Genomic DNA, 45,578 nt, shown 5'->3' with positions numbered 1-45,578 from the left:
GCAACCCGACAGACCGTGGAAAACAGGGGAGCAAGCGTAGTCTGCTGACCGATGCCAACGGATTGCCGCTCTCCTGCGTGATTGCGTCGGCAAATATTCATGACATCAACCTGGTGAAGCAAACGCTCGATGCGCTTGAAACGGGGAAACCCGGTGCTCGATTGCACTTATGTTTGGATAACGGCTATAAAGCGAACTGGTTGGAAAGCGAGTTAAAAGCACGCCGTTATATTCCGCATATTCAAGGCAGAAAAGCGGAGTCAGACGCGCTGAAAAAAGAGCCTGGTATGAAAGCCCGCCGCTGGGTGGTTGAACGGACACATAGCTGGCTTAATCGATATCGTCGTTTATTGGTTCGCTGGGAGAAAAAGGCTGAAAATTACGAGGCCATGTTGCATTTTGCCTGCGGACTTATTGTGTGGAATAAACTCCTATTGAGATAGGCTCTAAGCCTTGTGGCTCAATAGCGATACTGAAATTTTTGGCATGCCCATCCGTGGCCGCTATCAGCCAGAAAATAATCTTAGCCATAAAGAACAATGCCTTGTCCCGTTCAGCCTGGTCTGAATGACTCAGTATGGCCATAATATCGGCAATACCCGGCCCACCATCAGACTGGTATTTTCGTAGTGGAGAAATCCCCAGAGCCTGACACATATCCTCTTGTGGCAAGCGAACGATCCATTGCCGATCGCCCGACCACCTCCTATCAAAACGCTCAACAATCAATGTCTTATGATCTTCAAGCTGCGCAATCTGCGTTTTTGCCACGGGGATCCCAAACTCCTCAAGGATCCAAGAACATAGCCATTCATTTTCAATCGACCTACTCATATTCGCTTTCATATTACCAACCAGCCCGAGTGGTAACTTGAAAATATGCGTCGTTGGGGTGCTAGCTTCTGGCAAACACCATTGCTCTTGATGCCACAGTAAAGCCGTTTTTTCTTGTGCTCCGGCAATTGATAGGCGCAAATCGTCAGTATCATACTGCCGACCAGGTAACAAAGCTGCCGTGGTATTACGCAATCTTGTGGCGATCTCTGCATCAGAAAGCGGACGATAGTTTATCGAGAATAAATCTGTCGGTTCTTCATCAACATTCAGTAACTGTATCGCACCAACACAGTCTCTTCCCAACTCAACCAACAAATCAAAAGGCTCAAGGCTTGCTGCCTGGTAACGCATGGCTAGGGGTAGTGACCGGGTAGTTGTGATAACCGCCAACTTTACGGGTATCATTTAGTGATTGATATCAACCACGGGTCACAGTTTCCCCGCAGTAGTCAGCGCGGCATGTATTGTTTTGAATGGTAACAGTAAAGACAGACGGGCATCCAACAGCGGAACCGCACCATAGCTAGCATACCATTCGGCAACACGTTCATTCTTGGCATCAATCAGCAATGCCACCCCACCTGCCTGAGCAGCCACCAACAAGCAACGACGCCCAGCTACGAGCAATAACTGACCACCGAGTCCTTGACTCTGCACTGAAAGATCTACCGCCAGACGACCAAGCCGAAATACTGGAACATCATGTCGAGCCAGGTTGCGTTTAATTACCTCCGGTACTCGTTCATAGGCAATCGAGGCGGGACTTAGACTGTAATAACCCAAGATTTTTTCACTGTGCTCACTAATCGCGACATAGGTTTTTGCGCCACCTTTTTCATGACTCTGCCGAGCGTGTCGATATAGAAATTGATTTAATACCTCATCTCCACAATCGAAAGCACCACGATCATGATGTTTACCAATGGGTTCTTCGTGCCAGATTAGTTGTTTCATGATTGCTTCGGAATGGCAAATGCCGCAGCCATTAATTTATCATTAGGGGCTGGCGGATTATCCAACAGTTCCAAAACACGCAGACTGTCTCTTTCGGTCAGCGCCAGTCGCTCATTCTCGTCGATAATCTGCCGTGCTACTGACATCACATTGCGCAGCACAAACTCAGTCAAGTTGGTGTGCTGTAAAGCAGCTGCACGCATTAACAGCAACTTGTCATCTGAGGCTATACGTAGAGACATACGGTCATTAGTTTCTACAGGGGTTTGAGGCATGATTAAGTTCTCCTAATTGTACGTACTAAAATTGTACATCAAAGCTTACCCGCCAGCAAAATGTACACAATGAAAGCGTACATTAATAATATCAGATACGACCGTTTTTGGCTCGGCCGTCGGCATTTTTCAAGCCATGCAAAAGAACGTTCAACGACCCAGCGTTGGGGTATGACTTTGAAGGTATGAAGTTCGCTACGCTTGGCAATGTGTATCTACCGCAATGTGCCGCTTGATGCCCCTTGAACTCATACGGCACCACATGCGCCTGGCATCTAGACAATCTGCCCACTATTAAAAATAGATATATTAAACAATAAGATATGTGTGTAAGTCGAAGGCTGTAGACATAAAAAAAGCCACCCGAAGGTAGCTTGATTTAATACTGTTGGTGCCGAAGGCCGGACTCGAACCGGCACACCCGAAGGCGGTTGATTTTGAATCAACTGCGTCTACCGATTTCGCCACTTCGGCACTGAAGCAGTATGCGGAAAACGTGGGCATTATACCTTTCCACATCGCTCATGCAAGTGCAATTCACCACTCCAGGCATCAAATGTTGAAAAAAACAGCATTGATAGCGGTTACTGACCGAGACCCAGCAGCCCCCATTTTCACTCAGCTTGTTTAGTCATGTTTATTGCTCTGGGTAATATGCGTTGTTGAGTTATTAATTACGTTAATCTTGGAGGTATTGCAAAATTCATACCCACTACCACCGAATTTCCAGTTTGAACTGGAAAAAAACGGTCTACACAGCTTGGGGGCTAACAGTTAGGGTAATCCGAGTAAAAAGTTGTGGTTCTTATCTTTTAGTTTAGGCTACCGTAGATGCAATACCTTCAACAGTGGCACGAACAGTTTTAAAGGATGAGGAGAGTGATGCATTGACGATTTACAGATGAATATCTGTTCCAGAGGTGACTGAAAAGTGAGTGAAGGAATTGCAGTGGTAAATAAAATAATACAAGCAGATGTCAGCGCTGCTAGCGCGGTAACCACGCAACTACTGGCTGATATCACCGCAATGTTGGCAGAAAAAAGCATTTATACCAATGCAGTACAGCAACAGATGCTAGAGTCGCATGTGCGTGCGATGGTGCTGCGTTCAATGACCGGGGAGCCATTACCGGAAGTGGATAAATCGCTTTTTGAAGAGATTTCCGACGAGTCTATGCGGTTAGCGAAGCAGGTGGTAAATAAATTCAACACCCTGCCAATAGAAGAGGCTTATTTACTCTCTGTACACTTTGAAGTGGCCAGAGATAATAATCAACCATAGTTCACAAGTAACCATAGTCAATAATCGTGGTTAATCACAGATTAATGTCGATTGTTAACAAACTATAGTGTTAATCAGGAGGAAGTATCATGGGGAAAATTACCGTTGTGATCGGTGATCGTCTGGGGAAAGGTCAGAAAGTTGGACAAGGTATTGAAAAATCAGGCGCTAAGGCGATTGTTATTCCCGGCGTGGCTGCAGACATGAAACTGGGTGATGTGATGAAAGCCGAGAATGCACAGTTAGGGATCTCTTTCTGTGGCAGTGGCGGTGCAGGCGCAATTACGGCGCAGAATAAGCATGGCTATAAAGCTAAATACGGTATGCGTTCTATTGAAGAGGGCGTTACTGCAATTAATGAAGGCTACAATGTGCTCGGTTTTGGTTTTATGGATAAAGAGGAGCTGGGGCAAAAACTGGTTGAGGCTTACCTGAAAAAACAGGGTGACGCATAATGAAACAGCACTACACCACATCAGTTAAAGTAGAAGGTAAAGGTGATAGTAAAGCCAAAGCCTTTGCTGTGGCTTTAGCGGGTGTTCAGGGTGCGGTGTTAAAGTCAACCAATAATATTCTGCTACGTATTGAACCACAGGATGTACGCGTATTAAAAGCAGAAGAAAAAACTATTAAAGAGCGTTTTTTGTTTTTCTTTCTTCCGAGAGAAAGAAAAAGCTATAGCGTTTCTTTGGAAATAACGGTGAACGTAACGATCATCAATACCGAAAAGGTCGTTTTCGACACCAAATAAAAAGCGTTAGCACAAAAGGACCGCGTGATGTTTTTAATCATTTTGTTTAAGTCGATCATTATCGGGGGATTGGTCGGGGTCGGTGTTGGTGCCGGTGCCGCTCGAATGTTCCATGCGCCAACAACTCAGGGGATGGGGGCATTTCGTACCCTCGGTGAACTGAATTCCTGCGAAGGTGATCCTGCCTCTCACTTCTCTTTTGGTCTTGGTTTCTTCTTTAATGCTTGGGCTTCTTCCGTGGCGGCAGGTGCCTTCACTCAAGATGTTGATCACCGCATTATTCCCAACTGGGGGGCTGCTGCATTGATGGTTAAAAACCGCAATGTGGCAGAAACACTGCACAACCCGAAAAAAATGGCGATTGCCTGCGGCATTATTGGCATGTTGGTGGTCAGTTTCCTGAATACTACCGCCTCTGCGGTGCCAGAAGCACTGCAAGTCACCGCCATCAAGGTGTTGGTGCCAGCAGCTAACTTACTGGTCAACATAGTGATGCCGGTTATCTTCTGGTTAGCAGCGATTGAGGCCGGTAAACGCTCAGGCTTCTGGGGCACCATCTTTGGTGGTTTGGCGCAGTTGATTATGGGCAATGCGGTGCCGGGGTTAGTGCTCGGGATCCTGATTGGTAAAGGTGTGGAAGAAAGCGGTTGGAATAAAGTAACCAAAATCATGATGGCGGTGATTGTATTGCTGTTCGTGCTCAGCGCCTTCTTCCGTGGTTTTGATCTCAAAATGATCCAATCGTTCAGCCTAGCTATTCCAGACTGGTTGAACGCGGTACACAACTCGCTGAGCGGTAAATAAGGAGCCGAGTGATGGAAACGCAAACTCAAAAAGGTTTTTGGTACGCCGACTGGTCGTTCCCGATTTTTGTTGGTCTACTCTCTGCGGGGGTGTTCGCAGGAACCCATATGTACTACATGCACGGTATCGGTGCATTTAATGAAGTGGCTTTTGTCGCCATGCTACGTACCGGTATCGACACCGGTGTCTATGGTGCTGTTGCCGCTTTTGGTGCCAGCTTCCTGTTTGCGCGTATTATCGAAGGCTCGCTGGTTGGGATCCTCGATATCGGCGGTGCGATCCAGACTGGCGTCGGATTGGGTGTTCCGGCACTGCTGCTCGGCGCCGGTATTATGTTTCCGCTGCAAAATTTTGCCGCCTCGATCGTAACCGGGCTGTTGATTGGGCTGTTGATTGGTTATGTGATCATTCTGGCGCGCAAGTTCACCATTAATCAAAGCAACTCCACCTATGGTGCTGATGTCATGATGGGCGCAGGTAACTCTTCGGGGCGTTTTCTTGGCCCACTGATTATCCTCTCGGCCATCGCAGCTTCCATTCCAATTGGCATTGGTTCTTTATTTGGTGCGCTGCTGTTCTACATCTGGGGTAAACCCATTACCGGTGGTGCCATTCTTGGGGCGATGATTTTAGGGGCGATTTTCCCAGTCGCCATCTCTTAAATTAGCGCGTACCCACCCCGCATGTTGCCGGGGTGGGTGCAGGAGTCGCAACTATGTATGACCTGATCATCCGGCGTGCCCGGCTAGTGGATGATACTCTGGCCGATGTCGCGGTCAATAAAGGGAAAATTGCTGCCATTGGGCAACTGCCAACAGAAGCAACCGCCTTGCGCTCACTGGATCTGGCAGGTAACTACCGTCTGAGTGCGGGCTGGATCGACAGCCATGTACACTGTTACCCCGCTTCACCGATCTATCATGACGCCCCCGACCGTGTTGGTGTTGAGTCTGGTGTCACCACGGTCGTGGATGCAGGCAGTACCGGCACTGACGATATTGATCACTTTTACGCGTTAACCCGCACGGTAAAAACCCAGGTGCTTGCCTTTCTCAATATTTCGCGTATTGGCCTGCTACGACAAAATGAGCTGGCAGATATCAACGATATCAACCCACAGCAGATCAGCAGAACGCTTCAGGATAAAAAAGACTTTGTCATCGGTCTGAAGGCGCGGCTCAGTAGCAGCGTGGTTGGTGACAATGGCATTAAGCCGTTGCAGTTAGCCAAACAGATCCAGCGCGAACATCAGCAACTGCCGCTGATGGTACACATTGGCAATAATCCGCCAGACTTAGACCAAATTGCCGAATTGCTGACTCAAGGTGACATCATTACCCACTGCTATAACGGCAAACCTAATCGCATTCTTACCCCTTCTGGGCAGCTACGTGCCTCGGTCGAACGGGCACTAAAACGCGGTGTATTGCTGGATGTTGGTCACGGCAGTGCCAGTTTCAGTTTTGCCGTGGCGCGCCAGGCAATTGCGCTAGGTGTGCTGCCACATACCATCAGCTCGGATATCTATTGCCGCAACCGTATCGAAGGGCCGGTTTACAGCCTGGCTGCGGTCATGTCGAAATTTTTTACTATCGGACTTTCATTGCCACAAGTGATCGCCTGTGTGACAGAAAATGCGGCCTCAGCACTGCGTCTACCGTACAAAGGCCAGCTTAAGGTCGGCTTCGATGCAGATCTGACAATTTTTGATCTCCGTAGCACACCGAAACTGTTTACTGATGCGGAAGACGAGTCAGTAACCGGTGAGCAGTGGTTAGTGCCACTGGCAGCGGTGGTGGCGGGAGAGGTTCTGTTAACCAACGAGGGAAAAGCCATCCATGACTTCAATCCATGAAAAATATAATTTAAAACAAGTTATTAATACCTCTGGGCGTATGACCATTCTCGGTGTGTCGACGCCCAGTCAGTCGGTGATTGATGCAGTCAATGTTGGTCTGAATCACTATTTTGAAATCAAGCAACTGGTTAATAACAGTGGTGCTTATATTGCCAACCTGTTGAATGTTGAAGCCGCAGTGGTGGTCTCCTGCGCTTCAGCCGGCATTGCACAGGCTGTTGCAGCGGTGATCGTGAAAGATAACGCCAACCTACTGCTGAATCTGCACTCAGCGCCAGTCAATGAACCGCGCGAAATTGTCTTGCCGCGTGGTCACAACGTCAATTTTGGTGCTCCGGTTGACACCATGATTGCACTGGGGGGCGGTAAAGTGGTCGAGGCTGGCTACGCCAACGAATGCTCAGCCGCACAATTGGCTGCTGCCATTACGCCGCAGACAGCGGCAATTCTCTATGTTAAATCTCATCACTGCGTGCAGAAAAGTATGCTGTCAGTAGCGCAAGCGGCTGAAGTAGCACGCCAACACCAGTTGCCATTGATTGTCGATGCCGCAGCAGAAGAAGATCTACAGTGTTACTACCAGAGCGGTGCTGATCTGGTGATCTACAGCGGTGCAAAAGCGATTGAAGGGCCAACCAGTGGCCTGGTTATTGGTAAAAAACAATATATTGAATGGGTTAAGCAGCAGTCGAATGGTATTGGTCGGGCGATGAAGGTGGGCAAAGAGGGCATTCTTGGCCTGACACAGGCGATAGAAAATTACCTGACACAACCCAAGATCAGCGGTGCGCAAATGGTTGAGCGCATGGATCCATTTATCGAAGCGCTGAATAAACTCGCAGGTATTAGTGCCAGAACCGTCTGGGATAGCGCTGGACGTGATATCGCCCGTGCCGAAATCACGTTTAATGAGGCGTTATTGGGCATCTCTACCAGTGAGATTGTTGAGCGCTTGAAAAATGGCGAGATTGCCATCTATTTCCGTGGTTATAAGGCCAACGAAGGCAAAATCGAGGTTGATGTGCGTAGTGTTGATCAACAACAACTGATGACTGTTTTTCACTGTATTAAAAATCTGTTTGCGGAGTAACCGGCATGAAGTTGACCCCCAATTACTATCAAGATCGCGTCTGTTTGAATGTATTAGCCGGCTCAAAACAGAATGCACAGCAAGTGTATGAAGCAGCACAAGGCCATGTACTGGTTGGTGTACTATCGAAAAATTATCCTGATGTGGAGAGCGCCATCAGCGATATGCGCAGTTATGCCGCATTGATTGACAATGCACTCTCGATTGGATTAGGCGCAGGTGATCCGAAACAGTCGATGATGGTCAGCCTGATCGCACAGCAGGTACAGCCACAGCATGTTAATCAGGTGTTTACCGGTGTTGCTACCAGTCGCGCGCTGCTGGGGCAGAGTGAGACTGTAGTCAACGGGCTGGTCTCGCCCACCGGCCGTGTTGGCTGGGTGAAAATATCTACCGGGCCACTCAGCGCACAAGCGCCAGACGGTATTGTACCGGTGGAAACTGCGATTGCGTTGCTGAAAGACATGGGGGGAAGCTCGATTAAATACTTCCCAATGGGCGGCTTAAAGCACAAAGACGAGTACCAGTACGTCGCGCAAGCTTGTGCTGAATATGATTTTATGCTGGAGCCGACCGGTGGTATCGATCTGGACAATTTCGAGCCGCTGCTTGAAATTGCACTGCGTGCTGGCGTTAAACAGGTGATCCCACATATTTACAGCTCAATCATTGACCCAGAGAGTGGTCACACACGCCCGGAAGATGTTAAAACGCTGCTGGAGATCACTAAAAAACTTCTCGGATAACAGCGCGATCTACGTTAGCTTAAACGTAGATCGCACCTTGAGCCGCTAACGCCCAGGTGTTGTCTTTGATGACTTGCAGTTAATGGCAACCGTTAGCGGTTGCTCAAAGTGTACTGTTAGCTTAGCAGCCTAACCCGACCAGCATGTTGGTGCCGCCAATCTGCCTGGTAAGATGAAAAAACGCAATATGCTGATCATGAAAAGATTTTTTGCGGCATGTGTTCGCTAAAATTTCGAACGCCGTGTTCTGGTCAAATTTTCTGGCACAGCCTGACGGTAACATGCTCAGCGAAAATAGCGGATGGGTAAGGTGTTAATCTACAGCGTGATAGCAGGAAGAGTAACCGGAACAGTATCAGGGGAAAACTCAGAGGCTACAACCTGCGTTGAGGCCATGTATCACTGATCTGCACATTAGCCCTGCTATTCACGCTATGCCGCTTCTGCTAACAGTGGAGTCACTTGTGGCTCACCTGCTGTGATTAGGTGAGTGCATTTATAACGGAACGCATATGGTCAAATTCCCCTATCCCCGCTTGGCATCGCTGTTTGATGCTCTACAGTCTGAAACATTACCCCAGGAAGAGTTGGCGAAACGTTTCGCCGTTTCCACCCGCACAGTACGCACCGATGTCACCGCACTGAATGAGATACTGGAAAACTACGGTGCCTGTTTTATCCACCAGCGCGGGGTCGGCTACCGCTTGCAGATCAATGATGCTGAATTGTTCAGCGCACTACAGCAGCAGGAGAGCAAAAGGCGAACCACACCGCGTAGCGCACAGGAACGGGTACATCATCTGTTAGTGCGTTTTTTGACCTCAGCCTTCTCAATTAAGCTGGAAGATATTGCTGATGAATGGTTTGTAAGCCGTGGTACGTTGCAAAACGATATGGCTGAGGTGAGAGAACACTTGGCAGGTTATCAATTATCGATTGAATCCAAGCCACGTTATGGCATGAAACTGTTTGGTTCAGAGATGGCGATCCGCTCCTGTTTAACTGATCTGCTATTTCAATGGCACTTGGCTGATGCAGAGCAATCACTGCTCGACAGTGAGATACTGCAACAGCCACAACGGCAAATTTTTAGTCAGCTACTCCACCCGTTGCTGTCACGTTATGACATTCGCGTTACTGACGAGAGTGAACAGTACCTGGTTTTTTACTGCACGGTCGCGCTACGGCGCATCATCGACGGTTACCCGTTACAGGATTTTGATGTAGAAGAAGAAGACGAAGCGGTGCGCCAAGTTTCGCTCCGACTGGCAGACGAGTTACAGCAAGCGGCCAACAAAGAGATTTCAGCTGCGGAAGAGGCATACCTGCGGGTAAGCATTGCCGCACGCCGAGTACAGAGTGTGCAACCGAGCAAGATCAACGCCGATGATGATGAAGCGCTGGTGGATTACATTCTGGCCTACATCAACTCGCACTATAACTATAACCTTCAGTCAGACAAACAGTTACGTGCTGATCTGCTCACCCATATCAAAACGATGATCACCCGGGTTAAATATCAGATCAACATCCCCAACCCACTGCTATCCAACATCAAACAGCACTACCCAATGGCCTACGATGTGACACTGGCGGCTGTGTCGAGTTGGGGCAAACACACCCCCTACACCTTGAGCGAAAATGAGATTGGTTACCTGGTATTGCATATTGGTGCCGGTCTGGAACGCCACTACCATATTGGCTACCAACGCCATCCGCAAGTGATGCTCGTGTGTGATACCGGTAACTCAACAGTGAGAATGATCCAGGCGCAAATCGCGCGTAAGTATCCACAACTGGTGATGACGCGCATTATCTCGCTGCGTGATTATGAATTGTTGCAGCACATTGAGGAGGACTTTGTCATCTCCAATGCGCGCATCGGTGAGAAAAATAAACCGGTGGTGGTGATGTCGCCTTTCCCTACTGAATATCAGCTCGAGCAACTCGGCAAGCTGGTGCTGGTGGATCGTACCAGGCCATACATGCTGGAGAAATTTTTTGATGCTAACCATTTTATGGTGCTGAACGAACCACTGACTCAACAGCAACTGTTTGCTAAGGTCTGTCGCCAATTGGAGCAGGAAGGTTATGTCGATAGTGATTTCTATCATTCGGTGGTTGAGCGAGAGGCCATTGTCTCGACAGTGCTGGGTGAAGGTATCGCGTTGCCTCATTCGCTGGGGCTGTTAGCGAAAAAGACCGTAGTGGTCACACTACTGGCACCACAAGGTATCGCTTGGGGTGAAGGAGAGATGGCTTACGTCATTTTTCTGCTGGCAATCAGCAAGACGGATTATGAAGAAGCAATGGCAATCTACGATCTGTTTGTTACCTTTGTGCGTGAACGTTCAATGCATCGCCTGCTGGGCAGCAACGACTTCGCCAGCTTTAAGGCAATTGCACTGGATTGCTTGAGCCGTATTTAGTCAATTACCCCAAGCCGATAAACGCACGGGTCACTTTGATGCGGGACACGAGAGCCAGCAAAGCTAATTTTTATAAATATTACAATAGGGCAGATTATGGAGCAGTTACACGGTGTCAGCTTAGCGATGCGTGAGAAAGTGCAGCACGTACTGCGCGAAATTGAACAACAGCGGAATGTTCGCGTGTTATATGCCTGTGAATCTGGCAGCCGAGCCTGGGGATTTGCTTCGCCAGATAGCGACTATGATGTACGTTTTCTCTATGTTCACCCACCAGAGTGGTATTTAACTGTTGAATCACAAAGGGATGTGATCGAATTACCGATAGATGATCAACTTGATGTGTCTGGCTGGGAGTTACGCAAAGCACTTGGCCTGTATAAACAAGCCAACCCAACACTGGCCGAGTGGTTACACTCCCCTGTGATCTATCGGGAAATGGACGAAACGGTTTTATGGTTACAGCAGCATCTAGCGCACTGGTTCTCGCCATTACGCGCACGCTGGCACTACTTTTCTATGGCGCGAAAAAATTTCCTTGGCTATTTGCAGAGTGAACAGGTCAGATTAAAGAAATACTTCTACGTGTTGCGTCCATTATTAGCCGTGCGCTGGATCGAAGCTGGAAAAGGCATTCCGCCGATTGAATTTGCAACGCTACTCACTGCCATGGTGCAAGATCGCGCTTTACTAGCAGAAATTGAACAGTTGCTAACATTCAAACAGCAAGCGGGAGAAGCCGAGTATGGTTCACGCCGAGAGTTGATCCACGCCTTCATTACCCAGTCGCTAGCCAGTGAGATGCCCAACAGCGAGTTAACGCATCCATCAGCAACAGATAATACCGAATTGGATGCATTACTCTATCGCGCAGTGATGAAAAAACAGACCAATACTGACGGTTAAAGTTGATGGTTGATCGTGTTTGTTGATAAACACTGCTCATGCGGTTTAATGAACAGTGTTTAACATCAGCAACAGTACCAATTAGTGATCCATAGAAAAGCTGGCCAATGCTGATGGGGGGTAACGTTCACCTTGTATGTGATGACAAACAAGTAGATTATCAAGTTGAAGCAGTTCTATTGCTGTCAGTTGGAGCTGTTTAGCTGCAATATTTTGTTGAAGATAGCTAAGTTGCTTAGTGCCTGGGATAGGATGCACGATGGGAGAACGATGTAACAGCCAAGACAACGCCACTTGAGCAATGCTGGCACCATAACGTTTTGCAATAAAACTGATTTCGCATATTATTTTCCTATTATGCTCAAAAGCAACGGCAGAAAAACGAGGCAAACCACGCCTAAAGTCGTCGATCGCCAGATTTTCAACGTTATCAAAATGTTCACTCAATAACCCTCTACTGATCGGGCTATATGCTACAAAAGCCGCGCCCAGTTGTTCACAGGTTGTTAAAACACCATTCCCTTCCACGGTACGCGTTAGCAAAGAATATTCTGATTGCACAGCACTAATACCGTGCTTACCGTTAGTCAAACGACGTAAGGCAGCATCGGCTCGTCGAATTACATCAGAGTTCGCCTCGGATAAACCAACAGCACCTATTTTCCTTTCTGACAGTAGATGTGCCATGCCCTCCATACTCTGCTCAATATGCTTCCCATTGTTAGCAATTCTATGCAGGTAATAGAGATCAATGTGAGTTCCCAAGCGTTGTACACTGCGTTCACATGCAGAAATGATATATTCAGGAGAATTGTCTATCAAACGGGCGCTGTGGTCGTGTGAGTCTCTTACAATCCCACATTTGCTGGCTAACAGAATTTTATTTCGACGCCCCGGAACACTCAGGAATCGACCCAGTAATGTTTCATTGTGGCCATTACCATACATATCTGCGGTGTCGAAATGTTCGACACCAAGTTCAATAGCTGTCTCCAGTATGTCAAGCGATTTGATGTCATCAGTTGATCCATAGAACTCCGACATGCCCATACAACCGAGGCCAATAGGTGAAATGACACGCCCCGCGATCTGACGAGTAGAAAAATGAGAGTGTTTCATTACCATCTCCGGTTCATTTAGCAACAGCTAAGGCTTGATTGTTGGACTTTGGGTAGAGGCGGCGAAGCGTAAAAAAGCAGAGCAGGCTGATAACCGCATATAAACTGGCCAACGGCACTAGGCTATTTAGTGGAAGCCAACTTGCTAGCACAGTGATCAAGCCGGCACAAACCATCAGGGTACAACCGAGCACTGAGCTTGATAAACCAGCCAGTTGTGGAAAAAGTGAAACGCCACGTGCCATTAGATTTGGGTAAACAACACCAGCACAGAAGGTGAGCAACAGCGAGGGGAGCACCAGTTCAATCACCCCCAACGGGCGCAATAAGGCTATCAACAGCATTGCTGCCCCAACCAGCAAGTTAATGCTGGCGGCAATGCGTACTAGCCGTTCAGGCGGCACACGACCAGCATTGAGGCGGTTTGAGAATACGCCAGCAAAATAGGTGGCGCCGAGCGCTAATGCTATGTTGCCAAAGTAAACCGGACTTTTTCCAAGCACCTCCTGTATCATGAACGGCGCGCAGATATTGAAAGTTAGCAATAAAGCGTAGCATAACCCCATGGTAATAAAGCACAATTGAAATTCACGATTAGCGATGATCTGCTTGGTGTTACCAAGCAGAATGTCACGTTTGAGTGGTACCGCTTGTGGTAAAGACTCACGGTAACCCGCAGCAACCATAACAAATAAAATAGTGCCGTAGCCGGCGAGAAAATAGAGGTTACTTTGCCAGCCAAAGAGATCCTGTAGTTGTGCGCCAATCACAGGAGCAATAATTGGCCCCATCCCCCAAGCAATGACCATATAAGTCAGTGTATTGGATAGCTGCTGTCCCTTGAAATTATCAGTAGCAATCGCTTTCATCACCACCGAGGCAGTTGTAATGCCCAACCCCTGTAGTACACGTGCCACGATAAAAATACTGAGTGAGTCAGTGTTGATTGCCAGCACACTACCCAATAGGTAAATCGCTATACCGATAAGTAACGCTGGTTTACGGCCAATAGCATCAGACAATGGACCATAGAGTAATTGCCCGATTGCAAACGCAATCATATATGCCGAAACACTGAGTTGGATTTGTTTGCTGCCGACAGCAAAAGATTCTGCCATCAAAGGTAACGAAGTAACATAGATATCAATTGCCATTTGCCCGATAGGCGCCAATAACAGAATCAGCCAGATTAAAAACAGTGGTGAATTACTGGGACGTAGTGGAGCTGAATGAGACATTATTTTACTTTCCTTATAAAATGGGCGGGTGGTTGAGTTCCATCTGATAGGTGATGGTGTGGACAAAACGCGATCGCTGCTGTTGGTAATTTACTCAGTTGGTCACTGACACGGCTGAATCTATTGGCGCTCTTTGAGTACCCGTATTTAGTATGATGCAATATAGTACGCTAAATAACTATTCTGCATCATACTAAAATGTGCGGATGCAGCAAGTGATATGTGAAATAAATATTAATCGATTGGTTTTTTTAAAAAATTGGCATAACTTAAGCCAGTTACCGATCGAACGGCTCTGTACCAAAATAGAGCTACTGCCTCGGTGAAGGGATGAGGAGCTCACTAAACAACTATGCAAACTAAATATGATGCCCTAATGGGGCAAGCTATTCGTTACCAAGGTATTGCACCAGAACGGTTGCAATTGATCGTCAGTTTGGCTAGTGCTGTTGGACGTGTTACGCGACAATGTGCGACAACTTTGGCTGATTTTCAGTTACCTGAGGGGCAATTTATCGCTCTTTTGTTGCTGCGCCATTATGGTTCACTGAAACCTTCTGACATCGCAGAAAAAGCTGGGCTGACACGTTCTGGCATTACCAGTGTGCTCGACTCACTGGAGGCGCGTGATTTAATTCAGCGCCACCATCAACGTGATGACCGCAGGTCTTGGCTGATCGACATTACCGAGACGGGCAGTCTATTACTTGACGAACTGCTACCACATCACTTGACAGGATTACTTCAGCTAACGGCCAAGTTTGATGATGAAGATGTTCAGTCGCTGCAACGTCTACTTAGCAAGTTACTGTCTGATTGAATGCTTGATTGCTCTTGTCTGATTGAACAGGGTCAGCTTTCCCGCCCAAATTCACTTTATCACCGCCAGCAGTGACACTGATGGTCACTGTGCATTGCAGTACGAGATACCTGCTTGATGAATGAGATAGTCATGTCGAAGGCATATTTCCATCAACAAGCGTTGAGAAAGCTATAGTTTTTGGCAATCACAAAAGTCTGTTTTATAGCGTATCCATCTAAAAATAAAGTACATAAAAATGGTAACAGCGAAGAATTTGTTTGCGGCGCAAGATGCGAGTAGACTGCACCCCCTGTTTGATTTCGGAGTAATCACCATGAGCGAAACGGCAAGCTGGCAGCCAAGCGCACCGATCGCCAATTTATTAAAGCGAGCAGAGATCCTCGCTGAAATCCGGCGTTTCTTTGCTGATCGCGCTGTGTTAGAAGTGGAAACACCGGCAATGAGCCAAGCGACGGTTACCGATATTCACCTCTCTGCCTTTCAAACCCATTTTGTTGGCCCTGGTGCAGCAGAGGGGCTAACGCTCTATTTGATGACCAGCCCGGAGTACCACATGAAGCGGCTGTTGGCTGCGGGGAGTGGGCCGATTTATCAGTTAGGGCGCAGCTTCCGTAATGAAGAGGCTGGTCGTCACCATAATCCGGAATTTACTATGCTGGAGTGGTACCGGCCACACTACGATATGTACCGCTTAATGAATGAGGTCGATGACCTGTTACAGCAGGTGTTAGGCTGCGACAGTGCAGAAACGCTGTCATATCAACAAGCTTTCTTGCGTCATCTTGATATTGATCCGCTCTCGGCTGAGAAGGCGCAATTGCGTGAAGCGGCGGCCAAGCTCGATCTGAGCAACATTGCCGAAACAGAAGAAGATCGAGATACCTTGTTGCAACTGCTGTTTATGGTCGGTGTTGAGCCTCATATTGGTCGCAACAAACCGGTATTTATCTATCACTTCCCTGCTTCACAGGCCGCGTTGGCTGAGATTAGCACCGAAGATCATCGTGTTGCTGAACGGTTCGAGGTCTACTTTAAAGGGATTGAGCTGGCGAACGGTTTCCGTGAACTGACCGATAGCGACGAGCAGCGCCAACGTTTTGAGCAGGATAACCGCAAACGTGCTGCGCGTGGTTTGCCGGTGCAACCGATAGATCAACATCTGTTGGATGCGTTGCATCAGGGGATGCCGGAGTGTTCAGGGGTTGCCTTGGGGGTCGATCGTCTGGTGATGTTGGCGCTGGAAGCAGAAAGCTTAGCTGAAGTGATCGCTTTCCCGGTTGATCGCGCTTAGCAGTTATTGCGCTCAGCGTTTAGTTGTTACGCGTTGGCTAACCGATGGCGCACCATTGCAGCGCGTATGATCACCTGACACAACAACGCAACGGGAGCCGATTGGCTCCCGTTTTGTATTATAGCTCGCCCGCTTCGCGTTTCGCTCCACGTTCAGGTAACTGAGTTGCCGCGCTGCTGTTCAGGTTGCGTGCCAGTGTTTCACTGCGGATTTGGAACGGAGGATAAGGCAAAATAATGCCATGCTCGCGGTATCCTGCCAGGATTAACTGGTGAATATCGTGGCGGATTGGCAAGCGATGTGCCATCTCTGCGGCGTAAATACGCAGTTCGAATATCTGTATGCCTTGTTGCAAATCCATCAAGTAAACTTCTGGCACGGGATTCTCTAGCACTAATGGGCAGCGTGCGGCCGCATCTGCCAGGATTTTTGTGATCTCCTCACTGCTGGCTTCTGCCGGTGCTGGCACAGTCAACACCACACGGGTGATGTTGTCGGAAAGTGACCAGTTGACAAATTGCTCGGTAATAAATGCCTTGTTTGGCACGATAATCTCTTTGCGATCCCAGTCAGAGATGGTGGTAGCGCGCGTATTGATTTTGGTGATAGTGCCGGTTAGGTTGCGGATGGTCACGGTATCGCCAATCCGGATCGGTTTTTCAAACAGGATGATCAACCCAGAGATAAAGTTGGAGAAGATCTCCTGCATACCAAAACCCAAACCGACACTGAGTGCGGTGATCACCCATTGCAGTTTTGACCATTCGATGCCGATCCAGGAGAAACTGAGGATGGCACCCAATAGCAGTAATAGGTATTTGGTGATGGTGGTGATCGCATAACCCGTGCCCGGTGTTAACACCAGGTGTTGCAACACCCCAAGTTCCAGCAGTGCCGGCAGGTTGCGTACCAACTGCATGGTCACTAACAGGATCAGCACTGCGATCAGTACCGAGCCCATGGTAATTGGCACAGCGACACTCATCCCATTCACCATTGAACTCACTTCCCACAAGCGGATATTTTCTAAAAAGCCAAACGCGGAGTGGATTTCAGACCATAAGACAATCACCGAAACCAGGGCGATCATCGTCAGGATCGAGCGCACCAATTGAAGTGATTGGGCGCTGATGGTATCAAGATCCAACTCGGCTTCATCAACCTCAATCGCCCCTTCAGTGCTGTTTGGTGTCTGATTGGCAGCCTCCCCCTCATTTTTTGCCCGTTGTGCCAAGATATCGGCACGGCGCTGTTTGGCACGTTCAAAGGCAATACGCCGCCGCTGGATCAGCATCCATCGGCGAATAATGTGGTAGACCACCAGCAGCAGGAACCAGATTGACACGGATGTCTCCAGGCGTGTCAGCAGTTTCTGGGCGGTAGATAAGTAGCCAATAGTAGAAGCCAGTGCGGCAATCAGCGGAGCAGAGAACAGCAGCCCCCACATGGCGGCGTTAATGATATTGTCGCCGGAACCGCGCTTGTCTAAATAAAGCGGCACACCCGCACGCTTCAGATTGTGCGTCAGTAGCGCTAGCGCCAGGCAGAGCAGAATAAAACAGAGCCGGCCTAAGGTACTGGAAAACTCGCGTTCATTAAGATTGTCGAAGGTGATCTGCGCCATGATCAGCGGCACCACCAGCCAAACTGACATTTTGTAGTAGCGCATAACGCGCGAAACCTGTCTTTCCTGCCAGCGGAAGTGAGCAATAAATAGCCCCTGTGGATGGGCGAATGCCGCGCTGATCATACATACCCACAACACCGGTAGTGTCGCGGTAACACCGTAACCGATGGCAACCGCGACCGGATAAGGCCAGGCATTTTGCAAGCCAAAGCCGAGCGCAGCCCACAATACCGGTAGCGGTAGTGCCGCCAGGATCGACCAGAACACGGTATTGAGCGTCAGCACAAATTTATCTTGGGTGACTTTACCGACTTTGCTACTGGCTCGCTGCAGAAAAGCTTGATAGTGCTTACGTGAACCAATACTCACTATTACTAGCAGCAGCGCGCCAAACAGCGGTATCAGCGTCTCCTGGCTGGTCAGCATCATCATTGAGGCACCACTCAACTGAGTTAGGGTGTCCAATGACAGCAAGCGCGTCAGATCCTGCCCAACATGTAGCAGATAGGAGAAGGTGATCGGTGCCACATCTGGCACCCAGAACAGGTAGCGATGTGCGGCATTGCGGATATCATTCAGCGCCTCAACCAACTGAGAGTTCGCAACACGCAATTTGGTCAGCTCAAGAATCTGTGCATCGCAACCGGAAAGTAGCGAGTTGAGCAACTCTCGCTGAGTGGCAATTTGTGCTTCCACCAGTTGCTGCTGCGCTTCGGTGAGCGGTGAGCCATCATCTTGCTTGAGTGTCTGGGCGTGCCGGGTCAGGCTATCTAGCTGACGCTCAAACTGTAACCGTTGCACCCGCAATTCCGCCATAGCGCGATCAAGTTGCTGCGGCTTCGGCATATCCGGCAGTGTTGCCACCTGAGCGCGCAGTGTCTCGCCCAGTGCGCTGGAGGTTCCCAGCCATTGCGATTGCTCAATGATGGTACTTAACGCCTGACGTACCTGTAGTGTTTGTGCGGCAACCAAGCGCTGCTGTGAAGCGATCTGATCACGCTGCTTGGCCTGCTGATTTAATGCGGCCGAAAGGTTACGGTTAGTCTGCAACTGTTGGCGCAAGCTGGTCGGCAAATCGCTGGTCTGTTCAGCCAGCAGTTCCGTCCTCTCTAACACCTGCTCTGCTTCGCGCTGTCGCTGTTGCGTCAGTTGGCGCCGCAGTGCCTGTAGCCGCAGATCAGTTTTTTCATGCTGCTTTTTGTACAGCTCAACACGAAGACGCGCCAATTCTTGGCGGTTATTGGCTGAAAGCTGAGCCAGCTCAAGTTCGGTCAGTTCCGCTTTTCTTGCCGCAGTCTCAGCCTGTAGTTGTGTCAGTTTGGCATTCGCCAGTGGTGTTGTCGGGTTACTACCGAGCGCCTGTAACCGGCGCTGTACCTCGGTTAACGCGCGACGCGCTTCACTCTGTTGCTGTGGCAACTGGCTCAACGAATCACTGATCTCACGCGATTGCTCTAACTCCTGTTGCAACAAACGCGCGCGCTCCAACAATTGGCTGCTGGTCTGTACCGCCAGTTGTTCAAGCGCACTGACCGATAAGTCGCTACTGGGCAGAATAATACGCAACTTCTCTTCCGTTATTTGTTGGCGTATCTCTTCAATCAGGTTGGGAAAATCGTTAATCACACGCTGATACTGTTCAGCGTTACGCTGCGACTCTCGCAACTCTCCCAACCAGTTGAGCGCACTTTGCAGCGTCTCAATCACCTCTGCTTGGTTTGGCGTGCTCTTATTAGCCTCAACCTGTTTTAACTCCTGGCGCAACAGCGATTCGCTGGGAACTTGGGCAGCCAATACAGGCTGCACCATAAATATGCTGAATAATATTAAAATAATTAGGCGCACAGCATCAATTTCCCTCTGTCTGTTATGGCGCTATCTCTATCGATGGCGTGTGGAGCACGCTGCCGAAAGCTTGCCCCATTCGGGTCACACTACCACTGCTTAAGGTCGGTACAAAAGCAATCTTACCTGGAGTAAATAAGTTAATCACCGTTGAACCCAGCTTAAAGCAGCCCATCATCTCACCTTTTGCCAGCACAACGGCACCGGGTTGATCGGCGGCTGGGTAACGCCAGCGTTTGATGATCCCCTCTCTGGGTGGGGTGACTGTGCCAGCCCAAACGGTTTCAATACTGCCGACAATAGTCGCCCCAACCAAAATCTGTACCATCGTGCCAACATCAGTATCAAACACACAAATCACCCGCTCATTGCGGGCAAACAGATTAGGTACATGAGCAGCAGTGAGCTGGTTTACCGAAAACAGATCACCAGGCACATAGATCATTTCACGTAACACCGCATCACAAGGCATGTGTACACGGTGATAATCACGCGGCGCCAGATAGGTGGTAGCAAACAGGCCGTGACGAAACTGTTCAGCAAGCTGTTCATTACCTGCCAATAGCGCTTCCAGGCTGTAGTAGTGCCCTTTGGCCTGAAACAGTTGCCCCTCTTCGATGCGACCTAGTTGGCTAATCGCACCATCTGCAGGCAGTGCCAGCAGTTCAGGTTCCGCCACTATCGGCCGCGCACCGTCATGCAATGCACGGGCAAAGAAGTCATTAAATGTGGCATAAGAGCGGATATCCGGGTTCTGTGCCTCCTGCATGTTGACCCGATAGTAACGCACAAAAGCCGAGACCAGCAGTTGTGTTAACCAGCGCACGCGTTTGTTGGCTAGCCAACCAGCGAAACGAGTCAATGCCATTCTCGGTAACCCGTACTGAGTTTTAATTTTGATGCTATCTAGCATGTTACTCTCCAGCAAAAATAGGGTGATCAGCGGGGGAGACTGCTGGCAGTCAGTCTGCACACACGGATTCAATTCTCGGTTTGATTAAAATTCTTACGCACCTTCACCTGCGCCATACTCTCCAGGATGCGGTGATAATTTTCAAAACGTTCTCTGGCAATCTTGCCAGCATCGACCGCTGCACGAATTGCGCAACCAGGATCGGAGGCATGCCGACAGTCACGAAACTTGCAACCACCAAGATAGTCGCGAAACTCAATATAGCCCCAAGTGACCTGCTCTGGCGCTAAATGCCACAAACCGAACTCACGAACGCCAGGTGAATCAATAACATCTCCACCTAGTGGGAAGTGATACAAGCGCGCGGCAGTTGTGGTGTGCTGCCCCAAACCGGAGCCATCAGAAACTGCATTAACTATAATTTTTTGTTGATTATCGGGCAGTAATGCATTCACCAAGCTTGATTTTCCCACACCAGACTGCCCAGCAAAAATGGTGATGCGGCCAACCAACGCCTGAGCCAATGCTGCCATTCCTTCGCTGCTGTGGCTGGAGAGCGCCAACACGCGATAGTTAAGTTGGCGATAAATCGCCATCTGTGTCTCAACTTGCTGGCGCGCCTGCTGGTCAAGCAGATCAATTTTATTCAGCACAATCAAGGGTTCAATTGCGAGAGTTTCACAAGCGACCAGATAGCGATCGATGATATTAAGCGAAAGCTCGGGCAAGATCGCCGAGACAATCACGATCTGATCCACATTGGCGGCAATCGGTTTCATGCCATCGTAGTAATCGGGTCGCGTCAATACCGAACTGCGTTCATGTACCGCCTCAACAATGCCGTTAGCCGTGCTGGCACTGAGACTCGGACGCCAAACAACACGATCGCCGGTCACCAGCGAACGCACAGTGCGGCGGATATTACAGCGATGTAGAGAACCGTCATTGGCCTCCACTTCGGCATGAACACCAAAACGGCTGACCACAACCCCTGGTTGTGACTCACCCAGTTGGCTATCATCCAGTTCTGGCTTGTTCTCTCCGCCTCTCAGGCGGCGCTGATGGTTGGCTTGCACGCGGCGCTGCTGGCCTTTGGACAGTCTGTTTTTACTCACAAGGTCTCACTTGAATTGCAACTGGGTGGTACCAGATAACATTAAGTATAGGTACTATACGCGCTATTTTATATTAAATAACGCTTGTTTGCCGCTTTAGATATTGGCAACCTGCTCACCAGCAGGGATCGGCTCTGCTAGTAACTTTTCTCTGGAACTCCCATGACTGCAAACGAAAACCATCTGATTTGGATCGACCTTGAAATGACTGGGCTCGATCCTGAACATGACCGCATTATCGAGATCGCCACCCTGATCACCGACGCTAATCTGAATATTTTGGCTGAAGGGCCAGTGATCGCGGTGCATCAACCGGCAGAGCAACTGGCATTAATGGATGAATGGAATGTGCGCACGCACACGGGTAGCGGTTTGGTGGAACGTGTAAAAGCCAGCCAGTTTAATGAGCAGGCAGCAGAACAGGCGACACTGGAATTTTTACAAGCTTGGGTACCAGCAGGCAAATCACCGATCTGCGGTAACAGCATCGGCCAAGACCGCCGTTTTTTGTTCCGCTATATGCCAACGTTAGAGCGCTACTTTCATTACCGCTATCTGGATGTCAGCACCCTGAAAGAGTTGGTAAGGCGCTGGAAACCGGAGATTTTGGCCGACTTCAAAAAACGTAATACCCACCAGGCGCTGGATGATATCCGTGAATCGGTGGCGGAACTGCGCTACTACCGTCAGCACTTTATCCAGCCGTAAGCCAGTGCTGGCAGATGGAGTGCTAACGTGCCAAATAGTGAAGTGAACGCATTTGCAGTGATAGTGGGTAAACTATCGGGATACAGCCGGTTGATCTCTAGCTGCTATGATGTGGCGATTAATTCAACGGACTGGTGCTTAAAGCAGCGAACGCAAGCGATTTGCGCTTTTTTTCTTTTTGGGGCTTGCAGAGCAAATGATTTCTCGTATAATGCGCATCCCGTACCGGTGAAAAAATTGTTATTTCGCTAGTGCGCGTTGCGGGAATAGCTCAGTTGGTAGAGCACGACCTTGCCAAGGTCGGGGTCGCGAGTTCGAGTCTCGTTTCCCGCTCCAAATTTGACACTGCTGCTACAGGCGGCAGTGCATAAAAAATACTCCACAAAAAATATAAAGAAAGGCAGTGGCAGTTTCACTTCTCAGCGGGAATAGCTCAGTTGGTAGAGCACGACCTTGCCAAGGTCGGGGTCGCGAGTTCGAGTCTCGTTTCCCGCTCCAAATTTTCTTCCAGTGCGTGCGATTAAGCGCCACAACTGAATCAAATAAAACTTAAACCTGATCAGAGTTCCATCCAGCAGCACTGGAACGTACTCAAAACCAGTATATTTCAGTCCACTGATAAGTCCATCGGACACTTTTCCTGATCAGCAGAGTGCACGAGCCTTTCGCTCATGTCTGTCTGTTTCCTGTTCTCCGTCACCTGTCTAATACCGCGCAGCGCGATATCAATGAACTGCTCAATCATGGCGTGTTGTGCAAAGCCGATGCGGGTGGGCGCAGTACCTGCTATGTGTTGAACGAATTGCTGCAATAAAACAAGATGCCAGGGAATGCCCTCTGGATTGGCAGACATCTGGAATCTGATGAAACGCAGCGGTCCTATCCACCGGGGGGCAATTTCCCGAGCAAGTGGTGTTATTGAGCGTTCATCAAAGCGGGTGGCGGCGGTCTGACGTTCCGCGCTGCTAGGGTGCTCTAATGCTAGGCGTTTATAGTGCCACAACTGCACAGAGGCCGAGAATCCCCCACGATCATCAACGCCCTGTTTAGTGGCAACCGAATTATCAAAATACACGTTTAATTTCAGTAACAGGCGGAATTCTCGATTGCCTTTGGCCAACTCCTGTACCTCTAGCGCAGAGCCGATATTGCCTCCACCGACAAAATACGTACTCATACCAAGGCTCCTAGCATCGATTGACACACTGTTGGTAAATGGTTTCGACCCAGGGTGTGGATCTGTCGGGTGTCCAACTCGGTGAGCCGTTCACGATATCACATGCATTTTACTGCCCCTGCCATCACCTTGATATCCCAGTATCGCAACAGAAAATTGACGACAACGGCAAAAGCATCCCATTAATGGGATTTTGTTAGAACTGCCGCTAAATGATGGCAGGCATAGTGCATGGATTAGCACCTACCTTTTAGTGAGAAATAAATTAACCATATGAAAATAAATAAAAATTAATTAATTCTTTGTTTTTGGCACACTCTGTGCACTGTTGCTGCCAGTAACCTTAAGAGGATGATGATGGATATTTCATTAGCACAGACGGCAACACGGTTTCGTTTTAGAAAATACCTAATTCTACTGATAGTTGCGGTGGCGGTAGTCGCAATGTTACTGCTGGCCTATAACGTTAAGCTTGCGCCTTATAAGATTGCACGCAGCAGTCTTTCAGTCGCTGAAGTCAGATTTGGTGATTTTTCGGTAAAGGTGAGAGGCAATGGTGTACTGTTGCCGCAGGAACTGCACTGGGTAGCAGCCAGTGTTGATGGAAGGATTGAATCAGTCCGTTATAAGGCTGGCGCGCGGGTGAAACGAGGGGATCTACTGGTCAGAATGAGTAATGCGGCAGTAGAACAACAGTATCAGCAGAGTAAGCTTGAATACGATGCTTTACAGGCCGAAACCGCAGCAAAAAATGCCGAGTTAAAGAACAACGTATTAAACCAGCAGGCGATTCTGTTAGAGGCAAAGTCTCGTCTGCTGGCATTGGAAATCAGGTTAAAGGCTCAGGAAGAGTACATGTTAGCGGTGCCACGGCTGGAATATGAGACTACCAGAATTAATATGGAACACTATCGGCATCAGGTCGAGTTTGAACAAACACGACTGGCCACACTTAAGCAACGTGTTGATGCTGAAGCAAAAGCCAATTTGATGCGACTGAATAAGTCAGCCTCACTGCTGGCACTTCATGAACAGGCGATGCAGTCTCTTAACGTGACTTCTCCAATTGATGGCGTGTTGCAGGATATCTCTCTACAGGCTGGTCAGCGGATCACCACTGGCAGCAATATTGCGCGTTTGGCAGCAGAAAAAGATCTTTATGCCGAGTTAAAAATCCCGGAGCTGCATTCGCGAGATTTAGCGCTAGGGCAATCGGTCAGTATTAATACTGGGCGCAGTCAGTTCGACGGGAAAATATCCCGAGTCGATCCGGCAGTAATTAATGGCACGGTAAAAGTGGATGTTGTGTTAACCGGCTCTTTACCTCAGGAAGCCCGTCCAGATCTCAGTATAGAGGGGCTTATTGCGGTTAGTGAAATTGATAATACGTTGTTTGTCGAACGGCCGCCTTATGTCCAAAACAATATTCCTTCCACGCTCTATAAATTGGATGAAAAAGATAAAGTCGCGACCAAAACCAAGGTGAATTTTGGCCAGGGTTCTGCCGACTTTATCCAGATCACGGGGGGGTTACGTGCTGGTGATAAGATCATATTAAGTGATAGTGCTGCATGGCAGGGAAGCGAGCAGATAGTGATCATGGAATAAAAGAATAATCTGTTGAGCATCGATCAATAGTCGTGAATGGAGAGAAAAATAATGGCACCTTTGGTTGCACTGACAAATATTAGCAAGATTTTTTTGACGGACGAAATTGAAACCCACGCTTTAAGCAAGGTCAGTTTTACTATATCGAAAGGAGAGTATGTTGCCATTTCTGGCCCATCTGGATGTGGAAAGTCAACACTTCTCGCTATCTTGGGACTGTTAGAGGTAGTGTCATCAGGCAGTTATACACTTGCAGGACATAATGTTGAAAACCTTTCTAGACAGCAGCGAGCCGAAGTGCGTAATCGCGACATCGGATTTATTTTCCAGTCATTTAACCTGATCAGTGATCTGACAATTGAGGAGAATGTCGCCCTGCCGTTGACGTATCGTAATCAGATCAGCAGAGCGGAAAAGATCCGCCGAGTTAATGATGCACTGAACAAGGTGAATATGTTGCACCGTGCGCGCCATTATCCTTCTCAGCTTTCTGGTGGCCAGCAACAACGCGTTGCTGTGGCACGCGCTATTGTCGGGACACCATCAATTTTACTGGCAGATGAACCTACCGGGAATCTCGATTCACAAAATGCCAAAGCGGTAATGGATATTCTCGATAACTTACATCGTGATGGTGCCACTATTTGCATGGTGACGCATGATCCGCGTTGTGCCGAGCGTGCTCAGCGCAGCATTGTGATTTCAGATGGTCAGATCGTCGGTGATGGCCGGTTGGCAGCGGAATTTAACCTGATTAAGGAAACCTCAGATGTGGTTTGATATCCGTTATGCGTTAAGGTTGTTACTGAAGACACCAGGCTTTTCATTAATCACGGTGTTGATTATGTCATCAGGGCTTGCTCTGACGCTCTATATGGTGTCAGTGATCAATACTATTATGTTTGCAGCTTTACCATATGCGGATAGTAAAAATATGGTGTTGCTCAATACGGTAGTCAATAGAGTGAGCTTGAGTGACTCCGGTATTAATTATCTCGATTACGAGGTGATTAAAGCGCGCAATACGACACTTGATAATGTTGGCTATTTTTTTGGCGAACGAGTTGATATCAGCGATGGTAACAACGCCGTTTCATCGGTAGCGATCCGCGCGACCAGTGAGCTGTTTGCCTATACCGGGGTAGCGCCGCTCACTGGCAGAATATTCAATCAGCGTGATACAGAATTAGGTGCTGAACCGGTAACTATCATCAGCTACAAAATGTGGCAACACTATTTTGCAGGCAGCGCATCGGTACTGAATCTCAGTATGGTGATTAATGGTGTCTCGACCCGTATTATCGGTGTGATGCCGAAAGATTTTGCCTTTCCTTTTTTCCATGATCTTTGGTTACCTTCACAACTTAACCCGGCACAATTTCTGACGCGAACAGATGCCCCAGAAGTTTCGGTGTATGCCCGCCTGAAACCGGGTATTTCCATCCAGCAAGCAAATGACGATCTCAATATGGTGATGAAGACGCTTGCGGTTGATTATCCTGCCACCAACAGGGGATTATCTGCTCAGGTATTAACTTTTCAGGAAAATTTTATTGGTGAGGAAGCGCTGCCCATTTTTTTCATTATGCTGCTCGCGGTAGCATTTGTTCTGCTACTGGCCTGTTGCAATGTGGGGAATCTGTTGCTTGTGCGTACTACGGAGCGTGCAAAAGAGATAGCTATTCGTGTTGCCTTGGGGGCGCCTTCATCCAGGCTGGTGATGCAGATGATGTGGGAAAGCCTGCTGGTTTGTCTGTGCTCGGGTATGGTCGCAATTTTGCTCGCCGGTTGGGGGCTGGAAATCACTAACCGCGTTCTGCCAGGATTGGTACCTAACAACATCCCGTTCTGGTGGCAACTGAGTCTCGCGCCATCGACAATTATGTTGGCACTGCTGTTAGTGCTGCTTACCGCAGCGGTGACGAGCGCGCTACCAGCATGGCGTATCACTCATGGTAATTTTAATCAGGTATTGCGCGATGGAACTCGTGGCGCGAGAAGTCGCCGTGCCGGACGTCTATCTCGGCTGTTAGTAATATTTGAAGTGGGGTTATCCTGTTCCATTTTGTGCACTAGCGTACTGCTAGGTGTGCTTGTTTATCAGGCGACACGTGCAGACTACGGTGTGAGCAGCCAAAATTATTTAGTTGGGCAAATTCATCTGAATGCCGTGCAGTATCCGGATCAGCAGCACCGTATTCTGTTCTATCAGCAATTACAAACCGCACTGAACGCGATTCCAGGAGCACAACGCGCTGCGATGACGACCAGCACTGTCGGGCAATTTACCTTTCCGGTTCAGGTCGATGTTGACCATGTGGCCAACAGTAAGCGTGAGAAGTGGTCTTATCCGTTGGTTAATGATGTGCTGGTAATGCCAGGCAGTTTATCGGCAATGGGGATAACCGCGCTGCAAGGTCGAGAATTTGCCTTTAGTGATGATCGTCAGTCACAAGCTGTAGTCGTCGTCAGCCAGTCATTTGCTGAGCAGTATTGGCCTGGAGAAAAAAATGTCATCGGCAAGCGTCTGCGTGTTCGTAATGCAGATGAACAGCGTTGGTATAGTGTAATCGGCGTTGTGCCGAATGTGATCCATGGCCGACCTTTTAGTGTATTTCGCCACCGCGCGACCATTTACCGTTCACTTCAGCAACAAACCGCAGCCACAGTGAATGTGTTGCTACAATCCAGTGAACCCGCTTTGTTAGCACCTGCATTGGTCAGCGCGGTACGGCGGATCGACAGCCACCTTTCCGTCAGCCAACTGCAAACGCTCGATCAGAAGTTGGCGCGTAACACGGCGGGATTGCAGTTTATCGCCAGCCTTTTCATGCTGTTTGGTCTGGTTGCCATGATCCTTGCCGCGACGGGAATTTACGCTGTAATGCGCAACGTTATCAACCTGCGGATACAGGAAATGGGGGTCCGTATGGCGGTGGGGGCAACGGAAAAGATGTTACTGCGTATGCTGATGCGACAGGGAGGAAAGCAGTTACTTGCTGGTCTGATCTTAGGATTACCGCTGGCGCTGCTGGTAGCGCCCAAACTTAGCGATATTCTTGGTGATGGAACGACAGAATTTATGTTGTTATTTTCGTGGGTTGCATTAACAATCTCTCTGGTCGTCGCCGTTGCTATCTGGCTGCCATCTCGTCGTGTGATGCGCATGTCACCGGCTGATGCCATCAGGTACCAATAAATATCGACCATGCCGCTAAGGCATGGTTGCAGAAAATGGATCTGTTTATGGATGAGAAAAAACGGATTCTGGTCATTGATGATGATGCCGGAATTTTAACTAGCCTTGAACTATTGCTGCGAATGGCGGGATATGAGGTCACCGTCGAAACCCAAGCCAACCAATTGATGCCGCATTTGGCGCGCCAATCGTATGATCTGGTGTTGATGGATATGAACTTCCAGCAAGACACCACATCCGGCAAAGAGGGATTACAGTTACTGACTGAACTGAAAAAATTTGACGACTGTTTACCGGCTGTTGCCATGACCGGTTGGGGCAGTGTCGATATTATCGTCAACGCGATGCGGGCGGGTGCGGCAGATTTTATTCAAAAACCTTGGGATAATGAACGCCTGCTCAGCATCGTTCAACAACAGATTGAACTCAGCCGCGCGCGAAGGCGCGGAAATTGTTTGCGCGAAGAAAATAAACTGCTCAGGCTGGCGCAGCACGATGATGTTGGCAGTGAGTGGGTGGTGCGTTCGCCGTCAATGAAGCAACTTCTGGCGCTGGTTCAGGCTGTCGCCGAAACTGACACCAGCATTCTTATTCTGGGAGAAAACGGCACCGGCAAGAGCTTACTGGCGCGTTACATTCATCAGTTGTCCTCACGCAGGGAAAACAGCCTGGTTGAAGTAAACATGGGATGTATTAATGAGCATCTGTTTGAGAGCGAGATGTTCGGCCATGTTAAGGGCGCATTTACTGATGCGCGTGAAAACCGCATTGGCCGTTTTGAATTGGCCGATAAGGGGACACTGTTCCTTGATGAAATTGCCAATCTTCCTTTATCCCAACAAGTGAAGTTATTGCGTGTGCTCGAAGAGCGTCAATTTGAGCGCGTGGGATCGTCACGGACGCAAAAAACGAATTGCCGGATCATTGCTGCGACCAATGCTGATTTGGACGCGGCGGTGTCGAATGGCGCTTTTCGACAAGATCTGCTGTATCGCCTGAACGTCATCCAGTTGCATTTACCACCGTTACGCGAGCGGCAGGAGGATTTAGTGATCCTTGCCAACCGTTTTCTGGCACGTTACGCGCGAAAATACCACAAACCGATCGCCAGCCTATCAGTATCGGCGATCAACGGACTTCATGGCTACCACTGGCCGGGCAACATTCGTGAGATGAGTCACCTGATTGAGAGGGCGGTGTTGTTATGCGGTACTGATTGCATCGCACTGGAAGATTTATGTCTGCCACGCGATGCGTTGCATCAAACTGCGTGCGTTGCAAAGCCCGACGAGCAGCAAAATACCGAGATGTTGACGTTGGCTGCAATCGAGAGATCGTTGTTGTTAAAACGGCTGCAACAATATCAAGGCAATGCGGTAAAGGCAGCGGGATCGCTTGGGTTAAGCCGCAGTGCTTTTTATCGTAGACTGGATAAGCTAAAAATTCGCCATGAGTAAACTTGTTAGCCGGTTTGAAATCCGGCAACTGATGTTGTGCACACTGTCGCCGATCGCAGGCATACTGGCTTACCTGCTGTTATGGGCGTTCCCAGCGCAATCTCTGTATTTGAAGCTATTAACGCTACTGATGTTGTGTGTAGCCACGCTTTATTGCAGTTATCATTTTTTTCAGCAACTGAATAGCAGAGTGAATGTTATCTGCAATCTGCTTGAAGCGGTCGAACAGCAGGATTTCAGTCTGCGCGGAAGTACCAAAGAAAATGGAATATTTACACGGGTTATCAGTCAGGTAAATGCAATGGTGTCGCAGTTGTCTCGTCATCGTCAGCAGCAGCGCGAAATGGATTTTTTACTGCATAAGGTGTTGTCAAATATTACCATTTCAATTTTTGCACTGAACAGCCAACACCGAGTGATCTGGTGTAACCACGCGGCGGCACAGATGTTGGATTGCCCAGCAGAATCACTGATTGGTGAAGATGCTGGACGCTGGCAACTTGAGCAACTGCTCAGCAGTGCAAATTCCAATCATCCGGTGGAGTTCAGCCATCATGGTCGCCCAGGCCGTTATAAAGTTAATAGTGACCACTATCTTGTCGATGGCGAGAGTCATGTTCTGTTGTTCATCAATGATGTCGATCAGCTATTGCGTGATGAGCAGAAAAAAGTATGGCAAAACCTGCTGCGCGTCATTAGCCATGAAATTAACAACTCGCTTAGTCCTATCTCGTCTATCAGCCAGATGTTGCAGTGCTATTATGGTAGCCATCCTGAACAGGCACCGGCTGGATTTGCCGAGGGTATTGCGTTGATTCACCGGCGGGCAAAAGAGCTGATTGATTTTATCAACAGCTACCAACAACTGAACAAGCTGGCACCGCCGGTGAAAACCGAGACAGACATCGCTGGGTTGATTAAAGAGTTACCACTGCTGTTCATGCAGCGCAGATTTGAATTAAACGGTTTTGACTCGGTTACCGCACGTGTTGATCGCGGGCAGATTTACCAACTGCTGATTAATATTGTGAAAAATGCTGATGAGGCGATGAGCGATAATGCCGAACCTATCTTGATTGATTGGTATACCGAATGTGGTCGACTGGTGATTGCTGTCAAAGACAGCGGGGTGGGATTAACCAATCCAGAAAATTTATTCGTGCCGTTCTACACGGCAAAACCGACAGGAAACGGCATTGGGCTGATACTATGTCGTCAGATTGCAGAGCAGCATGGAGGGTATTTGACACTACAAAATCGACAAGATAGCCAAGGATGCCAGGTCACGATGAGCCTGCAATGTTGATCACAATATCAGCGCTGCTGACAACTGAGACTTGGCGCATAAAATCAAAGAGCAGCTTGGTGGCTGCTCTTGTTACCGTCGGTGAGGTGCAAAGTGAACTGCAGCACGGAAATTAAAGTTGATGCAAACCGAGCACATCGCGCATATCAAACAGTCCTTTTGGCTGCTGAGATACCCAATAGGCCGCTTTGACTGCACCGTTGGCAAAGGTCATGCGGCTAGAGGCTTTATGAGTGATCTCAATGCGTTCACCAATATCAGCAAACATCGCAGTGTGCTCACCCACAATATCGCCGGCCCGAATAGTGGCAAAGCCGATTGTCCCCGGATCACGTTCGCCGGTGTGTCCTACCCGCTGGTAAACCGCACACTCTTTTAGCGGTCGCCCCAGAGCTTCGGCGATCGCTTCGCCCATCGCCAGTGCAGTGCCCGAAGGTGCATCCACTTTGTGGCGGTGGTGCGCTTCGACAATTTCAATGTCGCTGTAGTCACCCATCACTTTTGCCGCCTTTTCCAGCAACTTCAGTACCACATTGACGCCGACACTGAAATTGGCGGCAAAGACGATGCCAATCTCGGTTGCTGCTTTTTGGATTGCTGCTTTACCAGCATCATCAAAACCGGTGGTGCCAATCACCATGCCTTTATGGTGTGTGACGCAACAGGCCAGATGAGCCAATGTCGCTTCAGGGCGGGTAAAGTCGATCAAAATATCGAATTGGTCAACCACCTGCTCCAGTTGATCGGTGACAGGCACACCAAGCAGGCCAACACCGGCTAATTCGCCTGCATCGCTACCAAGCAGGGTCGATGCGGGGCGTTCAAGTGCCGCTCCCAATACCACTCTGGGAGTTTGTTGTATCGCTTGGATTAAATGTTTCCCCATACGACCAGCAGCGCCGGCAATCGCGATACGAATTGGTTGCTCACTCATATTTCACATCCTTATCTGGTTAGTTGTCTCAAGTGGATGAATCAACCTGCTGGATATTGATCCGTAGCTCTTTGGGGACTTCAAACACAATGTTCTCTTCACGACCAGCAATCTCGTGAATTTCATCGCCACCCAGTGTTTTCAGCCGATCGACCACCTCCTGCACCAACACATCTGGCGCGGACGCTCCGGCTGTCACACCGACGCAATTGGCGCCCTGTAGCCACTCGGACTGAATGTCGGCGGCGGTGTCGATCAGATACGCGGGTTTGCCAACACGTTGTGCCAATTCAGCCAACCGGTTGGAGTTGGAAGAATTTTTCGAGCCAACCACCAGCACCACATCGGCACTGGCTGCCAGACTGCGTACTGCTTCTTGACGGTTGGTGGTGGCGTAGCAGATGTCATCTTTGCGTGGCCCGATAATGTTGGGGAAACGCTGGCGAAGGGCATCAATCACCGCTGAGGTATCGTCAACCGATAGGGTGGTTTGTGTCATAAAGCAGAGGTTGGTTTCATCTTTTACTTGCAGTTGCCACACATCTTCCGGTGACTCAACCAGATACATCCCACCTTGTGGGTTGTTGTACTGCCCCATCGTGCCTTCGACTTCTGGGTGACCGGCATGACCAATCAGGATTGCCTCGATGCCTTTGTGGCTGGCACGCGCGACCTCCATATGCACTTTAGTCACCAGTGGACAGGTGGCATCAAACAGCATGGTCAGTGAGCGCGCTTTCGCTTCTGCCCGTATGGCTTGTGACACACCGTGGGCGGAGAAGATCAGAATCGCGCCGTCGGGCACTTCGTCAATCTGTTCAATAAACACGGCACCACGCGCACGCAACCCCTCTACCACGTAGCGGTTGTGTACCACTTCATGGCGCACAAAGATCGGCGCACCATAAATTTCCAATGCCCGTTCGACAATGCTGATAGCACGATCGACACCAGCACAAAAACCGCGTGGGTTAGCTAACAGTATTTGCATCACTCGGCTCCTGTTGCGGGTCAATTTCCAGGACTTCGATATCGAAACTCACCGCCTGACCAGCCAGCGGATGGTTGAAATCGACCGTGATCGACTGTGCAGTCACTTCGCGTACCAAACCAGGCAACTCACTGCCATCGATGGCATTAAATAGCATGATGGTGCCCACTTCCGGCACGCCGGTGCTATGAAAATCCTGATGTGAAAAGAACTGGATCAGATCCGGATTCTGTAGACCAAACGCCGCCTGTGCTGGCAAGGTAAACTGCACTTTATCACCGACCGCTAAGCCGATCAGTTGCTGCTCCAGTTCGGCCGAGAGGCTACCATCACCGAAACGGAATAGCGCCGGTTTACCACTGATCAGGCTCGATTCTGCGGTTGAGCCATCGGCCAGTTTCAGTGTGAAGTGCGCGAGCAGCGCACGATTAGCATTAACCTGAGTTGTCATATCAGCGTCGATCTTTTTCAGTAGAAGGTTTTTTTTTGCCCGGAAGCAGGCTATCTAGCAGTACCAACAGTGCGCCGATACAGATAAAAGTATCGGCTAAATTGAAGGTTGGGTAGTGCCAGCGGCCAATATAGAAATCGATAAAATCGATGACAAAACCGTGCCAGAGCCGGTCAATCAAGTTACCGACGGCACCACCAATAATCAGTGCATAGGCGATGTTGGTCAATCGTTCTTTGGCACAACTGCGGTACATCATTACCAGCAGTATCAACACAATGATCACCGCGATGCTGGCAAAAAACCAGCGCTGCCAGCCACTGTGCCCGGCAAGAAAGCTGAATGCTGCGCCATAGTTACGCGCGTAATAGAGATTGAAAAATGGAAACAGTGGCTGACTTTGCCCCAGTTCGAAGTGGTGTAAGATCCACTGTTTGCTGGCAAAATCGAGCACCAGTGCCAGTAAGGCTAACCATAACCAGCGCAGGCCGGTGGAACGTATTGCATTACTCATCAGGTCATTATTCTCATATGCAGGGGTGGTATATTCTCAATGAGTCAAATTGCCGCCAGGTGATAGCGCTGGAGTGACCAAGCGCATAGCCACCTGGCCGACGGAGGTCTATAATCACTGCCGATACCGTTTTACACCGTATCGGCAGTGATTATGCCAGTGACTACGCGTTAAGCATAATGACGCTGCTCGCCACTACCGGCGACATTAGTCACACAGCGCCCACAGATATCACCATGTTCTGCCACTTGACCAATATCGGTGGCGTAGTGCCAGCAACGTGGGCACTTTTCACCCTCAGCAGCGTGAAACGCAATTTTCAGGCCGGCCAATTCACTGGCTTGCGCTTCGGCAGGGGCATCAGCAAGCGGCGCCACTGTTGCTGCTGAAGTCAGTAGCACAAAGCGCAACTCATCTTGCAGGCTGTTAAGCTGTGCTGCCAGTGCCGGATCAGCATAGAGCGTCACTGCGGCTTCCAGCGAGCCACCAATCCGCTTCTCTGCACGTGCCTGCTCCAGCACTTTGTTCACTTCGCCACGTACTTTCAGCAGTTGTTCCCAGAAAGCATCATCCATGCTTTCACCGTCGGCGAGGCCAAACAGGCCGGTATACCACTCTTCAGTGAACACGTAAGCTGCCTGTTTACCAGGCAGGAAGTTCCAGATTTCATCCGCAGTAAACGACATGATCGGTGCCATCCAGCGTACCAGTGCCTGTGCAATATGGAACAGCGCCGTTTGACAACTGCGGCGCGCCAAGCTGTCACTCTTGGCCGTGTATTGGCGATCTTTGATGATATCGAGATAGAAAGAACCCATCTCAACCGAGCAGAAGTGCATCATGCGTTGCACCACTTGGTGGAAATCGTAGTTAGCATAAGCCTGTTCGATCTCCTGTTGTGCTGCTAATGCGCGCCCAACTGCCCAGCGATCCAGTACCACCATCTCTGCAGCAGCAACACTGTCGGTTGCTGGTTCAAAACCGTTCAGGTTGGCCAGCAGGAAACGTGCGGTGTTACGAATACGGCGATAAGCATCGGCTGCACGTTTGAGGATCTCGTCTGAGACGGCGATTTCACCGCTGTAGTCAGTCGAGGCCACCCACAGGCGTAAAATATCTGCACCCAGTTTATCCATCACCTGTTGTGGGCTAACTGTATTGCCGATCGACTTCGACATCTTGCGGCCTTGGCCATCAACGGTAAAACCGTGAGTGAGCACCTGCTTATAAGGCGCTTTGCCTTTCATCGCGGTTGAGATCATCAACGATGACATAAACCAGCCACGATGCTGGTCAGAGCCTTCGAGATACATATCAGCACGCTGACCGTTAAACTCTTCGCGTACATCAACCACTGAGGCGTGTGTGGAGCCTGAATCGAACCAAACGTCAAGCGTATCAAATACTTTTTCGTATTCTGCTGCCTGCTCGCCCAGCAGTTCTGCGGCATCAAGATCCCACCAGGCTTGAATGCCGTGCTGCTCAACACGCCGTGCAACCTGCTCGATCAATTCGGCAGTGCGCGGATGCAGTTCACCACTCTCTTTGTGGATAAACAGCGACATCGGTACACCCCAGGTGCGCTGACGTGAAATACACCAGTCCGGCCGGTTAGCTACCATCGCTTCTATGCGTGCCTGTCCCCAATCGGGTATCCATTGCACTTGTTCGATCTCTGCCAGCGACTGACTACGCAGCCCCTGCTGATCCATGCTGATAAACCACTGTGGTGTCGCACGGAAAATGATCGGTGTCTTATGGCGCCAGCAGCATGGGTAACTGTGTAGCAGGCGTTCAACGTGCAGTAATGCACCTTTGTCACGCAACAGATCGACAATGATATCGTTGCACTTAAACACAAACTTGCCGTCAAGCAGCGGGTAGGTGCCTGGCAGGTAACAGCCATTGCCACCGACTGGATTGGCAACCTCAAGTTGATATTTTTGCCCGATGACAAAGTCGTCCGGGCCATGGCCCGGTGCGGTATGGACGGCACCAGTACCGGCATCCAGTGTCACGTGATCGCCCAGTACCACCGGCACATCAAAGCCCATAAATGGATGCCGGAAACGCATATGTTCAAGCGCTTGACCAGAACAGCTACCGAGCACTTGCCAGGCGTCAATTTCGGCACGCTTCATCACGCTGCTGACCAGATCGGCAGCGAGGATCAGACACTGCTGATCGACCTGCACCAGTTGGTAGTTAAATTCAGCATTGAGTGCAATTGCTCGGTTGGCTGGCAGTGTCCAAGGGGTCGTGGTCCAGATCACTAACGAGACCGCACCGCTAAACTGGCTAGCACCAAACAGCGCGGCCACTGCTGGCGCATCGCTTGCCTGGAACATCACATCGATCGAGGGTGACGTTTTGTCGTAATACTCCACCTCTGCTTCCGCGAGCGAGGAGCCGCAATCGGTACACCAGTGCACCGGTTTCGCACCTTTGTGCAAGTGACCATTCGCAATGATCTTGCCCAATGCGCGGATGATATTGGCTTCGGTATTGAAGTCCATTGTCAGATAGGGGCGATCCCAGTCACCCAGTACACCGAGACGGATAAAATCTTTTTTCTGACCGGCAATCTGCTCTGCGGCATATTCGCGACACTTCTGACGAAACTCGGCTGCAGTCAGTTTTTCTCCTGGTTTGCCATGCAGTTGTTCTACTTTCAGCTCAATCGGCAAGCCGTGGCAATCCCAGCCGGGTACGTAAGGGGAGTCAAAACCGGCCATTCCCTTTGCTTTGACAATAATGTCTTTGAGGATTTTATTGACCGAGTGACCGATGTGAATGTTGCCATTGGCGTAAGGGGGGCCATCATGCAGGATGAACGATTTCTTGCCTTTTTTGGCCGCACGAATCATCCCATACAGATCCTGTGCATACCAACGCTCAAGCATACCAGGTTCACGCTTGGCAAGATCACCACGCATCGGGAACCCGGTCTCTGGTAAGTTCAGGGTATTCTTGTAGTCACTCATTAGAAGATTCTCGCTTCCGTTTGGTAAAATTAAGCCGGTGTCTGTAGCCCGAAATAAGCGCGTGCAGCCACCACATCATTAGCAATTTGTTGCTTCAGTGCTTCGAGTGAAGCGAAACGTTGTTCATCACGCAATTTCGCGCGCAGCACCACCTCAAGGTGGCGTCCGTACAGCTCAATATTGGCATCCAGCAGATGGACTTCTAGCTGGTGGCGCATTTGCCCACTTACGGTAGGGCGGGTGCCGATATTTGCCACACCGGGTAACGGTTTTGCTGCCAGACCGTAGACATCAACCGTATACACCCCTTTTACCGGCACTACCAGGCGTTTCAGTGGTAGATTGGCGGTGGGAAAACCTAAAGTACGCCCTAAAGCGTCACCGTGTACCACTCGGCCAGAGATACTGTATGCACGACCGAGCAGGGTTTGAGCCAGCGATAGGTTATCATCACGTAGCGCACTGCGGATGGCGGTGCTGCTAACCCGCTGTTGACCCACGCAAAAACTGGGTGTGCGCACAACCTCAAAACCGTGTTGCTCACCAGCATGTCGCAGTAGTGAAAAGTCACCCTGGCGATTGGCCGAGAAGCGAAAATCGTCACCCACCATTAAAAACTGTACACCAAGCTGCTTCACCAGCAATTCATCGATAAACTGGTGAGCACTATAAGCGGCAAAGCGGCGATCAAACCTGACACACAACACGCGATCAACCCCAGCCTGCGCCAGATATTTCAACTTATCACGCAGCCGCGTTAACCGGGCAGGCGCTTTTGCCGCCAGAAACAGCTCCTGTGGTTGTGGTTCAAAGATCATCACTACCGTTGGCAGAGCAAGTCGCTCAGCGACCTGTTTTAGCTGTGCCAACAGCGCGATATGACCGCGATGAATGCCATCAAAATTACCGATGGTCAGCACGCAGCCACGGTGATGCGCTCGAATGTTGTGAATGCCGCGAATTAGCTGCATAGCTGGCTCAAAACAGTGGAAATTTGCCGATTATACCTTGTACAGCGGTTAAGGTTAACCGCCGATTGTGTTCTTTTGAACTGTCAACGACAAAGGTTGTTTGTTAATTGAACGATTGCAGTTGCAACCCGTGCTGTTCACCGCAACGGGTTTCAGCAATCAAACCTTGCAACACGGCTTTTTGTGATTGCGGGTGTGCTGCTGGTGATTTTTGCTATCAGGCACTATATTCCTCTGGTTAGAACTGCTAGAATCCTGCACCATCAAAACACAGCAGGTGCCGCCGCATCACAAACGGCGCTTATTTGCACAAATTCATTGACAAACGAAGGCTAAAACGGCATATTGCTCGGCCTTTGAATTGTCCTCAATAGAATACATTTGGGAGTTGGACCTTGGCTAATATCAAATCAGCTAAGAAACGCGCCGTACAGTCTGAGAAGCGTCGTAAGCATAACGCAAGCCGTCGCTCAATGGTGCGTACCTTCATCAAGAAGGTTTACGCCGCTATCGCAACTGGCGACAAAGAAGCAGCACAAAACGCATTTAACGTTATGCAACCTATTGTGGATCGTCAAGCGAGTAAAGGGCTTATCCACAAAAATAAAGCAGCGCGTCATAAGTCAAATCTGATCAAACAGATCAGCGCAATGCAATAAGCATTTTGTGGTTTGACTGATAAAAAAACCGGTCTTGGCCGGTTTTTTTACATCTCTAGGTTACGCTTAACAGACCAGACAGCCTAACAGAGTGCCGATGCCAAACTATCAGTCGCCAAGGTCGGCTCAACGGTGATAGCATCAACGGTGGTTATAGTGTCCGCGAGGGTGATATGGCAACTGCAACGCTGACCAATGCCGGGCAGATCCTCGATTCTCTTCTCAATAGTGTGCTACTGCTTGATCAGCAGTGGATAGTGCGTTACGCCAATCCCGCAGCACAGCAGCTACTGGCACAAAGCACACGCAAACTGTTTGGCACCCCGCTGCCGGAGCTGTTTGCTCACAGTTCACTGAATATCAGCTTAATGCGTGCAAGTTTGCAGGCGCGGCAAGGTTTTACCGATAACGAAGTCACGCTACTGTTCGATGGGCGCTCACAGCTACTCCATTTAACCGCACAAGAACTCGCCGATGATTTGATCCTGCTTGAGCTATCGGCACTCGATAGTCAGCGTCGTCTCAGTCAAGAGCAGTTGCAGCAGGCACAACAGATCGCAGCACGTGATCTGGTGCGCGGACTGGCGCACGAGATCAAAAACCCACTCGGTGGTTTACGTGGTGCCGCCCAACTGCTGGCCAAAGCACTACCTGATCCGGTATTAACCGAATATACGCAAGTGATTATTGAACAGGCCGATCGGCTGCGTAATTTAGTTGATCGCCTGTTGGGGCCGCAGCAGCCAGGCCGACGGGTGACAGAGAATATCCATCAGGTTGCCGAGCGCGTCTGTCAACTGGTGGTGTTGGAGAAAGCCGATAACATCACGCTGCTGCGCGATTACGATCCCAGTTTGCCGGAACTGCTGCACGACCCGGAGCAGATCGAACAGGTGCTGCTCAACATTACCCGTAACGCATTGCAAGCGCTGGGAGATAACGGCGGAACCTTGACACTGCGCACCCGCACGGCATTTCAGGTTACCCTGCAAGGCAAACGCTGTCGGCTGGCAGCGCGTATCGATATTGAAGATGACGGCCCCGGCGTTGCGGCGGCGTTGCAGGATACCCTGTTCTACCCGATGGTCAGCGGCCGCGTTGGTGGCAGTGGGCTGGGTTTATCGATAGCGCGTGATCTGATTGATCAGCATGGTGGCAAAATTGAGCTAAACAGTTGGCCTGGGCATACTGAATTCTCTATCTATCTGCCGATTTACCCACCGAGGTCTTTATGCAACGAAAATTAGCCTGGATTGTCGATGACGACAGCGCGATCCGCTGGGTGCTTGAACGGGCGTTAAGTGGTGCAGGGGTGCGTTGTGTCTGCTTCGAAAATGGTAACTTGGCGCTACAGGCACTGGCGAACGAAACGCCTGACGTGTTGTTATCTGATATTCGTATGCCGGGGATTGACGGCCTCAGCCTGCTGAAAGAGATAAAACAGCAGCAGCCAACGCTACCGGTGATCATCATGACTGCTCACTCTGATCTTGATGCTGCCGTCGCCGCCTATCAGCAAGGTGCGTTTGATTACCTACCGAAACCATTTGATATTGATGAAGCAGTCGCGCTTGTCGAGCGCGCGATCAGCCATTTTAAAGAGCAGCAACAGCCGGTACGCCCGATGCTCACTCCGGCACCGGTGACCGAAATTATTGGTGAAGCTCCCGCAATGCAGGATGTGTTCCGCATTATTGGTCGCCTATCTCGCTCCTCGATCAGCGTGCTGATTAATGGCGAATCCGGCACGGGCAAAGAGCGGGTTGCTCAAGCACTGCACCGCCATAGCCCACGTGCTAGCGCACCGTTTATTGCACTCAATATGGCGGCTATCGCCAAAGATCTGATTGAATCGGAGTTATTTGGTCATGAAAAAGGTGCCTTCACCGGTGCTAACCAGATCCGGCAGGGGCGCTTTGAGCAGGCGAACGGAGGCACCCTGTTTCTCGATGAGATTGGTGATATGCCACTCGATGTACAGACTCGATTATTGCGCGTACTGGCCGATGGCCAATTCTATCGGGTCGGCGGACATGCACCGGTTAAAGTTGATGTGCGGATTATCGCCGCAACCCATCAAAACCTGGAACTGTGCGTACAGCAGGGTAAATTTCGTGAAGATCTGTTCCATCGTTTGAACGTGATCCGCCTGCATCTACCACCACTGCGTGAACGGCGAGAAGATATCCCACGCTTGGCGCGCCATTTTCTGCAACAAGCGGCTCAGGAGTTGGCGGTAGAAGCGAAAAACCTGCAACCGGAGACAGAAGCGGCGTTGAGCCGATTACCCTGGCCGGGCAATGTTCGCCAACTGGAAAATACTTGTCGCTGGTTAACGGTGATGGCGGCAGGACAAGAAGTGTTGGTGCAGGATCTGCCGAGTGATCTGTTTCTCAGTAGCAGTAACGAAACCGCCGATCGCCACTTACCGACCTGTTGGCAACAGGCATTGAGCGACTGGATCCACAGTGCGCTACGTGCCGGCCAGCAAAACCTGCAACAACAACTGCAACCAGAAATTGAGCGCATTTTACTACGTTGCGCTCTGGAACATAGCGCTGGACATAAACAGCAAGCCGCTCAGTTAGTTGGCTGGGGCAGAAACACCCTGACGCGCAAACTGAAAGAGCTGGATTTGGATTAGCGCCACAGGGATAGACAAAACGTAGAGGCTACCACGCGGGTTCAACGCGGTAGTCCCTCACGTTCGAACTCCCTCAAATCGCCCAGCCACCGGCGTAGAAGATGATCAGCGCCACAGCAATCAACACCGTGCCGAGGTTTAAACGACGCCACTCACCAGAGCAGACGCGGCCAATCACCAGTGAACTAAAGCCGAGCATAATACCGGTAACGATGTTACAGGTCAGCACGATAAACACCGCGCACAGCAGACCAGCCATCGCATCAACAAAATCGCCAAAATCGAGTTTGGTCACATTGCTCAGCATTAACAGCCCGACATACATCAGTGCTGGAGCGGTAGCATAAACGGGCACCAGATAGGAGAGCGGTGACAGGAACAACAGTGCCAGAAACAGCAACCCGACCACTACCGCAGTCAAGCCGGTTTTACCACCCGCCGCTGTACCTGCTGCCGATTCGATATAGACCGCAGCCGGTGAAGCACCCACCAAGCCGGAGAAGATGCTACTGATTGAGTCTGAGGTCAGTGCCCTACCGCCATTAATAATCTGCCCCTGCTTATCGAGCAGGTTAGCTTGACCAGCAACAGCTCGGATAGTGCCGGTAGCATCGAAGACGGCGGTCATGACCAGCGCCAGCACACTCGGTAACACCATCGGTTGCAATGCACCGACGATATCCAAACTGAAAATCAGTGATTGGCCATCTGCACCCGACAGGCTTGGCATGGCAAACAACCCTTGGTACTTCACCGCCGGATCAAAAATCAGGCCGATAACTGAAATAGCAATAATCACCAGCAGAATACCGCCTGGCACACGCAGTTTTTCTAGCCCAAAAATCACCGACAACCCTAACAGCGTCATCACCACTGGAAAGGTGGTAAAGCCGCCCAGCGCCACTGGCAGACCATCTAATGGATTCTTGATCACCAAACCAACACCATTGGCCGCGATCAGTAACAGAAACAGCCCAATACCAATGCCGGTTCCGTGTGCCACCCCCATCGGTAAATTGCGCAAGATCCACGAGCGCACACCGGTGACAGAGATCAGGGTAAACAGCACCCCCATCAAAAACACCGCACCGAGCGCCACAGGAATAGAAATCTGCTGCCCCAATACCAGACTAAAAGCGGTGAAAGCCGTTAATGAAATGGCACAGCCAATCGCCATCGGCAGATTGGCCCACAGCCCAATCAACAACGAGCCAAAGCCTGTCACCAGGCAAGTAGCGACAAATACCGCCGCAGGCGGAAAACCGGCTTTACCCAACATACTGGGCACCACAATCACCGAATAGACCATGGCCAGAAAGGTGGTTAATCCAGCCACGATCTCCTGCCGCAGGTTGCTGCCGCGAGCTGAGAGTTGAAAATAGGCATCAAGCCCACTTTTGGCATGTGTGGCCTGAGATGCTGGGGAGTCTGACATCTTGCTGTCCTCTCTGAATTTGTGAATGATATTTTGTGAGGTTGTGTTTAATCAGTTAATCAGCTATCGGCATAAATGGTGAACTTTATGACTCGCCAAAAAAGAAAAACCCATTCCAACATATGGAGTGGGTTTTTTTATAGTCACGGCAGCTTCCGCCGGGCATCAGAACGGCAACTCACATAAAGTCTGTAAAAAGCCATTCAACCTATTAAAAGTATTGCCTTTTATTTTAACAAAAGCCAACCTTGTTAAGTTAAACCCAAATATTGTCAACGAGTTGCGCGAGAACTATGGCGTGTTTGCCGCTGTGCATAAGGATAGCATCTTGACACTTTCGGCGACAGCACCTAATCAACAAAACACCAACTGGATCTTGGAATACCCAGTTAGCCATGTTTATCTTCTGTGGTTGTGGAGGAGTAGCTTGAGAGATGGCCTCTCGAGAGTAATGTCTTGCTATTTAGTGACAGCTACCACTCGGTGTTTTTCAAGATAGTTGTCACTGTTTGCCTGTTTTTTATGCTGCGTTTTTGTCTCCTGTTTTCCCACCTGGGTTTAATGTTACGGCCTCAATGGGAGAACAGTTCCTGACATCGCCGCTCCAGCGAGCGGGATTCGCTTGTTTGGCGGCTTCCAGTACCTGACGGCGGTGCATTAAAATCATTTTATCCTGGCCTGCATGTCGTTCTGACGGTGTTACAAACTGGATACGGCTATGCTTGTGTTCATCGTTATACCATCGAGTAAAATCATCTACCCACTTCCGGGCATCCGCTAAACTTTTAAATCCGCTGCAAGGCCACTGCGGACGGTATTTCAGTGTTCTAAACAACGACTCCGCATACGCATTATCATTGCTAACACCGGGCCTGTTGTACGAAGGCAACACATTCAGTTCTTCCAGTTTGGCCTTGAGTGTCTGTGACTTCATCGCAGCACCATTATCTGAGTGCAGCACTAATGGCTTAAAAAGGCACTGCTCACGCAGTAAGGTACGTTGCACCAGCAAAGCGGCCAGATGCCCACACTCTTTTTCATGCACTTCATATCCAACGATTTTTCGGCTATACAGGTCTTCGATAAGATACAGATAATAAAACACTCCCTTGACCACTGATGCACAATACGTGATGTCCCACATCCAGACGTCGTTCGCGTCTGTTGCGGTATGACAACGTGAACGTTGGCTCGGCGCCGGTGCACGACTTCTGCCATGATGATGCAACTGCCCACAGGCTTTAAGAATGCGGTAATAACTTGATTCAGAAGCAATATAAATCCCCTTATCCAGCAAACCAGGAACAATCTGTGAGGGAGGAAGTTCCGCATAAGCAGGCGCGTTACAGGTCGCAATGACCGCCTGCCGCTCTTCCTCTGTCAGCTTATTCGCCGGAGCCGGGCGGATAGCATCAGGTCTCCTGTCTGCCCTGACTTCGCCTGAATGATACCAACGCCGGTAGGTTCGCAGACTGATCTCCACTTCGTCACAAGCCTTCTCAAGGCGGCATCCTCCTTTAACAGCCACCTGAATGCATTCGATAATTTTCTGCCTTTCACCGGTAGGGGTTAATCCTCCTCGTCCTCTTCCCCGTAAAAGGCTTTGAGCTTTTTTCTCAGCATCAGCAACGCGGTCATCTCGGCAAGCGCCTTCTCTTTTTCGCGTAGCGCTTTTTTCAGTATCTTATTCTCGAGGCGTTCTGCTTTACTTTGTTTTTGCAAAAGTTGTTGCTGTTCCTGGCGGGTATTAACTCCCTGTAAACAGGCTTGCTTCCAGCGTTTAACCTGCTCAGGATAAAGTCCTTTTGCACGACAATATTGACTTAATTCAGTCTTTGAAAGTGATGCGGTTTCGATGATCACCGCCAATTTTGCTTCTGCTGACCATGCTTCAGAACTGGACGTTTTACCTGGCACTGGTTGCCCCTTAAGTTTTGCCTGATGACGCCAATGATACAAAGTTTGTTCGGAAATAGATTCTGCACGGGCAACTTCTGCCACTGTCTGGTTATAGGGAGGCAATAACCGTTTCAGTACGGCTGCTTTATGCTCCGGTGAATACTTCGCCATTACTTACTCTACTCCACCCCAATGTGGTTATTTTTTGATAGTGACAACTATCCTGCCACAGGGGGAGATACTTTGGCAGAGCGTTTCAAGGAGAAAGATGATGCAGAGAAAATTTTGGTTCGCCTGTCAGAAATTCAGTTGCGTTTCGAGGCACCGGTCAGCGATATTTACAGGAATCTCATCGCCGTAGCACAACGGACGAAACAGCCGGAAATTATCACACATTGTGAGAAAATGCAGAAGTTTTATATAGGCTCGCGTGTTATGAATGAACGATTCCCACTGCGTAAAGATCTATTCTAAGATCCTATCTCAATAGGAATTGCTGTATAATACATCATGACCATTTCTGAGGGTGAGTTATGGCAAATAGCAAGTGGCAGATTAGCGATGAACTGTGGGAAAAGATGGCGCCACTGATCCCGGAGCATAAAACCCAGCATCCGTTGGGAACGCATCGCAAACGTGTCGACAATCGTGCCGCCATGAACGCCATTTTCTTCGTTCTACGCACAGGGTGCCAATGGAATGCGCTTAATGCGACAGGAATATGCTCCTCCAGTTCCGC

40 protein-coding genes, 3 tRNA genes and 2 pseudogenes are annotated in these 45,578 nt (G+C 49.7%); 26 read left to right on the top strand and 19 right to left on the bottom strand.

Annotation, left to right across the window (positions count from 1 at the left end; all coding sequences use genetic code 11):
* The coding region (locus EOJ37_RS10325) for an IS5 family transposase (protein ID WP_127959838.1) at positions 1–443 on the top strand (443 nt) is incomplete at its 5' end.
* A 13-nt stretch (positions 444–456) separates the two neighbouring features.
* Here the strand turns inward: EOJ37_RS10325 and EOJ37_RS10320 are convergent.
* From EOJ37_RS10320 to EOJ37_RS10300, 5 genes and pseudogenes are all read right to left on the bottom strand, one after another.
* Positions 457–1,194: pseudogene (locus EOJ37_RS10320) on the bottom strand (HipA domain-containing protein); the annotation flags it as partial.
* A 72-nt stretch (positions 1,195–1,266) separates the two neighbouring features.
* Entirely contained in the window at positions 1,267–1,791 is a 525-nt protein-coding gene (locus EOJ37_RS10315) for a GNAT family N-acetyltransferase (RefSeq protein ID WP_127959837.1), read from the bottom strand.
* The gene (locus EOJ37_RS10310; protein WP_127959836.1) at positions 1,788–2,066 is read right to left on the bottom strand and encodes a type II toxin-antitoxin system TacA family antitoxin; all 279 of its coding nucleotides are present in this window, start codon (positions 2,064–2,066) and stop codon (positions 1,788–1,790) included. The genes EOJ37_RS10315 and EOJ37_RS10310 overlap by 4 nt, the downstream gene beginning before the upstream one ends.
* 116 nt (positions 2,067–2,182) lie before the next feature.
* A pseudogene (locus EOJ37_RS10305) lies at positions 2,183–2,281 on the bottom strand (IS5/IS1182 family transposase); the annotation flags it as partial.
* Positions 2,282–2,455: 174 nt separating this feature from the next.
* Positions 2,456–2,540: transfer RNA gene (locus EOJ37_RS10300), tRNA-Leu, on the bottom strand.
* 475 nt (positions 2,541–3,015) lie between these two features.
* On the opposite strand from EOJ37_RS10300, the gene EOJ37_RS10295 reads away from it, so the two are divergent.
* The 10 genes from EOJ37_RS10295 to EOJ37_RS10250 all read left to right on the top strand — a co-directional run bounded on the left by EOJ37_RS10295 (position 3,016) and on the right by EOJ37_RS10250 (position 11,932).
* Positions 3,016–3,348 (top strand): glycine dehydrogenase, encoded by a 333-nt coding sequence (locus tag EOJ37_RS10295; RefSeq protein ID WP_420820632.1) that lies wholly within the window; start codon positions 3,016–3,018, stop codon positions 3,346–3,348.
* A gap of 89 nt (positions 3,349–3,437) precedes the next feature.
* Entirely contained in the window at positions 3,438–3,803 is a 366-nt protein-coding gene (locus EOJ37_RS10290) for an SFCGS family glycine-rich protein (RefSeq protein ID WP_127959834.1), read from the top strand.
* Positions 3,803–4,099: a DUF4312 family protein gene (locus tag EOJ37_RS10285; protein ID WP_127959833.1), complete on the top strand. Its 297-nt coding sequence runs from the start codon at positions 3,803–3,805 to the stop codon at positions 4,097–4,099. The genes EOJ37_RS10290 and EOJ37_RS10285 overlap by 1 nt, the downstream gene beginning before the upstream one ends.
* A 27-nt stretch (positions 4,100–4,126) precedes the next feature.
* Positions 4,127–4,903, top strand: a complete 777-nt coding sequence (locus tag EOJ37_RS10280) for a DUF4311 domain-containing protein (protein WP_127959832.1) — start codon at positions 4,127–4,129, stop codon at positions 4,901–4,903.
* Between the two features lie 11 nt (positions 4,904–4,914).
* On the top strand, positions 4,915–5,565 hold the full coding sequence (locus EOJ37_RS10275) for a DUF4310 family protein (RefSeq protein WP_162473686.1): 651 nt from the start codon (positions 4,915–4,917) through the stop codon (positions 5,563–5,565).
* Between the two features lie 53 nt (positions 5,566–5,618).
* The gene (locus tag EOJ37_RS10270) at positions 5,619–6,758 is read left to right on the top strand and encodes an amidohydrolase/deacetylase family metallohydrolase (protein WP_127959830.1); all 1,140 of its coding nucleotides are present in this window, start codon (positions 5,619–5,621) and stop codon (positions 6,756–6,758) included.
* The gene (locus EOJ37_RS10265) at positions 6,742–7,851 is read left to right on the top strand and encodes a DgaE family pyridoxal phosphate-dependent ammonia lyase (protein ID WP_127959829.1); all 1,110 of its coding nucleotides are present in this window, start codon (positions 6,742–6,744) and stop codon (positions 7,849–7,851) included. The genes EOJ37_RS10270 and EOJ37_RS10265 overlap by 17 nt, the downstream gene beginning before the upstream one ends.
* 5 nt (positions 7,852–7,856) lie before the next feature.
* Positions 7,857–8,597: a 2-dehydro-3-deoxy-phosphogluconate aldolase gene (dagF, locus tag EOJ37_RS10260; protein WP_127959828.1), complete on the top strand. Its 741-nt coding sequence runs from the start codon at positions 7,857–7,859 to the stop codon at positions 8,595–8,597.
* Positions 8,598–9,109: 512 nt separating this feature from the next.
* Entirely contained in the window at positions 9,110–11,026 is a 1,917-nt protein-coding gene (locus tag EOJ37_RS10255) for a BglG family transcription antiterminator (RefSeq protein ID WP_127959827.1), read from the top strand.
* Positions 11,027–11,122: 96 nt separating this feature from the next.
* The gene (locus tag EOJ37_RS10250; protein ID WP_127959826.1) at positions 11,123–11,932 is read left to right on the top strand and encodes a nucleotidyltransferase domain-containing protein; all 810 of its coding nucleotides are present in this window, start codon (positions 11,123–11,125) and stop codon (positions 11,930–11,932) included.
* Positions 11,933–12,013: 81 nt separating this feature from the next.
* On the opposite strand, the gene EOJ37_RS10245 is transcribed toward EOJ37_RS10250, so the two are convergent.
* Positions 12,014–13,051, bottom strand: coding sequence for an aldo/keto reductase (locus EOJ37_RS10245; protein ID WP_127959825.1), 1,038 nt, complete (start codon positions 13,049–13,051; stop codon positions 12,014–12,016).
* A 13-nt stretch (positions 13,052–13,064) separates the two neighbouring features.
* Positions 13,065–14,288, bottom strand: a complete 1,224-nt coding sequence (locus EOJ37_RS10240; protein ID WP_127959824.1) for a multidrug effflux MFS transporter — start codon at positions 14,286–14,288, stop codon at positions 13,065–13,067.
* A gap of 352 nt (positions 14,289–14,640) precedes the next feature.
* On the opposite strand from EOJ37_RS10240, the gene EOJ37_RS10235 reads away from it, so the two are divergent.
* Positions 14,641–15,108 (top strand): MarR family winged helix-turn-helix transcriptional regulator, encoded by a 468-nt coding sequence (locus EOJ37_RS10235; protein WP_127959823.1) that lies wholly within the window; start codon positions 14,641–14,643, stop codon positions 15,106–15,108.
* 316 nt (positions 15,109–15,424) lie between these two features.
* Positions 15,425–16,402, top strand: coding sequence for an elongation factor P--(R)-beta-lysine ligase (gene epmA / locus EOJ37_RS10230; protein ID WP_127959822.1), 978 nt, complete (start codon positions 15,425–15,427; stop codon positions 16,400–16,402).
* 118 nt (positions 16,403–16,520) lie between these two features.
* On the opposite strand, the gene mscM is transcribed toward epmA, so the two are convergent.
* The 3 genes from mscM to rsgA all read right to left on the bottom strand — a co-directional run bounded on the left by mscM (position 16,521) and on the right by rsgA (position 21,902).
* On the bottom strand, positions 16,521–19,838 hold the full coding sequence (mscM, locus tag EOJ37_RS10225) for a miniconductance mechanosensitive channel MscM (protein ID WP_240651698.1): 3,318 nt from the start codon (positions 19,836–19,838) through the stop codon (positions 16,521–16,523).
* Between the two features lie 58 nt (positions 19,839–19,896).
* Entirely contained in the window at positions 19,897–20,787 is an 891-nt protein-coding gene (gene asd / locus EOJ37_RS10220) for an archaetidylserine decarboxylase (RefSeq protein ID WP_127959820.1), read from the bottom strand.
* 68 nt (positions 20,788–20,855) lie between these two features.
* Positions 20,856–21,902 (bottom strand): small ribosomal subunit biogenesis GTPase RsgA, encoded by a 1,047-nt coding sequence (gene rsgA, locus EOJ37_RS10215; RefSeq protein ID WP_127959819.1) that lies wholly within the window; start codon positions 21,900–21,902, stop codon positions 20,856–20,858.
* Between the two features lie 162 nt (positions 21,903–22,064).
* Here rsgA and orn point away from each other — a divergent pair, with 162 nt between their 5' ends.
* The 3 genes from orn to EOJ37_RS10200 all read left to right on the top strand — a co-directional run bounded on the left by orn (position 22,065) and on the right by EOJ37_RS10200 (position 23,108).
* A complete protein-coding gene (gene orn, locus EOJ37_RS10210; RefSeq protein ID WP_127959818.1) occupies positions 22,065–22,610 on the top strand; it encodes an oligoribonuclease in 546 nt (181 codons plus the stop codon).
* A gap of 260 nt (positions 22,611–22,870) precedes the next feature.
* Positions 22,871–22,946: transfer RNA gene (locus EOJ37_RS10205), tRNA-Gly, on the top strand.
* Between the two features lie 86 nt (positions 22,947–23,032).
* Positions 23,033–23,108 (top strand) — tRNA-Gly (locus EOJ37_RS10200).
* A 109-nt stretch (positions 23,109–23,217) separates the two neighbouring features.
* Here the strand turns inward: EOJ37_RS10200 and EOJ37_RS15145 are convergent.
* Positions 23,218–23,787 (bottom strand): single stranded DNA-binding domain-containing protein, encoded by a 570-nt coding sequence (locus EOJ37_RS15145; protein ID WP_206194046.1) that lies wholly within the window; start codon positions 23,785–23,787, stop codon positions 23,218–23,220.
* Between the two features lie 357 nt (positions 23,788–24,144).
* Here EOJ37_RS15145 and EOJ37_RS10185 point away from each other — a divergent pair, with 357 nt between their 5' ends.
* Genes EOJ37_RS10185 through EOJ37_RS10165 form a run of 5 tightly spaced genes read left to right on the top strand, consistent with a single transcriptional unit; the run spans position 24,145 to position 31,357 of the window.
* Positions 24,145–25,395: an efflux RND transporter periplasmic adaptor subunit gene (locus tag EOJ37_RS10185; protein ID WP_127959817.1), complete on the top strand. Its 1,251-nt coding sequence runs from the start codon at positions 24,145–24,147 to the stop codon at positions 25,393–25,395.
* A gap of 51 nt (positions 25,396–25,446) precedes the next feature.
* Complete coding sequence (locus tag EOJ37_RS10180) at positions 25,447–26,175, top strand: ABC transporter ATP-binding protein (protein WP_127959816.1); 729 nt, start codon at positions 25,447–25,449, stop codon at positions 26,173–26,175.
* Positions 26,165–28,594: an ADOP family duplicated permease gene (locus EOJ37_RS10175; RefSeq protein WP_127959815.1), complete on the top strand. Its 2,430-nt coding sequence runs from the start codon at positions 26,165–26,167 to the stop codon at positions 28,592–28,594. Before EOJ37_RS10180 ends, EOJ37_RS10175 begins: the two co-directional genes overlap by 11 nt.
* A 47-nt stretch (positions 28,595–28,641) precedes the next feature.
* A complete protein-coding gene (locus EOJ37_RS10170) occupies positions 28,642–30,051 on the top strand; it encodes a sigma-54-dependent transcriptional regulator (protein WP_127959814.1) in 1,410 nt (469 codons plus the stop codon).
* On the top strand, positions 30,044–31,357 hold the full coding sequence (locus EOJ37_RS10165; RefSeq protein WP_127959813.1) for a sensor histidine kinase: 1,314 nt from the start codon (positions 30,044–30,046) through the stop codon (positions 31,355–31,357). The genes EOJ37_RS10170 and EOJ37_RS10165 overlap by 8 nt, the downstream gene beginning before the upstream one ends.
* Before the next feature lie 112 nt (positions 31,358–31,469).
* On the opposite strand, the gene dapB is transcribed toward EOJ37_RS10165, so the two are convergent.
* From dapB to ribF, 6 genes are all read right to left on the bottom strand, one after another.
* Complete coding sequence (gene dapB, locus EOJ37_RS10160; protein WP_127959812.1) at positions 31,470–32,291, bottom strand: 4-hydroxy-tetrahydrodipicolinate reductase; 822 nt, start codon at positions 32,289–32,291, stop codon at positions 31,470–31,472.
* 28 nt (positions 32,292–32,319) lie between these two features.
* A complete protein-coding gene (gene ispH, locus EOJ37_RS10155) occupies positions 32,320–33,282 on the bottom strand; it encodes a 4-hydroxy-3-methylbut-2-enyl diphosphate reductase (protein WP_127959811.1) in 963 nt (320 codons plus the stop codon).
* Positions 33,263–33,733, bottom strand: coding sequence for an FKBP-type peptidyl-prolyl cis-trans isomerase (gene fkpB, locus EOJ37_RS10150; RefSeq protein WP_127959810.1), 471 nt, complete (start codon positions 33,731–33,733; stop codon positions 33,263–33,265). Before fkpB ends, ispH begins: the two co-directional genes overlap by 20 nt.
* 1 nt (position 33,734) lies before the next feature.
* On the bottom strand, positions 33,735–34,247 hold the full coding sequence (lspA, locus tag EOJ37_RS10145) for a signal peptidase II (protein WP_127959809.1): 513 nt from the start codon (positions 34,245–34,247) through the stop codon (positions 33,735–33,737).
* Between the two features lie 170 nt (positions 34,248–34,417).
* Positions 34,418–37,231, bottom strand: a complete 2,814-nt coding sequence (gene ileS / locus EOJ37_RS10140; protein ID WP_127959808.1) for an isoleucine--tRNA ligase — start codon at positions 37,229–37,231, stop codon at positions 34,418–34,420.
* Between the two features lie 29 nt (positions 37,232–37,260).
* Entirely contained in the window at positions 37,261–38,202 is a 942-nt protein-coding gene (gene ribF / locus EOJ37_RS10135; RefSeq protein ID WP_127959807.1) for a bifunctional riboflavin kinase/FAD synthetase, read from the bottom strand.
* 395 nt (positions 38,203–38,597) lie between these two features.
* Between ribF and rpsT the strand changes: the two genes are divergently transcribed.
* The 3 genes from rpsT (at position 38,598) to glnG (ending at position 41,505) form a co-directional block, all read left to right on the top strand.
* Complete coding sequence (rpsT, locus tag EOJ37_RS10125) at positions 38,598–38,861, top strand: 30S ribosomal protein S20 (RefSeq protein ID WP_127959806.1); 264 nt, start codon at positions 38,598–38,600, stop codon at positions 38,859–38,861.
* A 173-nt stretch (positions 38,862–39,034) separates the two neighbouring features.
* On the top strand, positions 39,035–40,108 hold the full coding sequence (gene glnL, locus EOJ37_RS10120) for a nitrogen regulation protein NR(II) (RefSeq protein ID WP_127959805.1): 1,074 nt from the start codon (positions 39,035–39,037) through the stop codon (positions 40,106–40,108).
* Positions 40,093–41,505, top strand: a complete 1,413-nt coding sequence (glnG, locus tag EOJ37_RS10115; protein WP_127959804.1) for a nitrogen regulation protein NR(I) — start codon at positions 40,093–40,095, stop codon at positions 41,503–41,505. Before glnL ends, glnG begins: the two co-directional genes overlap by 16 nt.
* Before the next feature lie 73 nt (positions 41,506–41,578).
* Here the strand turns inward: glnG and EOJ37_RS10110 are convergent, their stop codons facing one another.
* The gene (locus EOJ37_RS10110) at positions 41,579–42,940 is read right to left on the bottom strand and encodes an NCS2 family permease (protein ID WP_127959803.1); all 1,362 of its coding nucleotides are present in this window, start codon (positions 42,938–42,940) and stop codon (positions 41,579–41,581) included.
* A 520-nt stretch (positions 42,941–43,460) separates the two neighbouring features.
* Positions 43,461–45,010 (bottom strand): IS3 family transposase gene (locus tag EOJ37_RS10100; RefSeq protein WP_476707483.1). Its coding sequence is split into 2 segments (ribosomal slippage): positions 43,461–44,548 and positions 44,548–45,010, totalling 1,551 coding nucleotides; the frame shifts between segments, so codons are not numbered across the junction.
* Positions 45,011–45,082: 72 nt separating this feature from the next.
* Here EOJ37_RS10100 and EOJ37_RS10095 point away from each other — a divergent pair.
* A complete protein-coding gene (locus EOJ37_RS10095) occupies positions 45,083–45,313 on the top strand; it encodes a hypothetical protein (RefSeq protein WP_127959801.1) in 231 nt (76 codons plus the stop codon).
* Positions 45,314–45,372: 59 nt separating this feature from the next.
* A partial coding sequence (locus EOJ37_RS10090; protein ID WP_155522494.1) for a transposase occupies positions 45,373–45,578 on the top strand: 206 nt, incomplete at its 3' end.

Origin of the sequence: Serratia microhaemolytica (assembly GCF_004011885.1) — a bacterium.
GTDB classification, from domain to species: domain Bacteria; phylum Pseudomonadota; class Gammaproteobacteria; order Enterobacterales; family Enterobacteriaceae; genus Serratia_G; species Serratia_G microhaemolytica.
The sequence above is the reverse complement of the archived record's forward strand: the minus strand, read 5'-3'. Positions and strand labels throughout refer to the sequence as shown.

Excerpts from the sequence above, each read along its gene's own strand:
- EOJ37_RS10315 (WP_127959837.1), bottom strand. The coding sequence starts at position 1,791 with ATGAAACAACTAATCTGGCACGAAGAACCCATTGGTAAACATCATGAT.
- EOJ37_RS10310 (WP_127959836.1), bottom strand. The coding sequence starts at position 2,066 with ATGCCTCAAACCCCTGTAGAAACTAATGACCGTATGTCTCTACGTATA.
- EOJ37_RS10290 (WP_127959834.1), top strand. The coding sequence starts at position 3,438 with ATGGGGAAAATTACCGTTGTGATCGGTGATCGTCTGGGGAAAGGTCAG.
- EOJ37_RS10285 (WP_127959833.1), top strand. The coding sequence starts at position 3,803 with ATGAAACAGCACTACACCACATCAGTTAAAGTAGAAGGTAAAGGTGAT.
- EOJ37_RS10280 (WP_127959832.1), top strand. The coding sequence starts at position 4,127 with ATGTTTTTAATCATTTTGTTTAAGTCGATCATTATCGGGGGATTGGTC.
- EOJ37_RS10275 (WP_162473686.1), top strand. The coding sequence starts at position 4,915 with ATGGAAACGCAAACTCAAAAAGGTTTTTGGTACGCCGACTGGTCGTTC.
- EOJ37_RS10270 (WP_127959830.1), top strand. The coding sequence starts at position 5,619 with ATGTATGACCTGATCATCCGGCGTGCCCGGCTAGTGGATGATACTCTG.
- EOJ37_RS10265 (WP_127959829.1), top strand. The coding sequence starts at position 6,742 with ATGACTTCAATCCATGAAAAATATAATTTAAAACAAGTTATTAATACC.
- dagF (WP_127959828.1), top strand. The coding sequence starts at position 7,857 with ATGAAGTTGACCCCCAATTACTATCAAGATCGCGTCTGTTTGAATGTA.
- EOJ37_RS10255 (WP_127959827.1), top strand. The coding sequence starts at position 9,110 with ATGGTCAAATTCCCCTATCCCCGCTTGGCATCGCTGTTTGATGCTCTA.
- EOJ37_RS10250 (WP_127959826.1), top strand. The coding sequence starts at position 11,123 with ATGGAGCAGTTACACGGTGTCAGCTTAGCGATGCGTGAGAAAGTGCAG.
- EOJ37_RS10245 (WP_127959825.1), bottom strand. The coding sequence starts at position 13,051 with ATGAAACACTCTCATTTTTCTACTCGTCAGATCGCGGGGCGTGTCATT.
- EOJ37_RS10240 (WP_127959824.1), bottom strand. The coding sequence starts at position 14,288 with ATGTCTCATTCAGCTCCACTACGTCCCAGTAATTCACCACTGTTTTTA.
- EOJ37_RS10235 (WP_127959823.1), top strand. The coding sequence starts at position 14,641 with ATGCAAACTAAATATGATGCCCTAATGGGGCAAGCTATTCGTTACCAA.
- epmA (WP_127959822.1), top strand. The coding sequence starts at position 15,425 with ATGAGCGAAACGGCAAGCTGGCAGCCAAGCGCACCGATCGCCAATTTA.
- mscM (WP_240651698.1), bottom strand. The coding sequence starts at position 19,838 with ATGGTGCAGCCTGTATTGGCTGCCCAAGTTCCCAGCGAATCGCTGTTG.
- asd (WP_127959820.1), bottom strand. The coding sequence starts at position 20,787 with ATGCTAGATAGCATCAAAATTAAAACTCAGTACGGGTTACCGAGAATG.
- orn (WP_127959818.1), top strand. The coding sequence starts at position 22,065 with ATGACTGCAAACGAAAACCATCTGATTTGGATCGACCTTGAAATGACT.
- EOJ37_RS15145 (WP_206194046.1), bottom strand. The coding sequence starts at position 23,787 with ATGAGTACGTATTTTGTCGGTGGAGGCAATATCGGCTCTGCGCTAGAG.
- EOJ37_RS10185 (WP_127959817.1), top strand. The coding sequence starts at position 24,145 with ATGGATATTTCATTAGCACAGACGGCAACACGGTTTCGTTTTAGAAAA.
- EOJ37_RS10180 (WP_127959816.1), top strand. The coding sequence starts at position 25,447 with ATGGCACCTTTGGTTGCACTGACAAATATTAGCAAGATTTTTTTGACG.
- EOJ37_RS10175 (WP_127959815.1), top strand. The coding sequence starts at position 26,165 with ATGTGGTTTGATATCCGTTATGCGTTAAGGTTGTTACTGAAGACACCA.
- EOJ37_RS10170 (WP_127959814.1), top strand. The coding sequence starts at position 28,642 with ATGGATGAGAAAAAACGGATTCTGGTCATTGATGATGATGCCGGAATT.
- EOJ37_RS10165 (WP_127959813.1), top strand. The coding sequence starts at position 30,044 with ATGAGTAAACTTGTTAGCCGGTTTGAAATCCGGCAACTGATGTTGTGC.
- dapB (WP_127959812.1), bottom strand. The coding sequence starts at position 32,291 with ATGAGTGAGCAACCAATTCGTATCGCGATTGCCGGCGCTGCTGGTCGT.
- ispH (WP_127959811.1), bottom strand. The coding sequence starts at position 33,282 with ATGCAAATACTGTTAGCTAACCCACGCGGTTTTTGTGCTGGTGTCGAT.
- fkpB (WP_127959810.1), bottom strand. The coding sequence starts at position 33,733 with ATGACAACTCAGGTTAATGCTAATCGTGCGCTGCTCGCGCACTTCACA.
- lspA (WP_127959809.1), bottom strand. The coding sequence starts at position 34,247 with ATGAGTAATGCAATACGTTCCACCGGCCTGCGCTGGTTATGGTTAGCC.
- ileS (WP_127959808.1), bottom strand. The coding sequence starts at position 37,231 with ATGAGTGACTACAAGAATACCCTGAACTTACCAGAGACCGGGTTCCCG.
- ribF (WP_127959807.1), bottom strand. The coding sequence starts at position 38,202 with ATGCAGCTAATTCGCGGCATTCACAACATTCGAGCGCATCACCGTGGC.
- glnL (WP_127959805.1), top strand. The coding sequence starts at position 39,035 with ATGGCAACTGCAACGCTGACCAATGCCGGGCAGATCCTCGATTCTCTT.
- glnG (WP_127959804.1), top strand. The coding sequence starts at position 40,093 with ATGCAACGAAAATTAGCCTGGATTGTCGATGACGACAGCGCGATCCGC.
- EOJ37_RS10110 (WP_127959803.1), bottom strand. The coding sequence starts at position 42,940 with ATGTCAGACTCCCCAGCATCTCAGGCCACACATGCCAAAAGTGGGCTT.